The organism is Mesorhizobium sp. B2-3-12 (assembly GCF_006442205.1).
Lineage (GTDB): Bacteria > Pseudomonadota > Alphaproteobacteria > Rhizobiales > Rhizobiaceae > Mesorhizobium.
This window is the reverse complement of sequence record NZ_VFVR01000001.1, coordinates 899068-955115: the sequence shown is the minus strand read 5'-3', so window position 1 is coordinate 955115 and position 56048 is coordinate 899068. Positions and strand designations below refer to the sequence as shown.

53 protein-coding genes (2 of these 53 only partly in view) are annotated in these 56048 nt (G+C 63.7%); 35 read left to right on the top strand and 18 right to left on the bottom strand.

Annotated elements, in window-relative coordinates; translation table 11 throughout:
- The 5 genes from FJ948_RS04630 to FJ948_RS04610 all read left to right on the top strand — a co-directional run.
- A protein-coding gene (locus FJ948_RS04630; RefSeq protein WP_140701989.1) for a translocation/assembly module TamB domain-containing protein crosses the window boundary here: on the top strand, window positions 1-2158 show its 3' end. 3896 nt of this gene lie to the left of the window's left edge; only the last 2158 of its 6054 coding nucleotides appear in the window; its start codon lies beyond the left edge, outside the window; it ends in the stop codon at window positions 2156-2158.
- A gap of 253 nt (window positions 2159-2411) precedes the next feature.
- Window positions 2412-4070, top strand: coding sequence for an ABC transporter substrate-binding protein (locus FJ948_RS04625; RefSeq protein WP_140701988.1), 1659 nt, complete (start codon window positions 2412-2414; stop codon window positions 4068-4070).
- A gap of 148 nt (window positions 4071-4218) precedes the next feature.
- Window positions 4219-5253, top strand: a complete 1035-nt coding sequence (locus FJ948_RS04620; RefSeq protein ID WP_140701987.1) for an ABC transporter permease — start codon at window positions 4219-4221, stop codon at window positions 5251-5253.
- 11 nt (window positions 5254-5264) lie between these two features.
- Complete coding sequence (locus tag FJ948_RS04615) at window positions 5265-6422, top strand: ABC transporter permease (RefSeq protein ID WP_140701986.1); 1158 nt, start codon at window positions 5265-5267, stop codon at window positions 6420-6422.
- A 48-nt stretch (window positions 6423-6470) separates the two neighbouring features.
- Complete coding sequence (locus FJ948_RS04610) at window positions 6471-8792, top strand: ABC transporter ATP-binding protein (RefSeq protein WP_140701985.1); 2322 nt, start codon at window positions 6471-6473, stop codon at window positions 8790-8792.
- A gap of 13 nt (window positions 8793-8805) precedes the next feature.
- Here the strand turns inward: FJ948_RS04610 and FJ948_RS04605 are convergent, their stop codons facing one another.
- Window positions 8806-9396, bottom strand: a complete 591-nt coding sequence (locus FJ948_RS04605) for a transglycosylase SLT domain-containing protein (protein WP_140701984.1) — start codon at window positions 9394-9396, stop codon at window positions 8806-8808.
- Between the two features lie 217 nt (window positions 9397-9613).
- Between FJ948_RS04605 and FJ948_RS04600 the strand changes: the two genes are divergently transcribed.
- Both FJ948_RS04600 and FJ948_RS04595 read left to right on the top strand, forming a co-directional pair.
- Entirely contained in the window at window positions 9614-11152 is a 1539-nt protein-coding gene (locus FJ948_RS04600) for a trimethylamine methyltransferase family protein (protein ID WP_140701983.1), read from the top strand.
- 78 nt (window positions 11153-11230) lie between these two features.
- A complete protein-coding gene (locus FJ948_RS04595; RefSeq protein WP_140701982.1) occupies window positions 11231-13672 on the top strand; it encodes an FAD-dependent oxidoreductase in 2442 nt (813 codons plus the stop codon).
- Window positions 13673-13694: 22 nt separating this feature from the next.
- Here the strand turns inward: FJ948_RS04595 and FJ948_RS04590 are convergent, their stop codons facing one another.
- Window positions 13695-14090, bottom strand: a complete 396-nt coding sequence (locus FJ948_RS04590; protein WP_140701981.1) for a DoxX family protein — start codon at window positions 14088-14090, stop codon at window positions 13695-13697.
- A 200-nt stretch (window positions 14091-14290) separates the two neighbouring features.
- Here FJ948_RS04590 and FJ948_RS04585 point away from each other — a divergent pair, with 200 nt between their 5' ends.
- Window positions 14291-14779: a hypothetical protein gene (locus tag FJ948_RS04585; RefSeq protein ID WP_140701980.1), complete on the top strand. Its 489-nt coding sequence runs from the start codon at window positions 14291-14293 to the stop codon at window positions 14777-14779.
- Window positions 14780-14821: 42 nt separating this feature from the next.
- Here FJ948_RS04585 and FJ948_RS04580 read toward each other — a convergent pair whose 3' ends face one another.
- A complete protein-coding gene (locus tag FJ948_RS04580) occupies window positions 14822-15598 on the bottom strand; it encodes a VOC family protein (RefSeq protein ID WP_140701979.1) in 777 nt (258 codons plus the stop codon).
- A gap of 172 nt (window positions 15599-15770) precedes the next feature.
- Between FJ948_RS04580 and FJ948_RS04575 the strand changes: the two genes are divergently transcribed.
- The 6 genes from FJ948_RS04575 to FJ948_RS04550 all read left to right on the top strand — a co-directional run bounded on the left by FJ948_RS04575 (window position 15771) and on the right by FJ948_RS04550 (window position 21575).
- Window positions 15771-16508, top strand: a complete 738-nt coding sequence (locus FJ948_RS04575) for a gamma-glutamylcyclotransferase (protein ID WP_140701978.1) — start codon at window positions 15771-15773, stop codon at window positions 16506-16508.
- A 119-nt stretch (window positions 16509-16627) separates the two neighbouring features.
- A complete protein-coding gene (locus FJ948_RS04570) occupies window positions 16628-17983 on the top strand; it encodes an NAD(P)-dependent oxidoreductase (RefSeq protein ID WP_140701977.1) in 1356 nt (451 codons plus the stop codon).
- A gap of 4 nt (window positions 17984-17987) precedes the next feature.
- Window positions 17988-18830 (top strand): methyltransferase domain-containing protein, encoded by an 843-nt coding sequence (locus FJ948_RS04565; protein ID WP_140701976.1) that lies wholly within the window; start codon window positions 17988-17990, stop codon window positions 18828-18830.
- A 12-nt stretch (window positions 18831-18842) separates the two neighbouring features.
- Entirely contained in the window at window positions 18843-20156 is a 1314-nt protein-coding gene (preA, locus tag FJ948_RS04560) for an NAD-dependent dihydropyrimidine dehydrogenase subunit PreA (RefSeq protein WP_140701975.1), read from the top strand.
- Window positions 20157-20568: 412 nt separating this feature from the next.
- Window positions 20569-21087, top strand: coding sequence for an Rrf2 family transcriptional regulator (locus tag FJ948_RS04555; protein ID WP_140701974.1), 519 nt, complete (start codon window positions 20569-20571; stop codon window positions 21085-21087).
- A 29-nt stretch (window positions 21088-21116) separates the two neighbouring features.
- On the top strand, window positions 21117-21575 hold the full coding sequence (locus FJ948_RS04550) for a carboxymuconolactone decarboxylase family protein (protein WP_140701973.1): 459 nt from the start codon (window positions 21117-21119) through the stop codon (window positions 21573-21575).
- Window positions 21576-21710: 135 nt separating this feature from the next.
- Here the strand turns inward: FJ948_RS04550 and FJ948_RS04545 are convergent, their stop codons facing one another.
- Together FJ948_RS04545 and FJ948_RS04540 are read right to left on the bottom strand one after the other, a co-directional pair.
- Window positions 21711-22433: an SDR family oxidoreductase gene (locus tag FJ948_RS04545; RefSeq protein WP_140701972.1), complete on the bottom strand. Its 723-nt coding sequence runs from the start codon at window positions 22431-22433 to the stop codon at window positions 21711-21713.
- Window positions 22433-23263 (bottom strand): SDR family NAD(P)-dependent oxidoreductase, encoded by an 831-nt coding sequence (locus FJ948_RS04540; protein ID WP_140701971.1) that lies wholly within the window; start codon window positions 23261-23263, stop codon window positions 22433-22435. Before FJ948_RS04540 ends, FJ948_RS04545 begins: the two co-directional genes overlap by 1 nt.
- 102 nt (window positions 23264-23365) lie before the next feature.
- Between FJ948_RS04540 and FJ948_RS04535 the strand changes: the two genes are divergently transcribed.
- The gene (locus FJ948_RS04535) at window positions 23366-24253 is read left to right on the top strand and encodes a helix-turn-helix transcriptional regulator (protein ID WP_140701970.1); all 888 of its coding nucleotides are present in this window, start codon (window positions 23366-23368) and stop codon (window positions 24251-24253) included.
- A gap of 62 nt (window positions 24254-24315) precedes the next feature.
- Here the strand turns inward: FJ948_RS04535 and FJ948_RS04530 are convergent, their stop codons facing one another.
- Entirely contained in the window at window positions 24316-24951 is a 636-nt protein-coding gene (locus FJ948_RS04530) for a TetR family transcriptional regulator C-terminal domain-containing protein (RefSeq protein WP_140701969.1), read from the bottom strand.
- A gap of 226 nt (window positions 24952-25177) precedes the next feature.
- Between FJ948_RS04530 and FJ948_RS04525 the strand changes: the two genes are divergently transcribed.
- Window positions 25178-26506 (top strand): aspartate aminotransferase family protein, encoded by a 1329-nt coding sequence (locus tag FJ948_RS04525; RefSeq protein ID WP_140701968.1) that lies wholly within the window; start codon window positions 25178-25180, stop codon window positions 26504-26506.
- 103 nt (window positions 26507-26609) lie between these two features.
- Here FJ948_RS04525 and FJ948_RS04520 read toward each other — a convergent pair whose 3' ends face one another.
- On the bottom strand, window positions 26610-27248 hold the full coding sequence (locus FJ948_RS04520) for a TetR/AcrR family transcriptional regulator (protein WP_140701967.1): 639 nt from the start codon (window positions 27246-27248) through the stop codon (window positions 26610-26612).
- A 121-nt stretch (window positions 27249-27369) separates the two neighbouring features.
- Between FJ948_RS04520 and FJ948_RS04515 the strand changes: the two genes are divergently transcribed.
- The 3 genes from FJ948_RS04515 to FJ948_RS04505 all read left to right on the top strand — a co-directional run bounded on the left by FJ948_RS04515 (window position 27370) and on the right by FJ948_RS04505 (window position 30516).
- On the top strand, window positions 27370-28620 hold the full coding sequence (locus tag FJ948_RS04515; RefSeq protein ID WP_140701966.1) for a Zn-dependent hydrolase: 1251 nt from the start codon (window positions 27370-27372) through the stop codon (window positions 28618-28620).
- Between the two features lie 64 nt (window positions 28621-28684).
- Window positions 28685-30136, top strand: coding sequence for a dihydropyrimidinase (gene hydA / locus FJ948_RS04510; protein ID WP_140701965.1), 1452 nt, complete (start codon window positions 28685-28687; stop codon window positions 30134-30136).
- 2 nt (window positions 30137-30138) lie between these two features.
- Entirely contained in the window at window positions 30139-30516 is a 378-nt protein-coding gene (locus tag FJ948_RS04505) for a hypothetical protein (protein ID WP_140701964.1), read from the top strand.
- A 23-nt stretch (window positions 30517-30539) separates the two neighbouring features.
- Here FJ948_RS04505 and FJ948_RS04500 read toward each other — a convergent pair whose 3' ends face one another.
- The gene (locus FJ948_RS04500; RefSeq protein ID WP_140701963.1) at window positions 30540-30944 is read right to left on the bottom strand and encodes a cupin domain-containing protein; all 405 of its coding nucleotides are present in this window, start codon (window positions 30942-30944) and stop codon (window positions 30540-30542) included.
- Window positions 30945-31070: 126 nt separating this feature from the next.
- Here FJ948_RS04500 and FJ948_RS04495 point away from each other — a divergent pair, with 126 nt between their 5' ends.
- The 6 genes from FJ948_RS04495 to FJ948_RS04470 all read left to right on the top strand — a co-directional run bounded on the left by FJ948_RS04495 (window position 31071) and on the right by FJ948_RS04470 (window position 36044).
- Entirely contained in the window at window positions 31071-31862 is a 792-nt protein-coding gene (locus FJ948_RS04495; RefSeq protein WP_140701962.1) for an ABC transporter ATP-binding protein, read from the top strand.
- Window positions 31852-32370, top strand: coding sequence for a DUF559 domain-containing protein (locus FJ948_RS04490; RefSeq protein ID WP_140701961.1), 519 nt, complete (start codon window positions 31852-31854; stop codon window positions 32368-32370). Before FJ948_RS04495 ends, FJ948_RS04490 begins: the two co-directional genes overlap by 11 nt.
- A complete protein-coding gene (locus tag FJ948_RS04485; RefSeq protein ID WP_140701960.1) occupies window positions 32371-33249 on the top strand; it encodes an ABC transporter permease in 879 nt (292 codons plus the stop codon).
- Complete coding sequence (locus tag FJ948_RS04480) at window positions 33246-34400, top strand: ABC transporter permease (RefSeq protein ID WP_140701959.1); 1155 nt, start codon at window positions 33246-33248, stop codon at window positions 34398-34400. The genes FJ948_RS04485 and FJ948_RS04480 overlap by 4 nt, the downstream gene beginning before the upstream one ends.
- 39 nt (window positions 34401-34439) lie before the next feature.
- Complete coding sequence (locus FJ948_RS04475) at window positions 34440-35411, top strand: ABC transporter substrate-binding protein (RefSeq protein WP_127260347.1); 972 nt, start codon at window positions 34440-34442, stop codon at window positions 35409-35411.
- A gap of 189 nt (window positions 35412-35600) precedes the next feature.
- A complete protein-coding gene (locus tag FJ948_RS04470) occupies window positions 35601-36044 on the top strand; it encodes a CHRD domain-containing protein (protein ID WP_140701958.1) in 444 nt (147 codons plus the stop codon).
- A gap of 132 nt (window positions 36045-36176) precedes the next feature.
- Here the strand turns inward: FJ948_RS04470 and FJ948_RS04465 are convergent, their stop codons facing one another.
- The 3 genes from FJ948_RS04465 to FJ948_RS04455 form a co-directional block, all read right to left on the bottom strand.
- Window positions 36177-37826: a thiamine pyrophosphate-binding protein gene (locus FJ948_RS04465; protein ID WP_140701957.1), complete on the bottom strand. Its 1650-nt coding sequence runs from the start codon at window positions 37824-37826 to the stop codon at window positions 36177-36179.
- Window positions 37823-38998, bottom strand: a complete 1176-nt coding sequence (locus tag FJ948_RS04460; RefSeq protein ID WP_140701956.1) for a CaiB/BaiF CoA-transferase family protein — start codon at window positions 38996-38998, stop codon at window positions 37823-37825. The genes FJ948_RS04465 and FJ948_RS04460 overlap by 4 nt, the downstream gene beginning before the upstream one ends.
- Window positions 38999-39094: 96 nt before the next feature.
- A complete protein-coding gene (locus tag FJ948_RS04455) occupies window positions 39095-40027 on the bottom strand; it encodes an alpha/beta hydrolase (protein ID WP_140701955.1) in 933 nt (310 codons plus the stop codon).
- A 187-nt stretch (window positions 40028-40214) separates the two neighbouring features.
- Between FJ948_RS04455 and FJ948_RS04450 the strand changes: the two genes are divergently transcribed.
- A complete protein-coding gene (locus FJ948_RS04450; protein WP_140701954.1) occupies window positions 40215-41222 on the top strand; it encodes a ribonuclease in 1008 nt (335 codons plus the stop codon).
- Between the two features lie 85 nt (window positions 41223-41307).
- On the top strand, window positions 41308-41919 hold the full coding sequence (locus FJ948_RS04445; protein ID WP_140701953.1) for a hypothetical protein: 612 nt from the start codon (window positions 41308-41310) through the stop codon (window positions 41917-41919).
- Window positions 41920-41937: 18 nt separating this feature from the next.
- Here the strand turns inward: FJ948_RS04445 and FJ948_RS04440 are convergent, their stop codons facing one another.
- Window positions 41938-43224: a GGDEF domain-containing protein gene (locus tag FJ948_RS04440; RefSeq protein ID WP_140701952.1), complete on the bottom strand. Its 1287-nt coding sequence runs from the start codon at window positions 43222-43224 to the stop codon at window positions 41938-41940.
- A gap of 260 nt (window positions 43225-43484) precedes the next feature.
- Here FJ948_RS04440 and ettA point away from each other — a divergent pair, with 260 nt between their 5' ends.
- The 4 genes from ettA (at window position 43485) to FJ948_RS04420 (ending at window position 47646) form a co-directional block, all read left to right on the top strand.
- Window positions 43485-45134 (top strand): energy-dependent translational throttle protein EttA, encoded by a 1650-nt coding sequence (gene ettA / locus FJ948_RS04435; RefSeq protein WP_140701951.1) that lies wholly within the window; start codon window positions 43485-43487, stop codon window positions 45132-45134.
- 45 nt (window positions 45135-45179) lie between these two features.
- Window positions 45180-45950, top strand: coding sequence for a trans-aconitate 2-methyltransferase (gene tam, locus FJ948_RS04430; RefSeq protein WP_140701950.1), 771 nt, complete (start codon window positions 45180-45182; stop codon window positions 45948-45950).
- A gap of 113 nt (window positions 45951-46063) precedes the next feature.
- Window positions 46064-46396 carry a hypothetical protein gene (locus FJ948_RS04425; RefSeq protein WP_140701949.1) on the top strand — a complete coding sequence of 111 codons (333 nt, stop codon included), beginning with the start codon at window positions 46064-46066 and terminating at the stop codon, window positions 46394-46396.
- Between the two features lie 128 nt (window positions 46397-46524).
- Window positions 46525-47646, top strand: coding sequence for a beta-ketoacyl-ACP synthase III (locus FJ948_RS04420; protein WP_140701948.1), 1122 nt, complete (start codon window positions 46525-46527; stop codon window positions 47644-47646).
- A 14-nt stretch (window positions 47647-47660) separates the two neighbouring features.
- Here FJ948_RS04420 and FJ948_RS04415 read toward each other — a convergent pair whose 3' ends face one another.
- Window positions 47661-48227, bottom strand: a complete 567-nt coding sequence (locus FJ948_RS04415) for an isoprenylcysteine carboxylmethyltransferase family protein (protein ID WP_140701947.1) — start codon at window positions 48225-48227, stop codon at window positions 47661-47663.
- Window positions 48228-48421: 194 nt separating this feature from the next.
- Between FJ948_RS04415 and FJ948_RS04410 the strand changes: the two genes are divergently transcribed.
- Window positions 48422-49039 (top strand): MOSC domain-containing protein, encoded by a 618-nt coding sequence (locus FJ948_RS04410; RefSeq protein WP_140701946.1) that lies wholly within the window; start codon window positions 48422-48424, stop codon window positions 49037-49039.
- A gap of 36 nt (window positions 49040-49075) precedes the next feature.
- Here the strand turns inward: FJ948_RS04410 and FJ948_RS04405 are convergent, their stop codons facing one another.
- From FJ948_RS04405 to tsaA, 4 genes are all read right to left on the bottom strand, one after another.
- Window positions 49076-49915, bottom strand: a complete 840-nt coding sequence (locus FJ948_RS04405; protein ID WP_140701945.1) for an SDR family oxidoreductase — start codon at window positions 49913-49915, stop codon at window positions 49076-49078.
- A gap of 155 nt (window positions 49916-50070) precedes the next feature.
- Window positions 50071-51027, bottom strand: a complete 957-nt coding sequence (locus FJ948_RS04400; RefSeq protein WP_140701944.1) for a D-amino acid aminotransferase — start codon at window positions 51025-51027, stop codon at window positions 50071-50073.
- Between the two features lie 137 nt (window positions 51028-51164).
- Window positions 51165-51479 (bottom strand): DUF2293 domain-containing protein, encoded by a 315-nt coding sequence (locus FJ948_RS04395; RefSeq protein WP_140701943.1) that lies wholly within the window; start codon window positions 51477-51479, stop codon window positions 51165-51167.
- Window positions 51476-52000: a tRNA (N6-threonylcarbamoyladenosine(37)-N6)-methyltransferase TrmO gene (gene tsaA, locus FJ948_RS04390; RefSeq protein ID WP_140701942.1), complete on the bottom strand. Its 525-nt coding sequence runs from the start codon at window positions 51998-52000 to the stop codon at window positions 51476-51478. The genes FJ948_RS04395 and tsaA overlap by 4 nt, the downstream gene beginning before the upstream one ends.
- Window positions 52001-52178: 178 nt before the next feature.
- Here tsaA and FJ948_RS04385 point away from each other — a divergent pair, with 178 nt between their 5' ends.
- Both FJ948_RS04385 and metF read left to right on the top strand, forming a co-directional pair.
- Window positions 52179-53201, top strand: a complete 1023-nt coding sequence (locus FJ948_RS04385) for a metalloregulator ArsR/SmtB family transcription factor (RefSeq protein WP_140701941.1) — start codon at window positions 52179-52181, stop codon at window positions 53199-53201.
- Entirely contained in the window at window positions 53201-54118 is a 918-nt protein-coding gene (metF, locus tag FJ948_RS04380) for a methylenetetrahydrofolate reductase [NAD(P)H] (RefSeq protein ID WP_140701940.1), read from the top strand. Before FJ948_RS04385 ends, metF begins: the two co-directional genes overlap by 1 nt.
- Window positions 54119-54546: 428 nt before the next feature.
- On the opposite strand, the gene FJ948_RS04375 is transcribed toward metF, so the two are convergent.
- Window positions 54547-55461, bottom strand: a complete 915-nt coding sequence (locus FJ948_RS04375) for a DMT family transporter (RefSeq protein WP_140701939.1) — start codon at window positions 55459-55461, stop codon at window positions 54547-54549.
- Window positions 55462-55671: 210 nt separating this feature from the next.
- Between FJ948_RS04375 and FJ948_RS04370 the strand changes: the two genes are divergently transcribed.
- Window positions 55672-56048: the beginning of an alanine racemase gene (locus tag FJ948_RS04370; RefSeq protein ID WP_140701938.1), read on the top strand. 844 nt of this gene lie beyond the right edge of the window; the window shows 377 of its 1221 coding nt (coding positions 1-377); the start codon lies at window positions 55672-55674; its stop codon lies beyond the right edge, outside the window.

Genomic DNA, 56048 nt, shown 5'->3' with positions numbered 1-56048 from the left:
GCTCGACCTGCCCGACATCGGGCCGCTCGCCGCCCTGGCGCTGGAAAAGGCCGAGGGCGACGTGCGCGGCACCATTGCCTTCTCGAAGAACGGCGGCGCACCCCAAGTCATCGTCAAGGCGACGACCGGCTCGATCGTGCGCGGCGACCTTCAGGCCAAGGCCGTCTCGGTCGATGCGCTGATCGCCAACTATCTCGTGGCGCCGGTGATCTCCGGGAAAGTCCGCGCCGATACCGTCACGTCGGGCGGCACCGTGATCAGCGGCATCGACGTCGACCTCAAGCGCGATGGCGACTGGACCGGCTTTTCCGGTGGCGCCACGGTCAAGGGCATTCCGGCCAGGGCGGCCGGACGGGTGAAGGTGGCCGGCGGAACGACGACCATCGAGCTCGCTTCGGGGCAGGCGACCGTCCAGGGCATCAAGGCGGCTATCGCCCAGGCCTCGACCGTCAGCATCGCCAATGGCACGACGACGCTGGACAGGCTGGTGCTCAACCTTGGCGGCGGCACCGCGACGGTAACCGGCAAGGTCGGCCAGGCGCTCGACATCAATGCGGTGCTGGCGCGCGTGCCGATGTCGCTCGCCAACAGTTTCTCGCCCGGGCTCGATGCGGCGGGTTCCATCTCCGGCACGGTCAAGGTGACCGGGGCACCGGCGAGCCCCACCGTTGCCTTCAACATCGACGCGGCCGGGGTGCAGACGTCGCAGACCCGCGGCGCCGGTGTCGGCGCGGTGAGCGTTGCCTCGTCGGGCAGCTTTGCCGGCAACAAGCTGACCTTCGACGCCAATGTCAGCGACGGGGCCGGGCTTGGCCTCAAGGGCGGCGGCACTGTGACGACGGCTGGCACGCCGGCGCTGGCGCTCGACTTCAACGGTGCCGTGCCATTCGGCCTCCTCAGCGAGAAGCTTGCCGCGCAGGGCCTGTCGCTGACCGGCAACGCCAACGTCAATGTCCAGGTGCGCGGTCCAGCGACGTCTCCGGTGATCGGCGGCAGCGTCAGAACCTCCGGCGCGCGTCTGGTCGACGCACGCTCGGGCCTTGCCGTCAACGATATCGCGGCCGACGTCTCGATCGGCAACGGCGTCGCCAGGATCAACCGGTTGACCGGAACGCTGTCGACGCGCGGCAGCCTGTCGGCCAGCGGTACGGTCGGCATCAATCCGGCGCAAGGGTTCCCGGCCGACCTGTCGATCAAGCTCACCGACGGCCGCTACACGGATGGACGCGTCGTGACCGCCAACCTCGGCGGCGACCTGACGATCAAGGGGCCGCTGACTTCGGCGCCGGTGGTTGCCGGCACCGTCAACCTGGCCAAGACCGTCATCACGGTTCCGGACAAATTGCCCGGCTCGCTCGCGGCGCTCGACGTCAAGCACAAGAACGCGCCCGGCCCGGTCAAGGCGCAGGACAAGGCGCTGCGCCCGGCGACGACCAGCGGCAAGAGCGGTGGCAGCGGCCTTGCGCTCGATGTCACGGTCAATGCGCCGAACCAGATCTTCATCCAGGGCAGGGGTGTCGACGCCGAACTCGGCGGCTCGCTCAAACTGACCGGCCCTGCCTCTTCGCCGCAGGCGGTCGGCACCTTCACTTTGCAGCGCGGCCGGCTGTCGATCCTCGGCAAGCGGCTGACCTTCACCGAAGGCACGGTCGGGTTCTCCGGTTCGCTGGTGCCTTACCTCAACCTGACGGCGACAACGACGACAACCGGCGCCACCGTCACGATCGTGGTGTCGGGCGAGGCGACCAATCCCAAATTCACCTTCAGTTCGGTGCCGGCACTGCCGGAGGACGAGGTGCTGGCGCAGCTGATCTTCGGGCGGTCGATGTCGAACCTGTCGCCGTTGCAGATCGCGCAGCTGGCCGAGGCCGCCGGACAATTGGCTGGCGTCGGCGGTTCGACGTCACTGCTGGAGAATCTGCGCAGCGCCATCGGTGTCGACGATCTCGACGTCACCACAGACGACCAGGGCGGCACGGCGGTCTCGGCTGGCAAGTATCTCAACGACCGCACCTATGTGACCATCCAGAAGGGCGACAAGCCGGGATCGGGCAAGGCGACCATCGACCTCAATGTCGGGCGCGGCGTCAAATTGCGCGGCGAGGCGACCGACGCCGGCGAAGCCAAGGGCGGCATCTTCTACGAGAAGGAATATTGAGGGCCTGGCCCCTCGTGCTGGCCGCAACTGGCGCTGTCGTAACCAGTGCAAATGTCTCAGTTTGACAGCCCGAACAGATTTTGGCGAAATCTGGGCGCACTAGCAATTTTGCGCCAAGACTGTCGCTATCGCGCGAACTGCCCTCCTTCCAAAGTTGCACATTCGCTAACATGTTCCCAATCCATGTCGTCTTTGACATCATGGCCTGGATGCGGAATGTTAATCGGCGGAAAGCCAACAATGGGAGTTAGTCATGACAATCTACAAGAGCAACGGCGACAGCGTTCCGGATCATATCCTGGCCATGGCCGAAGAAGCCAAGTCGGGTAAGGTCGATCGCCGCGAATTCCTGGCGCTGGCCAGCATCTTCGGCGCCTCGACGGCCATGGCCTACGGTCTTCTCGGGCTCGCCGCTCCGACCCCGGCCAAGGCCGAGGACGTACAGGGCAAGAAGGGCGGCGTGCTGAAGGTCGCGATGTCGGTCAAGGATCCCAAGGATCCGCGCACCGCCGACTGGTCGGAAATCTCCAACGCCGAGCGCCAGGCGCTCGAGCCGCTGGTGAAATACACCAAGGAGTACACATTCGCGCCCTATCTGCTGGCAAGCTGGGATATCAACGACGACGCCACCGAGTACACGCTGCATGTGCGGCCAGGCGTCGAATGGAACAATGGCGACAAGTTCACCGCCGATGACGTGATCTACAATTTCACGCGCTGGGCCGACAAGAACGCAGAAGGCAATTCCATGCCGGGCCGCCTTGGCAGCCTCGTCGACGAAAAGACCAAGAAGCTGAGCGAAGGATCGATCGTCAAGGTCGACGACATGACTGTCAAGCTGAAGCTCACCAAGCCCGACATCGCACTCATCGCCAACCTGTGCGACTACCCCGGCCTCGTCGTCCACAAGACCTTCGACGAGAAGGGCGCCAACTTCAAGAACTGCCCGATCGGCACCGGCCCATTCGAGCTCGTCTCCTACGATGTCGGCCAGAAGGTGGTCTACAAGCGCCGCACGACCGGCAAATGGTGGCAGGGCGAGGCCTTCCTCGACGGCGTCGAGTTCATCGACTACGGCACCGATCCGGCCGCGACGGTTTCGGCATTCGAATCCGGCGAAGTGCACACCAACCACGAGACGACCGCCGATTACGTCAAGATCATCGCGGATGTTGGCGCGCCGCCTTCGGAAGTCGTGACCGCGGCCACCGTGGTCTCGCGCTTCAACGTCAATGCCAAGCCCTATGGCGACCAGAAGGTGCGCCAGGCGATGTGCCTGGCCGTCGACAATTCCGTGGTGCTGCAGCTTGGCTACGGCAATGCCGGAACGCCGGCCGAAAATCACCATGTCGCGCCGATCCATCCGGAATATGTCGAACTGCCGAAGATCCCCCGCGACGTGGCCAAGGCCAAGCAGATGCTGACGGAAGCCGGCGTGATCGATTTCGAACACGAGCTGATCAGCAATGACGAGGACTACCACAAGAACACCACCGACGCGATCGCGGCCCAGCTGCGCGAGGCCGGCATCAAGGTGAAGCGCACCGTGCTGCCGAGCTCGACCTTCTGGAACGACTGGACGAAATACCCGTTCTCGGAAACCAACTGGAACATGCGTCCGCTTGGCATCCAGGTCATCGCCATCGCCTATCGCTCGGGCGAAGCCTGGAACGAGACGGCCTACGCCAATCCGGACTTCGACAAGAAGGTCAACGAGGCGCTCGGGATCGCCGATGCGGAAAAGCGCAAGGTGGTGATGAAGGATGTCGAGCAGATGCTGCAGGATTCCGGCATCATCATCCAGCCTTACTGGCGCAAGCTCTACATCAACATCAAGCCCGAGGTGAAGAACCACTCGATGCACCCCACCTACGAGCACGACTTCGGCAAGGTCTGGCTCGATCAGGCGTGATCCACGGCTTGTTGGATATGAGGGGCGCTTGCCCCTCATATCCGCAGGATCGTCGCCGTTGCACTGGATGCAGCGGCGGCGTGACGTCACATGAATTTCGTCACAGGGTTGACCATATCTGACCCCAACCCGGCCGGCAGGGGGCACCATGTTCTCATTCATCATCAGACGTATCGGCACGATACTGCTCACGATGCTGTGCCTGACGCTGGTCGTCTTCTTTCTCGTCAATCTCGAACCCAATTTGAAGAAGCTGGCGATCAGCCAGACCGAAATGCACACATCGGCCGAGCAGCTCGAAAGCTGGCTGGTCAATCACGGCTATCGCCAGAACTTCTTCGTCCGCTACGGCCAGTGGCTCGGCATCGTGCCCAAGCAGCCGATCACGGATCCGGCAACCGGCAAGACGACGCAGCGTTTCTCCTTCTGCAACGACCCGGCGGTGCCGACATTCTCCGGCGTGATCGAGGGCGATTTCGGCTGCTCGACCAAGTTCAAGACCACGGTCGCGGCCAAGCTGTTCCCGGCGCTCGGCGCCACCGGCATCCTGATGTTCTGGGTGCTGGCGGTGATGGTGCCGGTCTCGCTGCTGATCGGCATCCTTGCCGGCATGCGCGAGGGCTCGCGCACCGACCGTGTGCTGTCGGTCGCCTCGATCGCCTCGACGGCGACGCCTGAATATGTGTCGGGCGTCATCTTCACCGTGGTCTTCGCCTCCTGGCTCGGCTGGCTGAACGGGTCGGCCGCCTCCGCCAGCCAGGGCATCACCTTCTACAATTTCACGCTGCCGGTGATCACGCTGGCGATCTACGGCATCGGCTATATCGCGCGCATGACACGCGCCTCGATGGTCGAGGTGATGACGCAGCAATATATCCGCACCGCGCGCCTGAAGGGGCTTTCCTTCAAGAGCGTGGTGGTCAAGCACGCGCTGCGCAACGCACTGATCGCGCCCTTCACCGTCATCATGCTGCAATTCCCCTGGCTGCTCACCGGCGTCGTCATCGTCGAGGTGATGTTCCGCTACCAGGGCTTCGGCTACACGCTGGTCGAGGCCGCCGGCAACAACGACATCGACCTTCTGCTCGGCTGTTCGCTGGTCTCGGTGTTCATCGTCTTGATCACGCAGCTCATTTCCGACGTCGGCTACGCATTCCTCAATCCGCGCATCCGCGTTCAGTAGGGAGAAGGCGCATGCAAGCTCAATATATCGGCGCCTCCGCCATCGTTCTCGATGTGCTCTGGCGCTTCTGGCCGGTCTGGGTCGCGCTTCTCATCGTCATGGGCGCGAGCTTCCTCTACAAGAAGAAGCTGGCGCTCTACGGCCAATTGTTCGACAGCGGCGTCGGCATTGCGGGCGTCTTCATCTGCCTGTTCTGGCTGTTCACGGCGATCTTCGCCTCGACCATCTCGCCTTTCGATCCGCTCGGCCAGATCCCGATCATGAAGGATACGCTGCCCGGCGCCATCGAGCCGCAATCGGGGCTCGTCTATTTGTTCGGCGGCGACAAGCTCGCCCGCGACGTCTTCTCGCGCATGGTCTATGGCAGCCAGATCGTGCTGATCATCGCCCCGGCCGCAACGGGTTTCGCGTTGATGGTCGGCATCACGCTCGGCCTGCCGGCCGGCTATTACGGCGGCAAGATCGATTCCATTCTGTCGTTCCTGGCCAACCTCGTGCTGGCCTTCCCGGTGATCCTCTTGTTCTACCTCCTGGTGACGCCGGGCATCATGGACACGCCGATCCCCTATGGTCTGGCCGGCGTCTTCTTCCTGTTTCCGATCATCTTCTTCAGCGTGCTGTTCTGGACCCGCTACAAGAACCGGCCCGACCGGATTTATATCCTGCTCGGCCTGACGCTCATCATCGGCGGCTGGATCTATGTCGGCCTTGTCTTCGACAGGGATCCGCTGAAGATCGTGCACATCGATCCCAACCAGCTCAACATCTTCGTGGCCGTGGTGTTCGCCTCCAGCCCCGGCGTGTTCCGCATCGTGCGCGGCCTGGTGATGGACATCAAGACGCGCGACTATGTGGCGGCGGCGCAGACGCGCGGTGAATCGCCCTGGTACATCATGTTGTGGGAAATCCTGCCCAATGCGCGCGGGCCGCTGATCGTCGATGCCTGCCTGCGCATCGGTTACACCACCATCCTGCTCGGCACGCTGGGCTATTTCGGTCTGGGCCTTGCGCCCGAGAGCCCGGACTGGGGTACGGCGATCAAGGATGCCAGCCGATTGCTGCGTTCGTTTATCCATCCGGCGCTGCCGCCGACGATCGCGCTGATGTCGTTCGTGCTGGGGCTTAATCTCTTGGCCGATTCGCTGCGTGAGCAATCGATGAAAGACTGATTGACGGGCCTTGACCCGCGTCTGGTACAATTTGGATTGGAGCGACCCATGAACGAGGCAGTTCGAAATCCCGCGGAACCGATCATCGAGATCGAGAACCTGTCGATCTCCTTCTTCACCCGCAAGGGCGAGATTCCGGCGGTCATGGATTTTTCCTGCACGGTCATGCCCGGCGAGGCGATGGGCATTGTCGGTGAATCCGGCTGCGGCAAGTCGACCGTGTCGCTCGGCATCATGCGCGACCTCTCCAACATCGGAAAGATCGTCGGCGGCAAGATCAAGTTCCAGGGCAAGGACATGGGCGAACTCTCCGACGAGGAGTTGCGCGCCATCCGCGGCAACAAGATCGCCATGATCTACCAAGAGCCGATGGCGAGCCTGAACCCGGCGATGAAGATCGGCCAGCAGCTGATGGAAGTGCCGCTGATCCACGACAAGGTGTCGAAGGAAGAGGCCTATTCCAGGGCGCTCGAAATGGTGCGCTCGGTCAAGCTGCCCGACCCCGAGCGGATGATGCGCTCCTATCCGCACCAGCTTTCCGGCGGCCAGCAACAGCGCATCGTCATTGCCATGGCGCTGCTGTCGAAGCCGGCGCTGCTTCTGCTCGACGAGCCGACCACCGCGCTCGACGTGACGGTCGAGGCGGGCATCGTCGATCTGGTAAAGGGTCTCGGCCAGAAGTTCGGCACCTCGATGATCTTCGTGTCGCACAATCTGGGCCTCATTCTCGAGACTTGCGACCGCATCACGGTGATGTATTCGGGCGAGGCGGTCGAGACCGGCAAGATCAAGGATGTCTTCGACCGGATGCGCCATCCCTATACGCAAGGGTTGTTCCGTTCGATCCCGCTGCCTGGCGCCGACAAGAACTCGCGGCCGCTGATTGCCATTCCCGGCCAGTTGCCGCTGCCGCATGAGCGGCCGAAGGGCTGCAATTTCGGCCCGCGCTGCCACCATTTCGTCGAAGGCGTCTGCAACGCCGCCGAAATCCCGATGATCGAGGTCGCCGGCCACGAAGGCCATTTCTCGCGCTGCGTACGCTTCAACGAGATCGACTGGGAGGCGCTGCCGCCCGGCGCCAAGAAGGTCAACGAAAAGGTCGTGCCTGGCGCGCCGGTGCTCAAGATCGAGGATCTCAGGAAATACTACAAGGTCGGCGGCAGCGAGGTGTTCGGCTCGAGCGAAGGCCGCGTCGTCAAGGCCAACGAGACCATCTCGTTCATGGCGCGCGAATCCGAGACGGTCGCCATCGTCGGCGAATCCGGCTGCGGAAAGTCGACGCTGGCCAAGGTGCTGCTCGGGCTGGAGACGGCCAGTTCCGGCACCGTGACGCTGGGCAACAAGCAGATCCAGTCGACCGGCATCGAGAGCCGCGGCGTCGACACCGTGTCGTCGATCCAGATGGTGTTCCAGAACCCGTTCGACACGCTCAACCCCAGCCATTCGGTTGGGTCGCAGATCATCCGCACGCTGGAAAAATTCAATGTCGGCAAGACCGTCGCCGACCGGCGCAAGCGCATGCTGGAACTGCTCGACCTGGTAAAGCTGCCGCGCGCCTTCGAGACGCGCAAGCCGCGCCAGCTTTCCGGCGGCCAGAAGCAGCGCATCGGCGTGGCGCGCGCCTTTGCCGGCGACGCCAAGGTTGTCGTGGCCGACGAGCCGGTCTCGGCGCTCGACGTGTCGGTGCAGGCGGCGGTGACCGAGCTGCTGATGGACATCCAGCGCAAGAACAAGACGACGATGCTGTTCATCAGCCACGATCTGTCGGTCGTGCGCTACATCGCCGACCGGGTCGTCGTCATGTATCTGGGCTACATCGTCGAGCAAGGCACGACCGACCAGATCTTCGCGCCGCCCTATCATCCCTATACCGAGGCGCTGCTGTCGGCGATCCCGATTGCCGACACCAGCGTGGTCAAGAAACACATCGTGCTCGAGGGCGACATTCCTTCGGCGATGAACCCGCCGTCAGGCTGCCCGTTCCAGACGCGCTGCGGCTACAAGAAGCTGGTGCCCGACAATCTGTGCGAAACCAAGGTGCCGCCGGTCAAGAACCTCGGCGACGGCCATATGAGCCTGTGCTGGCTTTCCGACGACGTGCTCAAGACCATGGAGCCGGTGATCAAGTTCGACAAGGAACACGCCGCCCATGAAGGCGTGCCGGATGATGCGGCGCATGGCGAAGGTCCAGGCTTTGCCGGTTCGCCGCCGGCGCGCCCGAGCGGCAAAAATGCCAATGCGGAAGCCGATGCGACCGGAAAGGCTGCCGAGGACGCGGACGCCGTCTTGCGGGCCCGTCGTCACGAAGTCCGCGACGAGGTTTCCGAGACCGGTGTTTCAAAGCCGAAAGATACGACAAGGCGGCACTAACCCAGGCAGGGTATCAGTTGCCGCACTGCCTTAGCTGCGCGTCATAGTCTCTGGCCATCTTGTCGGTGGCCCGCGCATAACCCTGCACGCCGGCGTCGCCACGGTTGCCACGGCCATAGGCGCTCCAGCCGAGATAATAGGCGAGGTAGAGATTATAGGTGTCGTTTCGCGCGACGCCGTAGCTGTCTGACGTCTTGGAATGGTACCAGCCGACGAAGTCGACCGCGTCGGCGAATTTCGTGCGCCGTGCCGCCCAGTTGCCGGTCTCGCGCTGATATTGCGACCAGGTGCCGTCCAGCGCCTGCGAAAAGCCTGTGGCCGAGGAGACGTGCTTCCACGGAATGAAGCCGAGCAGCTTGGTGCGCGGCGGGCGGGCATTGCTCTTGAAGCCGGATTCCTTGCGCACGGTGGCCATCAGCACCGGCACCGGCACGCCGTATTTCCGCGACGCGCGCTCGGCCGCCGACTGCCAATTGTCGAACCAGCCGTCATTCTGGTCGAAGACGGCGCAGACGTTGTTGATGTGGCTGGGCGCGGTGGCGCAAGCCGAAAGCGCCAACAGCGCGCAAACCGCTACAATTTTACTAAAACTCGACCTACGCATGGGAGGAGCAATAGGCCGAAATCATAAAGGGAATCTTGCCGAGTCCGTTAATGGCCGTCAGGCGTCATCGGCTCACGGCGGTGACGTATCGGTAAAGCGACGTAATGCGTCGCTATTTCTAAATGGATTATCCAGATATGCCGCCTTGGCTAAAATCACGCCCGTGGATGGCGTATTTCTGACAGCTTGCCTGGTTTGCCCGAGCTTTGATGCCGGCATGACCGAACCAAGACGAAAGCGCGGCGCGGAGCGCACGAGCAACCGGGGGCCAGCGCCCATCGCGCAACTGCCGCCCCGACGGGTGACGAATCCCTATCCGCCGATGGCGTTGCTGTCGTCCGACCAGATCGAGGCGATCCATCAGGCGTCGATGCACATATTGGAGAATTTCGGCATCGAGGTGATGAGCCCTCGGGCGCTGTCGCTGTTCGAGAAGACCGGAGCCAAGGTCGATCACGCGACGGCGAATGTGCGTGTCGATCGCGGCATGGTCGACGAGGCGCTGAAGACGACGCGGGCCACCTACACGCTGACCCCGCGCAATCCTGCCAACACAATCCATCTCGGTGGCGACACCATCAATTTCACCCTCGTTGCCGGGCCGCCGAACGTGCACGACATGGAGCGCGGGCGCCGCGCCGGCAATCTGCGCGACTATGCCGATCTCACCCGGCTGGCGCAGCACTTCAACTGCGTCCACATGCTCGGCAACCAGGTCTGCGCGCCGGTCGAATTGCCGGCCAACTCGCGCCATCTCGACACCTACTTCACCAATCTCACGCTGACCGACAAGAGTTTCCATGTCTCGGCGATCGGCCGAGGCAGGGCGCTGGACGGTATCGAGATGATGGCGATTTCGCGCGGACTGACGCTGGACCGGATGCGCGACGATCCCGGCATCGCCACCATCATCTCGGTCAACTCGCCGCGCCGCTTCGACGAGATGATGGCCGAGGGGCTGATGACGATGGCAGAATTCGGCCAGTCGGTGGCTGTAACGCCGTTCACGCTGATGGGAGCGATGAGCCCGGTGACGTTGGCCGGCGCCTTGGCGCAGCAGAATGCCGAGGCGCTGGTCGGCGTCGTGCTGACGCAACTCGTGCGCCCCGGCGCACCGGTGATGTACGGCGCCTTCACCTCCAATGTCGACATGAAGTCGGGCGCGCCGGCCTTCGGCACGCCCGAAAACACCAAGGCCAACATAGCCTCCGGACAATTGGCCCGCCGCTACGGCCTGCCATACCGGACGACGCCGGGCTCCGCCTCCAACGCCGCCGACGCACAGGGCGCCTATGAGACGCTGATGGCGCTGTGGGGCGCCGTGCTCGGCCATGGCAATCTGGTCTATCATGCCGCGGGCTGGCAGGAGGGCGGGCTGACGGCGTCGTTCGAGAAATTCATCATCGACGTCGAGATGATCCAGCACATGATGGAGTTTTTGCGCCCGATCGTGGTCGACGAGGCTGAATTGGCCGTCGAGGCGCTGGGCGCGGTTCCGACCGGCGGCCATTTCTTCGGCGAGCCGCACACGCTGGAGCGCTATGCGACCGCCTTCTACCAGCCAATGCTGTCCAACTGGCAGAATTTCGAAGCCTGGCAGGAGGCCGGTGGCCTCGACGCGACCGCGCGCGCGACGCGGCTGTGGAAAAAGGCGATTGAAGAGTATGTCGAGCCGACGATGGATATCGCGGTGCGCGACGAGCTCGAGGCCTATGTGACCAGGCGCAGGCAAGCGATCGGGCAGGGCGAGCCGTGATTTTCGCAGTGTTCGCGCGAGGCGCTGGCCTTTCGATTCAATTCGTCTTCCCAACTCACTGATATCAGAGAAAAACTCATGAAATCGCATGCAAAGGTCGTGGTCATTGGCGGTGGCGTCGTCGGATGTTCCGTGCTGTTCCATCTCGCCCGCCACGGCTGGACGGATGTCGTGCTCCTGGAACGCGACGAGCTGACATCGGGCTCGACCTGGCACGCGGCCGGCGGCATGCACACGATCAATGGCGACCCCAACGTCGCCAAGCTGCAGAAGTACACCATCAACCTCTACAAGGAGATCGAGGAGCTGTCGGGACAGGCCACCGGCGTACACCTGACCGGCGGCGTCTTGCTTGCCGCCACCGAGGCGCGGCTCGACTGGCTGCGCGGGGTCGTCGCCAAGGGGCGCTATCTCGGCATCGAGCTGGAGGAAATCTCGCCGAAAGAGGCGGCCGAACTCATGCCGCTGCTCGACCCCAGCCAGTTCGTCGGCGCCGTCCGCAACAAGGAGGACGGCCATCTCGATCCCTCGGGCGTCACGCACGCCTATGCCAAGGCGGCGCGGAAGCTGGGCGCCGAGATCGAACGCTTCACCAAGGTGGAAGACATTGTTCGTCGTCCCGACGGGCTGTGGCGCGTCATCACCAACAAGGGCGAGGTGGTGGCCGAGCATGTCGTCAACGCCGGCGGCCTGTGGGCGCGCGAGGTCGGCCGCATGGTCGGCCTCGAACTGCCGGTGCTGGCGATGGAGCACATGTACCTGATCACCGAGGACATGCCGGAGGTCGCTGCCTGGAACGAGACGACCGGCACCGAGATCATCCACGCGGTCGATTTCGACGGCGAGCTTTACCTGCGCCAGGAGCGCGGCGGCATGCTGATGGGCACCTACGAGAAGGCCAACAAGCCGTGGTCCGAATACTCCACGCCGTGGAATTTCGGCCATGAATTGCTGGAACCGGATATCGACCGTATCGCGCCGTCGCTCGAGGTCGGCTTCCGGCATTTCCCGGCCTTCCAGAACACCGGCATCAAGCAGATCATCAACGGGCCCTTCACCTTCGCGCCCGACGGCAACCCGCTGGTCGGGCCGGTGCGCGGCCTGCCGGGTTTTTGGGTCGCCTGCGGTGTCATGGCCGGTTTTTCGCAGGGCGGCGGCGTCGGCTTGGCGCTGTCCAACTGGATGATCGAGGGCGATCCCGGCGCCGACATCTGGGCCATGGACGTGGCCCGCTACGGCGACTGGGCTGGCATGGCCTACACCAACGCCAAGGTGCGCGAAAACTATTCCAGGCGCTTTTCAATCCGCTTCCCCAATGAGGAACTCCCCGCCGGGCGGCCGCTGAAGACGACGCCGGTCTACGACCTGTTGTCGGCCAAGGGCGCGCAGTGGGGCGTTGCCTTTGGGCTGGAGGTGCCGCTCTGGTACGCGCCGGAAGGCGTCAAGGACGAGTTCTCGTGGCGGCGCTCGAGCGATTTCACTCATGTCGCCGCCGAAGTCGGGGCTGTGCGGTCGGGTGTCGGCCTGTCGGAGATATCGAGCTTCGCCAAGTACAAGGTGACGGGCGAGGGCGCGGCGGCCTGGCTCGACCGGTTGCTCGCCTGCAAGCTGCCGAAGCCCGGTCGCATGACGCTGGCGCCGATGCTGAAGGAAGATGGCAGGCTGATCGGCGATTTCACGCTGGCCAATCTGGGCCCCCAGGATCGGGAAGAGGGGGGCTGGTTCCTGGCCGGCTCCGGCATCGCCGAGCAATATCACATGCGCTGGTTCGAGCAGCATCTGCCCGATGACGGCTCGGTCCATGTCGAGGCGCTGGGGCAAAAGCTCACCGGCCTGTCGATCGCCGGCCCCAGGGCGAGGGACGTGCTGGCGAAAGCCACGCGCTTCGACGTATCGAACGCGGCGTTTCCCTTCATGGCCATCGGTCGGATGGATATCGGCATGGCGCCGTGCCTGGTCGGCCGGGTCAGCTACACCGGCGATCTCGGCTACGAAATCTGGCTGGCGCCGGAATATCAGCGCGCCGCCTATCAGGCGCTGATGGCGGCGGGAGAGGAGTTCGGCATCGGCCTGTTCGGTTCGCGCGCGCTCAACGCGCTCAGGCTCGAGAAGAATTACGGCTCATGGGGGCGCGAATACCGGCCGATCTACGGGCCGCTGGAAGCCGGGCTCGACCGCTTCGTCGCCTATGGCAAGGATGCCGACTTCATCGGCAAGGCGGCGGCGCTGGCCGAGCGCAAGCAGGGCGGCAAGCTCAGGCTGCGCGCCTTCATCGTCGAAGCCGACGATGCGGACGTCATCGGCGACGAGCCGATCTGGTTCGGCGGCGCGGTGCGCGGTTGGGTGACGTCGGGCGGCTATGCCCATCATTCGAAAAAGTCGGTCGCCGTCGGCTATGTGCCGAAGGAGATCGCCGAGGAGAGCGACGGTTTCGAGATCGAGTTGCTGGGCAAGCGGCATGCGGCGCGCATGCAGGCGGCGCCGCTGTTCGATGCGAATTTCGAACGGATGCGGGGGTGAGGGTTCACCCCCGCACGGGGCATCAGGCCTTGCCGCGATTGTCCAGCGCGAAGGCGCCGGCGCCGGCGAAGACCAGATAGAGGAAGATGAAGCAGAACGAGATTGCCGCATCGCCGCTGTTGTTGATGGGGAAGAAGTTGCGCGGGTAGTGCGCCATGAAATAGGCGATCGCCATTTCACCGGCCAGAAGGAACGCGACCGGGCGGGTGAACAAGCCTAGTGCCAGGAGAACGCCGCCGGCGAATTCGAGGATGCCGGCGGCTAGCGGCAGTCCGCTCAATGCGGCGGCAGCGTGGTCGCTGGCGGGGAAATTGAACAGTTTCTGCGTGCCGTGCTCGATGAACTGCAGCGCGGTCATGATGCGCAGCACGCCAAGCGCCTGCGGCTGGTATTTGGAGAGGCCATCGAAAAGCTTCATCTAAAACTCCATTTCAGCGTCCCGGCCGGCCATAGTTTATCACCCGGCAATGGACCATCCATTTCCCATGGTCTGCCATCAACAATTGGTGATTGGAAATGTGCCCCGGCCTGACCTTTCATAGCTGCGCGCCAGGGTTGCATTATTCTTAATTTGGTTGTATTGAGTTGTGGACATCCAGACATGTGGGTCGCTTTGCCATGAAAAACGTCGCCGTCACCCTATTCGCAATCCTGACAAGTACCAGCTTCGCCATGGCCGAGGACGCCGGCTGCGAGGCCTTCAAATGGCCGGTAACGCGCGAACAGGCGCTGTTCGCAGGGGCACCCTCGACGCCGTCCGGAGCGGCACTGGCGGTAGGTGCCGCCGCGGATCTGGCGCTGGTGCCGAACGACAAGGCCGGCTTCGCGGTGCCGCCCGAACGCGCGCCGGCGGAGGGCACGTTCGGCGCCGTCGCCAGTGTCGCGGTGCCGCCTGACGGCGCCATCCAGATCAGCCTGTCGGGCGAGGCGTGGATCGATGTCATCCAGGACGGCAAGGCCGTGAAATCATCCGGCTATAGCGGCGTCAAGACCTGCCCCGGCATCCGCAAGAGCGTACGCTTCAAGCTTGCGTCGGGTGAGGCCACCGTCCAGTTCAGCGGTGCCAAGAAAGAGAGCCTCAAGGTCGCGGTGCTGGCGCCGGAGTGAGCCGACGCCAGCACCGATGATATCCGCGGCTGGCGGGGGCGCTCACCGTACCGGCGCCATCAAGGCGAAATGCGCGCCTTGCGGATCCTGGCATTGCACGACCCAGCTGCCTCCGGGGACCTCCATGGGTCCCATCAGGATCTTGCCGCCATTGTCGGTGACGCGTTTTGCGGCCGCGTCGATGCCGGTGACATTGAAATAGAACTGCCAGACCGGCACCGGAATCTGCTCGGGCTTGTTCATGATGCCACCGCCGGATTCGGGGCCGGCGGTAAAGGTCTGGTAGATGCCCATCGGACCCATGTCGAATTCGCCGGCATTGGCCCAGCCGAACTGGCCGGAATAGAAATCGAAGGCGGCCTTCCAGTCCGATGTGTAGAGCTCATGCCAGCCGATATGGCCCGGCGTGCTCGCCGGCACCACGGGCTGATCGGGGCCGTTCGGCTGCAGGAACATGAAGGTCGCGCCCTGCGGATCGGCAACGACGGCGAAGCGGCCGACGCCGGGAATGTCGTCGGGCTGGCGGTGAACGGCGCCGCCTGCCTTTTCCAGCGACGCCGTGGCGGCATCGACATCCCTGGCGTGGATATAGCCCAGCCAGGCGGGCGGCATGCCCATCTTGGCCGCATCCTGCGGCATCGTCATCAGGCCGCCGACGCCACGCTCGCCAACATTCATGACGATGTAGCGCGGCATTCCGGGAGCCTTGTCGAAAGGCTCGGCCCTCCAGCCGACCACGGCGGTGTAGAAAGCCTCGGCGGCGTCGAGGTCCGATGTCAGCAGTTCGTACCAGAAGAAGGGCATGGGGGATTTTGGCATTGTCGGTCTCCTCACCTTTGTGCACCGATCGTCGTTCGATCCATCCCAGGACGATCTTCACGACGGAAATCCGACACCCGCCGGGATAATAATGGTCAACCCTCGCCAAGCGTTCCCGGGCTTGCGTATCCCGCGGTTTTCGATTTGTCTGCGGTAAGGGGGCTGTCGATTCATGCGCCTTATGTCGCTTACGCCTGAGCTTGTCGCACTGTGCCATCGGGAAGAGGCCGACCCCGGCCCGGATCCGAGCTGGACGGAGTTGAACGACGAGGATTTCCGGACGCTTGCCGCGCGGCTTTCCGATGAAGCGGACGCGGGGCCGCTCTGGGTGTTCGCCTACGGATCGCTGATCTGGAAGCCGGAATTCGAATCGGTCGAACAACAGCTCGCAACCGCTTTCGGCTGGCATCGATCCTTCTGTCTGGACATGGTGCGTTGGCGCGGCAGCGCCGAGCAGCCGGGACTGATGATGGCGCTGGAACGGGGCGGGCGCTGCAATGGCGTGATCTACCGCCTGCCGGAGGGCGAGAAACCGGCCCAGATCGAAAGGCTGCTGCGGCGTGAAATCTCCGACCACGAGAGCGTCAGTTCGGTCCGATGGTTGCCGGTGCACACGGCGCAAGGCGCGTTGCGGGCGCTTGGTTTCTGGGTGGGTGTGAAAGGGCGGGGAACGTCACTCAGTCAGCCGCTGGACAAGGTGGCGCGCGTGCTGGCCAGGGCGTGCGGGCATATCGGATCCGGCGCCGAGTATCTCTACAACACCGTCAGCCACCTCGAAGCGTTCGGCATCCACGACCGCAATCTATGGCGGTTGCAGGAATTGGTCGCGCACGAGGTTCGGGCGATCCATGGCCGCCCACTCGATACCGACCATTCGCATGCTCTGCACACACCACTGCGGCTCTCATAACATGAGTAACAGTATCATGTTTATCCAGCGTTATCAGTGGCTTGCGTCGAAAATTGACCAATTGATAAAAAAATAAAACGTGCTAGCCTTCCCCAAAACGAAAACATGGGGAACTGAGAATGCCAGAGGGCCAGTTCAAAGAAGGTATTGTCGGCGGCCGGCTTGCGGCTGACCAATACGCGGACAATTTCTCCGACCTGCATCCGCCGCTCGATCATCACGAGGCGCTGGTCGAATCCGACCGCTGCTATTTCTGCTACGACGCCCCCTGCATGAATGCGTGCCCGACCTCGATCGACATTCCGCTGTTCATCCGCCAGATCTCGACCGGCAATCCGATCGGGTCGGCCAAGACCATCTTCGACCAGAACATTCTCGGCGGCATGTGCGCCCGCGTCTGCCCCACCGAGACACTGTGCGAGGAGGTCTGCGTGCGCGAGGTGGCGGAAGGCAAGCCGGTGCAGATCGGCCGTTTGCAGCGCTACGCCACCGATGTCGCGATGAGCGAGAACAAGCAGTTTTATCCGCGCGCCGAGCCAACCGGAAAGACCGTCGCCGTGGTCGGCGCCGGTCCGGCCGGCCTTGCCGCGGCGCACCGGCTCGCCCGCCATGGCCATGACGTCACCATACTGGAGGCGCGGCCGAAGGCCGGCGGCCTCAATGAATATGGCATCGCCGCCTACAAGAGCGTCGACAATTTCGCCCAGGCCGAAGTCGACTACGTCACCGCGATCGGTGGCATCGACATCCAGAACGGCAAGGCACTCGGTCGCGACTACCAGCTCTCCGACCTGATCCGCAATTACGATGCCGTGTTCCTCGGCATGGGGCTGGGCGGCGTCAACGCGTTGCGCGCCGATGGCGAGGATGCGGCCGGCGTCACCAATGCGGTCGAGTTCATCGCCGAACTGCGTCAGGCGAGCGATCTCTCCGGGCTGCCGGTCGGACGCCGCGTCGTCGTTATCGGTGGCGGCATGACGGCGATCGACGCCGCCGTGCAATCGAAGCTGCTCGGCGCCGAGGAGGTGACGATCTGCTACCGGCGCGGCCAGGAGCACATGAACGCCTCCGGGTTCGAGCAGGATCTGGCCGCCGCCAACGGCGTCACCATTCGCCACTGGCTGCAGCCGAAGCGGGTGATCGCCGAGGGCGGCAAGGTCAGCGGCATCGAACTCGAATACACCGCGCTCAATGGCGACAGGCTCGCCGGTACCGGCGAGACGCTGACGCTGGTCGCCGACCAGGTGTTCAAGGCGATCGGCCAGAGTTTTGTCCCGGCCGCGCTGAACGGCAGCGGGACATCGATCGACCTCGAAGCCGGCCGCATCAAGGTCGATGCGGAAGGGCGCACCTCGCTGGCCAAGGTCTGGGCCGGCGGCGACTGCATCTTCGGTGGCGACGACCTGACCGTCTCGGCCGTGGCGCAAGGGCGGGATGCTGCCGAGAGCATCCATAGGAGTCTGACCCAGGGGTAAGGACATGGCCACGGTGGAACCGGGCATCGCCCGTCACTACGAGGTTTCAGGCCTGGAAGAGCGGATCCTTGCAGCGCTTGCCGATGCGGGCGTCGATGTCGCCCATTTGCGCGCCGGCGATCTCGAAGCGATCGACGAATTCCATATTGGCGGCGTGGCCGCCACCAGGGAGCTCATTGACCAGATCGGGCTGAAGCCCGGTGCCCGGCTGCTGGATATCGGATCTGGAATAGGGGGGCCGGCCCGCTTTGTCGCCAACAGCGCCGGCGTCGACGTCACCGGCATCGACCTGACGCAGAGCTATGTCGATATCGCGGCCAGCCTGTCGAAGCGAGTGGGATTGGCCGACAAGACGCGCTTCGTGCAAGGCAGCGCGCTGGACATGCCGTTCGCCAAGGCCAGCTTCGACGCTGCAATGATCCTGCATGTCGGCATGAACCTGCCCGACAAGCCGAAGCTGATGAGCGAGGCCGCCCGTGTGCTGAAGCCGGGCTCGGTCTTCGCCGTCTACGATGTGATGCGGCTCAAGGACGGCGCGCTGACCTACCCGCTGCCATGGGCGTCCAACGAGACCATGTCCTTCGTCGCCACGCCCGACGACTATCGTTCGGCTGCCGCCGCCGCGGGCTTCTCGGTGACGGCGGAACGGCCGCGCGGCGCCTTGGCCGTCGAGTTCTTTGCCGCGATGCGCGCCCGGCTGGCCACGGCGCAAGCCGAAGGCAAGAAACCGTCACCTGGTCTGGGCCTCGTCATGGGCGAGGACGCTCGCACCAAGATGGCCAACGTCACCGCCGCGCTCGAAGGCGGCATTCTCGCGCCCGTCGAATTGATCCTTCGTCTCGTTTGAAAGGGACCTGTCATGGCTGACATCAGAAATAATTTCGTCGGCATCAAATCGCCAAATCCGTTCTGGCTGGCCTCGGCGCCGCCGACCGACAAGGCCTATAATGTCATACGTGCCTTCAAGGCAGGGTGGGGCGGGGTGGTGTGGAAGACGCTGGGCGAGGAAGGTCCGCCGGTGGTCAATGTCAACGGCCCGCGCTATGGCGCGATCTGGGGTGCCGACCGCCGCCTGCTCGGCCTCAACAACATCGAACTGATCACCGACCGTGATTTGCAGACCAATCTGCGCGAGATGAAGCAGGTCAAAATGGACTGGCCCGACCGGGCGCTGATCGCCTCGATCATGGTTCCCTGCGAGGAGGCGAGCTGGAAGGCCATCCTGCCGCTGGTCGAGGAGACCGGGGCCGACGGCATCGAGCTCAATTTCGGCTGCCCGCACGGCATGTCGGAGCGCGGCATGGGCGCGGCCGTCGGCCAGGTGCCGGAATATATCGAAATGGTGGTGCGCTGGTGCAAGCAGTATACGCGCATGCCCGTCATCACCAAGCTGACGCCCAACATCACCGACATCCGCAAGCCCGCACGGGCAGCGCACGCCGGCGGCACCGACGCGGTGTCGCTGATCAACACCATCAATTCGATCACCGGGGTCGATCTCGACAGTTTCGCCCCGCAGCCGACCATCGACGGCAAGGGTTCGCATGGCGGCTATTGCGGTCCGGCGGTGAAGCCTATCGCCATGAACATGGTGGCCGAAATCGCGCGTGACCCGGAAACAAGCGGCCTGCCGATCTCCGGCATTGGCGGCATCACCACCTGGCGCGACGCGGCCGAATTCCTGGCGCTCGGCGCCGGCAATGTGCAGGTCTGCACGGCGGCGATGACCTACGGCTTCAAGATCGTGCAGGAGATGATCGCCGGTCTTGAAAACTGGATGGACGAGAAGGGCCACCGCTCGCTCGACGACGTCATCGGCCGCGCCACGCCCAACGTCACCGACTGGCAGTATCTCAACCTCAACTATGTCGCCAAGGCGCATATCGACCAGGACGCCTGCATCAAATGCGGCCGCTGCCACATCGCCTGCGAGGACACTTCGCACCAGGCGATCACCAATGTCGTCAACGGCATCAGGCATTTCGAGGTGATCGAGGCCGAATGCGTCGGCTGCAATCTCTGCGTCAATGTCTGCCCGGTCGACAATTGCATCACCATGGAGCCGCTGGCGGCCGGCGTGATGGATCAGCGCACCGGCAAGCCGGTGTCGCCGGTCTACGCCAACTGGACGACGCACCCGAACAACCCGATGGCCAAGGTGGCTGCGGAGTAGGGGCTTTCGTCCACGGGGAGAGCGCCGAGGGCGTGGCAGCTTTCCCTTCTCCCCGTCACTATACGGGGAGAAGGTGCCGGCAGGCGGATGAGGGGCAGCGCGACCTTTGAGATACTCCGCGCACCGCTCGCAGCCGTACCCCCCGGCGTCGCTGACGATCTGGCGCAATCCGCCCTGTGTGTTGGCACCGGGCGATTTTCCATAATCTCAGGAATTGGATCGCAAAGTTGGCGCTGCCCCTCATTGCCCTGCCGGGCATTTCTCCCCGTATAGTGACGGGGAGAAAGACGCTGTTCTCGCCCATTTCGCCAATCATCAACGTATTCTCGTTTCTAAAGCAGGACGCTGCATTTTCATATTGCAGATAAAAATTATCCACGATAAAGCATATCCATGAACGGAGATCATCACCATGAAGCTGGGTGAGGGCGTCGAGGCAGCCATCCATTGCGCGGCGACGCTGGCGAGCGTGGAGGGCAACAGCACCATGCCGGGCGCGGCCCTGGCTGAGTCCTTCGGCCTGTCGCCGAGCTATCTCTTGAAGCATCTCAACATGCTGACGGCAGCGCGCATCCTGGAATCGGTGCCGGGTCCGGCGGGTGGCTACCGGCTGGCGCGGGCGGCGGAACGCATCACGCTGCTCGACATCGTGCTGGCGATCGAGGGGCGCGAGCCGGCGTTTCGCTGCGGCGAGATCCGCCGCAACGGTCCGGTCAAGATCGATGCCTCGGCCTATGTCAAACCCTGCGGCATCAATGCCGCGATGCTGAGGGCGGAGCGCGCCTATCGGGCAGCACTCGCCGAAGTGAAGCTGTCCGAGATCGTGGCGGAGTACGCGGCGGAAGGCGACCCCCGCTCGCGCGCCGCGAGCTGCGCCTTTGTCGAGCGCCACCAGCGGCGGCAGAAATCCGGTTCGACCGACCAAACCTAACCCTCCCGACTATGTGAAAGGACAAGACGATGAAACAGAGAATGCAATTCTTCGCCAAGGCGCCCGAAATCATGAAGGCGGTGTCGGCGCTCAACAAGGCGGTCGACGAATGCGGTCTGGAGGCGGGCCTGCTGCACCTGATCAAGCTCCGGGCTTCGCAGATCAATGGCTGTTCCTTCTGCGTCGAGATGCACAGCCGCGAGGCCAGGCGCGACGGCGAGACCGAGCAGCGGCTCTATCTGGTTTCGGCCTGGAAAGAATCGCCGCTGTTTTCCGAGCGTGAACGCGCCGCGCTGGCCTGGACGGAGGCGGTGACGCTGGTCGCCGACAACGGCGTGTCGGACGATCTCTATGCGCGCACGCTTGAACATTTCTCAGAAGAAGAACTGGTCAAGCTGTCCGTCGCGGTCGGCATGATCAACACCTGGAACCGGCTCTGCATCCCGTTCCACGCCATCCATCCGATGCCGGCCGCCAAGGCGGCCTGACCATTCGGGTATATCCGGGAGCGCCATCGCGGAGGTGGCGCTCCACTTTTTCAAGCCATGTGTTGTCAGGGGGCGCGTTTGACGCCTGCCGATTTGCCCTCGACCTTGCTGTTTCTCGGCCGCCTGTTGCTCCGTTCACGCCGCGAACCGCAGGCCGCCGTCGCAGGTCAGCACCTGGCCGGTCATGAAGCCGTTGGAGACGAGGAAGGCAATCGCGGAGGCGACGTCCTCGGCGCGGCCGATCCGGCCCACGGGCGTCTTGCCGGCGTATTCGGCGAACACCGCCCGCCGCTGCTCCTCGGGCAGAAAATCCCACCACGGCGTGTCGATGACGCCGGGCGCCACGACGTTGACGCGCAGCGGCTTCAACTCGACAGCCAGGATCGGCGTCACGGTCAGCAGCATGCCGTTGACGGCACCGATACCGGCGACACCGGGCATGGTGACCTGAGCCGACACCGCCGAGATGAAGGTGACCGATCCGGATTTGTTGAGCGTCGGCAAGGCGGCCTGCAGGCAGGACAGTTGCGGCCGCACTTTTTCGTCGACGCCGCCGGCGATGTCGGCAAGGTCGAGGGTCTCGAACGGTCCAAGGCCCTTGCCGCCGCTCGCCGCCAGAACGAGGTGGTCGAACGGGCCGAGGCGCGCGAAGAACTGGCGCACCTCATCCGGTCTTGAAGCGTCGAAGGCGGCCTTGTCGGCGGCGCCGCCAAGGCTTTTCCAGGCGCCGACGAGTTTGTCCTGGTTGCGCCCGGTGATGGTCACCTTCATGCCCGGGCCGAGCAGTTTCTTCGCCGTCGCCAGGCCGATGCCGGACGAGCCGCCGATGATCACCGTGTGTTCGATCTTGCTGGTCATCAATGCTGTTCCTTGGTTTGAGCCAGCCCGACGAGGTCGAGGCTCAGGCTTCGCAATTTCTGTCTGGCCCCGGCGTCGTAGGCCTGGGCGTCGGCGCGGGATTCCCGCAGACCGTCGAAATAGAGGCCGCTGCGGCCTTCCAGCTCTTTCGAGGTGGCGAGGTTGACGATGGCTTCGGCGCCGGTCTCGACAGAACTCCAGGGTGTCACGCCGGCCTGCCGGACCATGGTGGTGTCCATGTAGCTCGCAGGATGCAGCGCATTGACGGTGACGCCGCTGCCTTGCAACTGCTCGGCCAGGTCGATGGTGAACAGGATCTGCGCCAGCTTGCTCTGGCAGTAGGCGCGCACGCCGCTATAGCCGTGGGTCAGCATGACGTCACCGAAATCGATCGCCTGCTGGCCGGCGGACGCGACATTGACGATGCGCGCCGGGGCGCTGTCCCTGAGTAGCGGCAGAAGTTGCGAGGTCAGCAGGAAGCCGGCGAGATAGTTGACGGCAAAGCGCAACTCATGGCCGTCGGCGCTTGTCTGTCGATTGTCGCCAGCGGTGCCGACGCCTGCATTGTTGATGAGGATGTCGAGGCTGCTCGTCCTGGCGCGCACGGTTTCGGCGAGGCGTCGCACCTCGGCCAGCGACGCGAGATCGGCCGCGAGAAACTCGGCCTTGCCGCCGTCGGCTTCGATGGCTGCGATAACGGCCTTGCCGCGCGTGGCGTCGCGGCCATGCACCAGCACCCGTGCGCCGGCGGCACCCAGCCTTTGTGCCACGACCCGGCCGACGCCGTCGGTCGATCCGGTGATGAGGATGGTCTTGTCTTTCAATTCCATGTTCAGAGCCTCCTGTTGCTGCTCCGAACGCAAGATGGAGTGTCAGGCCGGTCTCAAACAGTTCAAACTTTATCCTGGTATCAATACTGCTATAATAGCCGCATGAACGCTTCCATCTCTGCTGCCCCCGCCCAATCAGCCGACGAGAGCCGTCGGCGTGAACTCGGCGCCTTCCTGCGCTCGCGCCGGGAAAGGCTGACGCCATCGGCCACAGGTATCGCGACAGGTCCGCGACGGCGAACGCCCGGCCTGCGGCGCGAGGAGGTGGCGATGATCGCCGGTGTCGGCACCACCTGGTACACCTGGCTGGAACAGGGCAGGGATGTCAGGCCCTCGGTGGAAGTGCTTTCGGCGCTCTGCGAGGCGTTGCGGCTCGATGCCGTCGAGAAGCGGCATCTGTTCATCCTCGCTGGCCGCCAGCAGCCGGAACGTCGTGTGGCGGCGCCCGAGAAGGTGGACGCCACGCTGTTGCATATGCTGCAAAGCCTCGTGCTGCAGCCGGCCCAAGTGGTCGGCCGGCGTTGGGATGTTCTTGCCTGGAATGACGCGGCCGTGGCGGTGTTCGGCGACTATGGTCTGCTGGACGGCGATGCCAGAAACATCGTCCACATGGTGTTCACCAGCCCGCACCATCGCCGCCTGCTGGTCGACTGGGAAGAACTCGCTCGCGTGGTGCTCGCTTCGTTTCGTGCCGAAAGCGCCAAATATGTCGGCGATCCGGATTTCGAACGGCTGATCGCCCTGATGATGAACTCGAGTCCCGAGTTCCGTGACTGGTGGCCCCGGCGCGACGTGGCGCGCAGGCTGACCGGCATCAAGCACGTCCGGCATCCCAAGGCAGGCTTGATGGCCTTCGAGCATATGAGCCTGTCGATCGACGACGGCTCGGACATGCGGCTGATCGTCTACACGCCGCTCGCTGAGCAGAACTCGATCGCCAAGCTGCGGACCTTGCTCGACGCGCTGCCGGCAGAGCGGCGCAGTGCCTGACGGCGGTGCGGTTCGCGGCGAAGCCCCCGGGCTCCGCCATAGGATGACGAAAGGACGAGACGCTAGCCCTTCGGCTTCAGCCCATCGAGGAACAATTGCTCCAGGAACCTTGCGGCGTCCTCGAAGCGGCCGTCGCCGCCGCGGTTCGGCCCCAGCACGGCGCGGACCTGGACATCGAAATCGGCATAGTGCTGGGTGGTCGCCCAGATCGAGAAGATCAGGTGCCACGGATCGGTCCTGGCGATCTTGCCGGCGCGCATCCAGCCCTTGATGACCGCGGCCTTCTCGTCGACCAGCGTCTTCAGTTCGCCCGCCAGCAGCGGCATGATGCGCGGTGCGCCCTGCAGGATCTCGTTGGCGAACAGCCGGCTCTCGCGCGGGAAATCGCGGGCCATTTCCAGCTTGCGCCTGATGTAGCTCCTGAGCTCGGTCATCGGATCGCCGATATCGTCGAGTTCCCTGAGCGGCGCCAGCCAGGTCTCGAGCAGCCGTTCCATCAAGGTCTCGTGAATGTCTTCCTTGCGGCGGAAATAGTAGAGCAGGTTCGGCTTCGACATGCCGGCGGCTTCGGCGATCTGGTCGATGGTCGAGCCACGGAAACCGTGAGTGGAAAACACCTCAAGCGCCGCCTCCAAAATGAGTTCGCGCTTTTCCTGCTGGATGCGGGTGCGGCGAGGGGCTTCCGTGCCGATGTTCACCGTTGCGGACCCCGCCGTTGACGGTCATCTGGACCAATTCTCTGGACCAGTTTTTCCCCGAGCTGTGGAACGCACTTCAGGTGCCGCATTTCCGCTAGTAATCCTTGACCGCCGACAGGGCGGTGCTAACGTTTGTCCAATCGGTCAAAAATTTGCGTAGCATGAAAACGCGGCAAAGACCAAGCGTTGGGCGCACCGAAACAGATTACAAGGGGAAGTCCTGGTCATGTCCAACCGGCTGAAAGTCACGCCGAACGATCTCAGCGCATTCTGGATGCCGTTCACGGCAAACCGGCAGTTCAAGCAGGCGCCGCGCATGTTCGTGTCCGCCAAGGACATGCACTACACCACCAGCGATGGCCGCAAGGTGCTGGACGGCACCGCCGGCCTGTGGTGCGTCAATGCCGGCCACTGCCGCCCGAAGATCACCGAGGCGATCCAGCACCAGGCCGCCGAACTCGACTACGCGCCCGCCTTCCAGATGGGCCATCCGATCGTGTTCGAGCTGGCCAACCGTCTGGTCGATCTCGCGCCCAAGGGCATGGACCATGTGTTCTTCACCAATTCCGGTTCGGAATCGGTCGAGACGGCACTGAAGATGGCGATCGCCTATCACCGCGTGAAGGGCGAGGGCTCGCGGACCCGCCTGATCGGCCGCGAGCGTGGCTATCACGGCGTCAATTTCGGCGGCATCTCGGTCGGCGGCATTGTCACCAACCGCAAGATGTTCGGCACGCTGCTCGGCGGCGTCGACCATATGCCGCACACCCATCTGCCCGAGAAGAACGCCTTCTCCAGGGGCGTGCCGGAATATGGCGCGGAGCTCGCCAACGAGCTGGAGCGCATTGTTGCGCTGCATGACGCCTCGACCATCGCCGCCGTCATCGTCGAGCCAGTCGCCGGCTCGACCGGCGTCATCCTGCCACCGAAGGGCTATCTCGAGAAGCTGCGCGAGATCTGCACCAAGCACGGCATCCTGCTGATCTTCGACGAGGTCATCACCGGTTTCGGCCGCCTCGGCGCGCCGTTCGCGGCCGATTATTTCGGCGTCACACCCGACATCATGACCACCGCCAAGGGCGTCTCCAACGGCGTCATCCCGATGGGCGCGGTGTTCGTGAAGAAGGAAATCCATGACGCGTTCATGACCGGCCCCGAGCACATGATCGAGTTCTTCCACGGATACACCTATTCGGGCAATCCGATTGCGTGTGCCGCAGCACTCGGCACGCTCGACACCTACAAGGAAGAGGGCCTGCTGACCCGTGGCGAGGAACTGGCGCCCTATTGGGAAGACGCGCTGCATTCGCTGAAGGGCGAGCCGCATGTCATCGACATTAGGAACATCGGCCTGATCGGCGCGATCGAGCTGGCGCCGATCGCCGGCAGCCCGACCAAGCGGGCCTTCTCCGCCTTCGTCAAGGCCTTCGAGCGCGGCGCGCTGATCCGCACCACCGGCGACATCATCGCGCTGTCGCCGCCGCTGATCATCACCAAGGGCCAGATCAACGAACTGATCGACCATGTGCGTGAAGTGCTGCGGTCGATCGACTGAGACCCCAATGCGGTCTCCCTCCAACGAAGAGGAGGGGACCGTGAAGCAACTGGTCGGCGCGATACCGCGCCGGCCCTGATCTTTGCCGCAACGGGGCGATCAGTCAGACTGACCGCGCGCCGATCCCGGTCAGGATCACCCGCTTGATATTGTCCTTGGCTTCCCGCCATTGCCGGTCGGACAGCGGCTTGCCGCCATTGAGCGTCTCGATCTGGTGGCCGAAATCGGCGTAGTGCTGGGTCGCGGCCCAGAGCATATAGAGCAGATGGCGCGGGTCCACCGGGTCCATCTTGCCTTCCTCGATCCAGCGCCGGATGATCTCGACGCGGCCATCGGTCCATTCGCGCAGTGTCGATTCCATATAGTCCTGGAGCACCGGCGCCCCGTGCATCACTTCGGAAGCCCAGACCTTCGAGCCGTCCGGATGGCGGCGCGATATTTCCATCTTGGCGTCGATATAGGCGCTGATGCCGTCTATGGGCCCGCGCGCCGCGTCGAAGCAATTGGCCGCCTGCAGCCAGATCTCAAAGATGTTCTGGACGACGGACCGGTAGAGTTCCTCCTTGGTGGCGAAATAATAGTGGAGATTGGCCTTTGGCAGATCCGCCAGATCGGCGATCAACTGCATCGTGGCGCCGCCGAACCCAGCCTCCGCGAACACCTTCTCGGCGGCGACGAGAATGGTTTTTTCATTCTCCCGCCGGATGTCTTGGCGCCGCGTGGGGCGGGTGGGTTCGGCCATGTTTTCCCCAAGATTCTAGTTGACCGCTTGGTCAGGTTGTGTAGTCTGAAAGCTGACCATACGGTCAGGCTGCAAATCACTCAAGGGGCGACAAGACTCCTGGTGTAGATGGGAACTTGAGATGGCCGCACCCGGCGAAAATCTGCGAATCAATTCAGACCGCTTGTGGGATTCGCTGATGGAAATGGCGAAGATCGGCCCCGGCATTGCCGGCGGCAACAATCGCCAGACAGTCACCGATGAGGACGGCGAGGGCCGACATCTGTTCAAGCGCTGGTGCGATGCGGCCGGGCTGGAAATGGGCGTCGACGAAATGGGCACCATGTTTGCCCGCCGCGAAGGCACCGACCCCAGCCTGCCGCCGGTCTATGTCGGCAGCCATCTCGATACGCAGCCGACCGGCGGCAAGTATGATGGCGTTCTCGGCGTTCTCGGCGGCCTGGAGATCGTGCGCTCGCTCAACGATCTCGGCATCAAGACCAAACATCCGATCGTCGTCACCAACTGGACGAATGAGGAAGGCTCGCGCTTCGCGCCGGCGATGATGGCGTCCGGCGTGTTCGCCGGCGTGCTCGACCAGGCCGACGTCTACGAGCACACGGACAAGAACGGCAAGAAATTCGGCGAGGAACTGGAGCGCATCGGCTGGAAGGGCACCGAGAAGGTCGGCGACCGCAAGATCCACGCCTTCTTCGAACTGCATATCGAGCAGGGCCCGATCCTCGAGGACGAAGACATAGACATCGGCGTCGTCACCCATGGCCAGGGCCTGAAATGGTTGCAGGTGACGCTGACCGGCAGGGAGGCGCATACCGGCTCGACGCCGATGCCCAAGCGCCGCAACGCCGGCCTCGGCATGGCGCGCGTCATCGAACTGGTGCACGAGATCGCCATGGACTACCAGCCCGACGCCGTTGGCGCGGTCGGCCACATGGAGGTCTATCCGAACTCGCGCAACATCATCGCCGGGCGCACCGTCTTCACCATCGACATCCGGTCGCCGGAGAAGGAAGTGCTGGATGCCATGGATGGTCGCATCCGCGAAGGCATCGACACGATCTGCGATGCGCTCGACATCCAGTACAAGATCGAGCAGGTAGGCGCTTTCGATCCGGTCACCTTCGACAAGGGCTGCGTCAAGGCGATCCGCGATGCCGCCGAGCGGCTCGGGTATACGCACCGCAACATCGTCTCGGGCGCCGGCCACGACGCCTGCTGGATCAACCGCGTCGCGCCGACCGCCATGGTGATGTGCCCGTGCGTCGATGGATTGAGCCACAACGAGGCCGAGGAGATCACCAAGGAATGGGCTTCGGCCGGCGCCGACGTTCTGTTCCACGCGGTGGTGGAGACGGCCGTCATCGTGGAGTGAACTTAGAAATCTACCTTCCAAACGCCGCTCACCAAGAAGCGCGAAGAGAACAGGGAACAGGCAAATGACCAAAGTCATCAAGAACGGCACCGTCGTCACCGCCGACCGCACGTGGAAGGCCGATGTGCTGTTCAGCCACGGCAAGATCGTCGCCATCGGCCCGGACCTGCATGGCGACCATGAGTACGACGCCACCGGCTGCTATGTGATGCCGGGCGGCATCGATCCGCATACCCATCTCGAAATGCCGTTCATGGGTACCTATTCGGCCGATGATTTTGAATCCGGCACGCGGGCTGCCCTTGCCGGCGGCACCACCATGGTGGTCGATTTCTGCTTGCCGGCGCCGCAGCAATCGCTGCTCGAAGCCCTGCAGATGTGGGACAACAAGACTTCCAAGGCGGCCTGCGACTACTCCTTCCACATGGCGATCACCTGGTGGGGCAAGCAGGTGTTCGACGAGATGGCCACGGTGGTCGACAAGGGCATCACCTCGTTCAAGCACTTCATGGCCTATAAGGGCGCGCTGATGGTCGACGACGACGAGATGTACGCGTCGTTCCAGCGCTGCGCCGATCTTGGCGCGCTGCCGCTGGTGCATGCCGAGAACGGCGACGTGGTCGCCGCCCTGTCGCAGAAGCTGCTCGCCGCGGGCAACAACGGCCCCGAGGGCCATGCCTATTCGCGCCCACCGGAAGTGGAGGGCGAGGCGACCAACCGCGCCATCATGATCGCCGACATGGCCGGCGTGCCGCTCTACGTCGTGCACGTCTCCTGCGAGCAGAGCCACGAAGCGATCCGCCGGGCGCGCCAAAAAGGCATGCGCGTGTTCGGCGAGCCGCTGATCCAGCATCTGACGCTCGATGAGAGCGAGTATTTCGACAAGGACTGGGATCATGCGGCGCGCCGCGTGATGAGCCCGCCCTTCCGCAACAAGCTGCACCAGGATTCGCTGTGGGCCGGCCTGCAGGCGGGCTCGCTGCAGGTGGTGGCGACCGACCATTGCGCCTTCACGACGGAGCAGAAGCGTTTCGGCGTCGGCAACTTCACCAAGATCCCGAACGGCACCGGCGGCCTCGAGGACCGGTTGCCGGTGCTGTGGACCAGGGGCGTCAACACCGGCCGGCTGACGATGAACGAGTTCGTCGCGGTGACCTCGACCAACATCGCCAAGATCCTCAACATGTATCCGAGGAAGGGGGCGATCGTGGAAGGCGCGGATGCCGACATCATCGTCTGGGATCCGAAGCGGAAGAAGACGATTTCTTCGAAGAAGCAGCAGTCCGTCATCGACTACAACGTGTTCGAAGGCGTCGAGGTGACCGGCCTGCCGCGCTTCGTCTTCTCTCGCGGCGAACTGTCGATCGAGGAAGCCGAGGTCAAGGCGAAACCCGGCCATGGTGAGTTCGTAGGCCGTGAGCCGAACGCGGCGGTCAACCGGGCGCTGTCGACGTGGAAGGAAATCACCGCGCCGCGCAAGGTTGAGCGGACGGGTATTCCGGCGACAGGGGTTTGACCATGCGGGCTGTTTTTCTCGCTCTGGCTGCGGCGGCGGTGATGACCGCCGGGCAGGCGTCGGCGGCGGCGATCGACCTCAGCAAGCCTTATGGCGACAAATATGGCTGCATCAACAAGAACGGCCAGGAAGTCGCCGCCGATCAGATGCTGCTTCTGACCGACAAGGAACTGATCACGGCGGCCAGCGCCTGCACTTTCACCGAGACGAAGGCCAAGGCCGATGGCTCGCTGACGATCAAGGCCGAGTGCGAGGCCGAAGGCGAGGACGGCAAGTCGCCGGCCACCTTCACCATCAAGCGCAGCGCCAGGAACGCCAAGAAACTGTCTGTCGTCGACGAGGACGGCAATGTGATGGGTGAAGTTTCCCGGTGCAAATGATGGCGACAATCCCCGCGCCGGTGTCAGGCGACCAGCGCATCCAGTTCCGGCAGCAGGACGACGCTTTCCTGCTCGTTGGGATCGGTGCGGGCAATGACGGCGGAAGAGGGGGCGTTGCTGAGATTGGCTGGCAGATGCGGCACGCCAGCCGGGATGTAGAAGAGGTCGCCCGCCTTGACGACGATGTGGTGTTCGAGCCGGTCGCCATACCAGGTATGGACTTCGCCGGAGAGCACGTAGATCGCCGTCTCGTGGTTCTCGTGCAGATGTGCCTTGGCGCGGGCGCCGGGCGGCATGGTCAGCACGTGCATGCAGATGCCGGATGAGCCGACCGTTTCGGTCGCGATGCCGGCCAGATAGGTCAACCCCTGCTTGCCTTCATAGGTGCTGCCGGGGCGGATAAGATGACAAGTGGGTTTGGGCGACATCGGGGAACTCCGGGCGTCGAAATAGAACAAAGCCAATGGGACAGGGCGAGTGGAAAACAACATCGCGATAAAAGCAACCGGATTCCAGCCCGCGCCCCGGTGGCGGCGGAAGGCGAGCAGCAACCGATGACGGGACCGTCGCCAGCCGTCGTTTCGGCAAGCAAGCTTGGCCTCACCTTCCAGACCAATGACGGGCCGGTGCAGGCGCTGTCCAATGTAGACCTGACCATCGGCAAGGGGGAGTTCGTCTCCTTCATCGGGCCGTCCGGCTGCGGCAAGACCACGCTGCTGCGCGTCATCGCCGATCTGGAGAAGCCGACCTCGGGAACGATCTCGGTCAATGGCATGACGCCGGAACAGGCGCGCGAGAAACGCGCCTATGGCTATGTCTTCCAGGCCGCCGCCCTGTTTCCCTGGCGCACCATCGAGCGCAATGTCGGACTGCCTTTGGAAATCATGGGCCTGTCGAGGGCCGAGCAGGCGGAGCGCATCAAGCGCACGCTCGACCTCGTCAACCTCAGCGGTTTCGAGAATAAATATCCCTGGCAGCTTTCCGGCGGCATGCAGCAGCGCGCCTCGATCGCCCGGGCGCTGGCCTTCGACGCCGACCTGCTGTTGATGGACGAGCCATTCGGCGCACTGGACGAGATCGTGCGCGACCACCTCAACGAACAGTTGCTGCAATTGTGGGGGCGCACTAACAAGACCATCTGCTTCGTCACCCACTCGATTCCGGAGGCGGTCTATCTGTCGACGCGCATCGTCGTCATGTCGCCGCGTCCGGGCCGGGTCAGCGACATCATCGAATCGACACTGCCGAAGGAGCGCCCGCTCGACATCCGAGAGACGCCGGAGTTTTTGGCGATCGCGGCCAGGGTGCGCGATGGCTTGAGGGCAGGGCATAGCTATGATGATTGAGGGGGGGCAGGACGAAGTTCCTCCTCTCCCCTCCGGGGAGAGGGTGGCCGCGAAGCGGCCGGGTGAGGGGGCGTCCCCGACACATCCAACCAAGAGGAAGGCCGGGGCAACCGCTCGTGCCCGAGAGCTGCGGTTTGACGAGACAAAGGCCGAATATCGGCTTTGGGGCGAGTTACAGGGCCGTCACCTCAACGGCTACAAGTTCGTAAGGCAAGTGCCACTTGGGCCGTTCTTCGCCGATTTTCTCTGCCGCGAGAAGAGCTTGATCGTTGAAATCGATGGCAGCCAACATGCCGAGTCCCTGACCGATGAAAGCAGAACAACTTGGCTGAATCGCAACGGCTACTCTGTTCTTCGGTTCTGGAACCAAGAGGTTCTCGCCGAGCGGCGTGCGGTCTTGGATACGATTCTGGCTGTGCTTGAGGGGCAGATACACTCACCCTCACCCGGCCTTCGCTTCGCTCCGGCCACCCTCTCCCCAACGGGGAGAGGAGAAGGAGAGCGCTGAATGGACACCTTCCGCGACAAGCTCATCCCAGTCACCTCGATCCTGGCCGGCGTGATCGTGCTCTGGTACGTGTTCGCCGTCATCCTCAACACGCCGTTCCAGCGCGATCTCGACCGGCGGGCCAATGAAACCTCCACATTCAGCGAATTGATCGGCAAGACGCTGTCGCAGCCGAAGCCGACGCTGCCGGCACCGCACCAGGTGGCGGTGAATTTCTTCGAGAACACCTTTCTGCGGCCCATCAATTCGAACCGCAGCCTCGTCTACAACGCCTGGGTGACGCTGTCCTCGACGCTGCTCGGCTTTGCCTTCGGCACCGCGCTCGGCATCGTCATTGCCGTCGGTATCGTGCATGTGGCGACGCTCGACCGCAGCCTGATGCCATGGATCATCGCTTCGCAGACCATTCCAATCCTGGCGGTGGCGCCGATGATCATCGTCGTGCTGGCGGCGATCGGCATCACGGGGCTGATCCCGAAGGCGATGATCTCGACCTATCTGTCGTTCTTCCCGGTGACGGTCGGCATGGTGAAGGGCCTGCGCTCGCCCGAGATCATGCATCTCGACCTGATGCACACCTACAATGCCAGCCGCACGCAAACCTTCTGGAAATTGCGCGTGCCGGCCTCGGTGCCGTTCCTGTTCACCTCGATGAAGGTGGCGGTGGCGGCAAGCCTGGTCGGCGCCATCGTCGGTGAACTGCCGACAGGCGCGGTCGCTGGTATCGGCGCCAAGCTTCTGGCCGGCGCTTATTACAGCCAGTCGATCGACATCTGGTCGGCGCTGGTCGCGGGTTCGATCGTGGCGGCGCTGCTGGTCATGGTGGTCGGCATTGCCGGGCGCCTCGTCGACCGCGCTATGGGCGGGAGGCCGGCATGAATTGGCTGAAACCGTCCTGGCAAGCGGTGATTGCCATTGTGCTGTGCCTGATCGCGGTCGCGCTTGGCGCCATGTCGAAGCCGGAAGCGGCAGCGCTTGCCGACCCGACGGCAAGCATCGACTATCCCTATCTGGGGACGAAGGGCTTGATGCTCGGCCTTGCCGTGGTCGCGGCGCTGATCTCGATGGTCAGGATTCCATCGGTCGCGGAGGCCGTGGTTCTGTTCATCGGCGCCCATCTCGTCGCCTGGCTGCTGATATCGGGCATCACAGGGTTCGAGGGCACCGCACTGGCGCCGTATTTCCTTCTGCTCACGGCTGCCTGGCTGCTTGGCTGGCGTTGCGTTGCGGTGCTTTCGGGATTGCGGCCGCCGGCAAGCTGGGCGCGGACCACTCTGCGGCTGATCATCCCCGCTATCTTCGGCGCCTGGATCCTGATCATCTGGGAAGCGGTGACGCGGGGCGCCGGCATTCCTTTCATCCTGCTGCCGCCGCCGAGCGCGATCGGCGCGCGCATCGCCAGTTCGCTGCCGGTGCTCGGCGCCGATGTCCGGCAAACCATCTTCAAGGCGGTGCTTTTCGGATATGTCGTGGGCAGCGGCGCCGGCTTCATCACCGCGATCCTCGCCGACCGCGTGCCGTTCCTGCGGCGCGGGCTCTTGCCGATCGGCAACATGGTCTCGGCGCTGCCGATCATTGGCGTGGCCCCAATCATGGTCATGTGGTTCGGCTTCGACTGGCAGTCGAAGGCGGCGGTGGTCATCATCATGACCTTCTTCCCGATGCTGGTGAACACGGTCGCCGGGCTTGCCGCTTCCGGCCATATGGAGCGCGACCTGATGCGCACCTACGCGTCGGGTTACTGGCCGACGCTGATCAAGCTGCGGCTGCCGGCCGCCGCCCCCTTCATCTTCAACGCGCTGAAGATCAATTCGACGCTGGCGCTGATCGGCGCCATCGTCGCCGAGTTCTTCGGCACGCCGGTCGTGGGTATGGGATTCCGCATTTCGACCGAGGTCGGGCGGATGAACATCGACATGGTCTGGGCCGAAATCGCAGTTGCAGCACTTGCGGGTTCGGTCTTTTATGGCGTGGTCGCCCTTGTCGAAAGGGCCGTCACGTTTTGGCATCCCTCTGTCCGTGGTGGATAGGGGCGGTGGGTTTAGGGCACTAACTTCAGAGGGTAAAAAATGAAAAGACTTATTATTCCAGTTCTGGCCGGCGCGATGTCGCTGGCCGCGTTCCAGGCAATGGCCGCCGACAAGGTGACCTTGCAACTGAAATGGGTCACGCAGGCCCAGTTTGCCGGCTACTATGTCGCCAAGGCAAAGGGTTTCTATGACGCCGAAGGTCTCGACGTCGATATCAAGCCGGGCGGACCCGATATCGCGCCCGAGCAGGTGATCGCCGGCGGCGGCGCCGACGTCATCGTCGACTGGATGGGCGGCGCGCTGGCCGCGCGCGAAAAGGGCGTGCCGCTGGTCAACATCGCCCAGCCGTTCAAGAAGGCCGGCATGGAGCTGGTCTGCCCGAAGGACGGCCCGATCAAGACCGAAGCCGACTTCAAGGGCCATACGCTGGGCGTCTGGTTCTTCGGCAATGAATATCCGTTCTACGCCTGGATGAACAAGCTTGGCCTCAAGACCGAAGGCGGCCCGGACGGCGTCACGGTTCTGAAGCAGAGTTTCGACGTGCAGCCGCTGATCCAGAAGCAGGCCGACTGCATCTCGGTCATGACCTACAACGAGTACTGGCAGCTGATCGATGCCGGCTACAAGCCCGAACAGCTCACCGTCTTCAATTACTCGGCGATGGGCAACGACCTGCTCGAGGACGGCCTCTATGCCTCGGAAGACAAACTCAAGGACCCGGCCTTCGAGGACAAGATGGTGCGGTTCGTGCGCGCTTCGATGAAGGGCTGGAAATACGCCATCGACAACAATGACGAGGCAGCCGGCATCGTCATGGACGGCGGCGGCCAGGACGAGAACCACCAGAAGCGCATGATGAGCGAAGTCGCCAAGCTGATCGACAATGCCGACGGCAAGCTCGACCCGGCGACCTACGAGCGTACCGCCAAGGCGCTGCTCGACCAGAAGATCATCACCAAGGAGCCGACCGGCGCCTATACGACCGCGATCACCGACAAGGCGGTCAAGTAAGGCACCGACAGGCGCGACCATAGCGCCTGAGATTTGGGCTGACATCAAAGGGGCGGGCGACCGCCCCTTTTTCATACGCTCCGATCACAAAGCCGTGTGCGGGGATACATTGCTCCCTCCAGCCGTTGCATTGGAGCATACGCGCGTCGGGGAGCCGCGACGGATGCTTCATCCAATCGGAGGTTCTTCATGCGCGCTCACTCTTTCCTGCCGGCGCTGTCGGCGCTCGCTATTTCCACCGCTTTCCTGTTCGCATCGCCAGCCATGGCCGAGGTGGTGAAATACAAGGCGACACTCGATGGCGGCCAGCAGAGCCCAGCCGTCACCACCAAAGGGAAGGGGACGGCCACGCTCACCTTCGACACCACCAAGAAGAAGCTCAGCTGGAACGTGAAATATTCCGGCCTCAGTGGCCCCGCGGTGGCCGCGCATATCCACGGCCCGGCGGCGACCGGCGAGAACGCGCCTCCGGTGATCCCGTTCAAAGGCAAGCTGAAGAGCCCGATCAAGGGATCGGCCACGTTGACCGACGCGCAGGCCGCCGATCTGGAAGCCGGCAAATATTATGTCAACGTGCACACAGCCGCCAACAAGGACGGCGAGATCCGTGGCCAGATCGAAAAGGCGATGTAGGGCGCGGGGCGCGGCCAACGCTTGAGGGCCGGCGCGAGGCGCCCCCCTCTGTCCTGCCGGACATCTCCCCCTCAAGGGGGGAGATTGGCAGCTTGGATGCAGCGCCCTTTCTTTGGACGCCGATCGGTTGCTTCAGCTCCTGTCGCGGATCTGCGTCATCGTGCGGGTCGGCGTGATCGCTTCCGGGTCGAGCCGGATCTCGACGATCGCCGGCTTGCCGCTGGCCCGCGCGCGTTCGAAGGCCGGGGCGAAGTCCTCGGTCTTCTCGACCGTCTCGCCATGGCCGCCATAGGCGCGTCCAAGCGACGCGAAGTCGGGATTTTTCAGGTCTGTGCCGACCACACGGCCCGGATATTCGCGCTCCTGATGCATGCGGATGGTGCCGTAAATGCCGTTGTTGACGACGATCACGACGATCGGCATGTCGTACTGCACGGCGGTGGCGAATTCCTGCCCGTTCATCAGGAAGCAGCCATCGCCGGCAAAGGCGACCACGATGCGCTCAGGATAAAGCGCCTTGGCCGCGACCGCCGCCGGGGTGCCGTAACCCATCGAGCCGGAAGTCGGCGCTCCTTGCGTGGCGAAGCGGCGGAAGCGATGGAAGCGATGGACCCAGGTGGCGTAATTTCCGGCGCCATTGGTGAGGATAGCATCGTCCGGCAGGACCTTTTCCAGATAGTTCATGATCGGTCCCATCTGGACCGTGCCAGGACCGCTTTCCGGCGGCGTCGACCAGTCGAGGTAAGCGGCGTGCAGCTTGGCTGTTTCGCCCGCCCATGATGGCGTGCTGGCCGGCTTGCGCTTGGCGAAGGCCTCGACGAAAGCCGCCGGCGAGGCGTTGATTGCCAGCGTCGGGCGGTAGACCCGGCCGAGTTCTCCGGCATCGGCATGGACGTGCACCAGCGCCTGGTCGGGATAAGGGCTCTTCAGCAGCGTGTAGTCCGAGGATGGCATCTCGCCCATGCGGCCGCCGATCAGCAGCACGACATCGGCTTGCTTGATCGCCGTCGCCAGTTTCGGATTGATGCCGATGCCGACATCGCCGGCATAGTTCGGATGCAGATGGTCGAACAGCATCTGGCGGCGGAAGGAACAGCCGACAGGAAGCGACCAGGCCTCGGATATGGCGCGCATCCGCGCGACTGCCTCCTCATTCCAGCGCGTGCCACCGAGTATGACGAACGGTCGCTTGGCGTTGCTCAGCAGCATGTCCAGCGCGTCGAGTTCGGCTTCGCCGGGATAGGTTTCGACCGGCGTGTGTGGCAAGGCGGAAGGCGCCTCGACCACACTGGTCAGCATGTCCTCCGGCAGCGAGATGACCACCGGGCCGGGGCGGCCAGACGTCGCCACGGCGAAGGCTCGGGTGACGAATTCAGGGATGCGCGAGGCATCGTCGATCTCGACCACCCATTTGGCGATGTCGCCGAAGAACCTGACGTAATCCACCTCCTGGAAGGCCTCGCGCTCCTTGGCGTGGCTGGCGACCTGGCCGATGAACAGGATCAGCGGCACCGAATCCTGCATGGCGATGTGGATGCCGGCCGAAGCATTGGTGGCGCCGGGGCCGCGGGTGACGAAGCAGATGCCAGGGTTGCCGGTCAGCCGGCCCTGGCAGTCGGCCATCATGGCGGCACCGCCTTCCTGGCGGCAGACGATGGTGCGGATCGGGGAGTCATGCAGCGCGTCGAGCACCGCAAGGTAGGATTCGCCCGGCACGCAGAAGATACGGTCGGTGCCGTTGGCTTCGAGGGCGTCGACGATCAGTTGTCCACCGGTCTTCATTTCCCAGACTTCTCCAGTTCGGCAAGGATTTCGTCGGTGTGCTCGCCAAGGCGCGGCGAGGGCCGTTCGTAGACGAGCGGCGTCCCCGACATCACCATCGGCGCGCGCACCGACGGCAGGCGATTGCCATGGCCGTCATCGAGGTCGAGCCGCATGCCGCGCGCAATGGTTTGCGGGTCGGCGAACATCTGGCCGATCGTGTTGATCGGGCTTGCCGGCACGCTTGCGGCTTCGAGCTTGGCCAGCAGCGGATCGCGATCCCAGCTCTTCAGCGCCTCGATGATGCGTGCGCGAAGTTCCACGCGGTTGGCGACACGGGCCGGATTGGTGGCGAAATCGGGATTCGCCGGCAAATCGTCCAGCCCGACTGCATTGCAGAATTTGGCGAACTGGCCGTCATTGCCGACCGCCAGGATGATGTGGCCGTCCCTGACCGGAAGCACTTCGTAAGGGGCGATGTTCATATGCGCATTGCCCATCTGCACCGGCGACTTGCCGGAGACGAGATAGTTGAGGTTCTGGTTGCCGAGGGCCGAGATCTGGGTGTCGAACAGCGCCATGTCGATGTGCTGGCCTTCGCCGGTTTGTCCGGCGTGACGCAAGGCGGCCTGGATGGCGATGACCGAATAGAGGCCGGTGAAGATGTCCGAGATGGCGACGCCGGCCTTCTGCGGCTCGCGGCCGGCCTCGCCGGTGATCGACATCATGCCGGCCATGGCCTGGATGATGAAATCGTAACCGGCGCGTGGCGCATAGGGTCCATCCTGGCCGAAGCCGGTGATGGAGCAGTAGACCAGGCGCGGGTTGATCGCTTTCAGGCTCTGATAGTCGAGCCCGTATTTCTTCAGGCCGCCGAGCTTGAAGTTCTCGATCAGCACATCCGCCGTGGCAACCAGCCGCCGCACCGTCTCGGCGCCGTCGGGCGTCGAAAAGTCGATGGCGATTGAGCGCTTGCCACGATTGCAGGAATGGTAATAGGCGGCCGACAGGTTCTCGCCATCGTGGCTCATGACGAAGGGTGGACCCCATTTGCGGGTGTCGTCGCCGCCATCGGGGCTCTCGACCTTGATGACATCGGCGCCGAGATCGGCGAGCAACTGCCCGGCCCAGGGCCCGGCAAGAATGCGGGCGAGTTCGACGACGCGGACGCCTTTCAGCGGGGGCTCAGCCATATATCACCGTGATTGCAATCATCCTGATTGCTGCGAAAGCAGAGCCTCTATCAAGCCCGGCAGCGGCTGTCACGGTCCTTGCAATGGGCCAATCCGTCACGCCTTCAGGACATTGTCCGCCCAGGCGGCGAAATCGCCCATGATGGTGTCCCGGTTCACCTCGTTCAGGCTTTCGTGGCGGGTCTCGGCGTAAACCGTTGAAACCAGATTCGAAAAGCCCATCTTGCGCATGCGATTGGCGAGGTGGGCGATGCCCTTGCCATAGTCCGAGGCGGGGTCTTTCTCGCCGCCAACGATGGCGACGGGGAGGTCGCGGCGAACGGTGGCGAAGCCTGCATCCTTGCCGCCGTTCAGCGCCATGGCGACGACATCGCGCCACATCGAGATGGAGGCATCCCAGCCGCACAGCGGATCGGCGATGTATTTCGCCACCTCCGCCTCGTCGCGCGACAGCCAGTCGAACAAGGTGCGATGGTTGGGCACCGCCTTGCCCCAGGCCTGGAAGGTGAGTTTCGGCAGCAGGCGTGACGGGACATCGGAGCCGAGCCGCATCCGTTCCCAGGCGAGGACACCGAGCGCCATCTGGCCGAGCAGGCCTTGTGAGAAATTGCCGTTCCAGATCGCGGCGGCATGAATGCGCCCGTAATGGCTCAACAGGTAGTTCAGCGCCACGGACGCGCCCATCGAGTGGCCGAAAAGGATCACCGGCAGGTCAGGCTGTTCGCGGGCGATGAGATCGTGGAGGGCGTCGACATCGGCGATCACCTTGGCCGGGCCGTCCTTGTCGGCGAATCTGCCGAGCGGCGCGTCGGGCGCCTTGGTCGCGCCATGGCCACGGTGGTCATGGACATAGACATGGAAGCCCCGGGCGGCCAGGAAAGCGGCGAAGCGGTCGTAACGCGCGGCATGCTCGGCCAGACCGTGATTGATCTGGACCACCGCCCGCGCGGGGCTGTCGGCCTGCCGGACGAACAGATTGAGGTCGGCGCCGGTCGGCGAGCGAACCACGCGCTGCTGGCTGAATGGCATGCCGACTGGTCTCCCCCTGGTTCGTCTTTGCGATGTCCAAGGTGTGCGCCAGCGCCGGATTTGCGTCAATCCGGCCCGCCGGCCTTGCCGCGACGATCTTTCTTGCCACGGACCCGCAAAATATCGCAATTCTGACATGGAGACAGCTTCAGTCTGTCGCCCACTTTCTTCCAGCCGGGGATTCTCCATGCGCATTGCTGTTGTTTTCGGATTGGCCTTGCTGGCGGCATCGCTGGCCGGGGCGGCGCGGGCCGACGTCAAGATGAGCGGCACTTTCGTAGCCGACGCCTCTTGTCCGGCAACGCAGGCGATCAAGAACGGCAAGAATCCGGGCAATGTCTCGACCGATGCCGGACAGAGCTATCAGCTGCTCGCCGGCAACAAGGACACGCCGACCCACTATCTCATCCTGGTGCCGGGCGCCGATCCCGAGCGCCGCTGGGTGAAGGTCAGCTGCGGCCATCTGTCGGGCAGCAGCGCCGCGGCCGTGCCTGCGGCACCCGGCGGGCAAGGCAAGCCCGCCCCATCGGGAAAACCCGAATATGTCTTCGCCTTGAGCTGGCAACCGGCCTTTTGCGAGACCAAGTCGAACAAGACCGAATGCAAGGCGCAAAACCCCGGCGAGTTCGATGCCACCAATTTCACGCTGCACGGCCTGTGGCCGCAGCCGAACGGCAATTTCTATTGCCAGGTGTCGGCAAGCGACAAGGCCAATGACAATCCTGCCCATTGGAAAGACCTGCCTCCGGTCAATCTCGACGCAGGCACGCGCACGGAGCTCGACAAGGTGATGCCAGGCACCGCCTCGAAGCTGGAACGGCATGAATGGATCAAGCACGGCACGTGCTACGGCAAGAGCCAGCAGGAGTATTTTTCGGATGCTCTCGGCCTGATGCGGGAGGTGAATAGCTCGCCGGTGCGCGATCTCTTCGCCAGGAATATCGGCGGCAAGCTGACGGCCGACCAAATTCGCGGCGCCTTCGACACCGCCTTTGGCTCCGGTGCGGGAGACCGGGTGCGGGTGTCCTGCGTGATCGATCCTTCGAGCGGCCGCCGGCTGATCGGCGAACTGACGCTCGGTCTTGCCGGTCCGATCGGCCCGAACAGTTCACTCAAGGACCTGCTGCTGGCCTCGGTGCCGACCAACAAGGCCGGCTGCCCGACAGGCACGGTCGATGCGATCGGGTTCCAGTAACGCGGGGGATTAGGCAGCCAGCCGGGCTTTCGCTTGTTTCGGCTGGTGTTATGTTTGCGTGGCGGTTCATTCAGCGGGGGTTGCAATGAGTGGCATCACGAGCGGCGCGCTGGCGCGGCTGGCCTTCTGGGCCAAGGGCATGGTCTCGATCAACGATGCCCGCATGGAATGGCCCGGTTTTTCCTACAGCGAGCCTGAGTGGACGCGGATGCGCGCGCTGTCCGCGCCGATCGGCGCCGGTACCTATCAGCTCTTCACGGTCGTCAACGCGGCGATCTTCATCGCCATCGCCGCCCTTGGCATTTTCGGCGTCTTCCTGCCGCTGGCGACGCTGCTGTTTCCCGTCCCGGCGGAGACCAGCGCGCTGAAGTTCTCGCTGCTGCTGGCGGCTTGCGCCTTCCTCATCATCGGGCTCGGCCTGCCGATCTCGATGCGCTTCTCGGCCATGCTGGTCGGCGGCAAGGCGATGCGAGAGGCGCTGGTTCCAGCGGCCGGGGATGAGGTGCTGGCATCAAAAGTGTCCTGGCAGATCAACCGCATCATGCTGATCATGTGCGGCCTGCTGGTGCCGGGTATCCTGCTGTTCATCGCCTATGACATCGAAGCCGGGCCGATCATCACGGCGCTGAAATGGCTGGCGATCGCGCTGATGGCGGTCTCGACGCTGACCGGCATCGCGCGGCAGCGGAAGTCGTAGCGACGACGTCAGATCCGGCTAAATCTGGGCGGACCTGGTCCAGGCGACGGGGGCATCGGGCTCATGCCCGCCGGGTTCGCCGACGACGCGGTCGCGCCCGGTCGACTTCGCCTTGTAAAGACGCTGGTCGGCGAGCGCGAACAGGTCGGCCAGGCACTGCGTCGTTTCGCTGACGGTGGAAACGCCGGCGCTGACGGTCAGTTCGAACCGGCTGGTGGCGGCCGATGCCTTGACCGCCGTGCGGACGCTTTCGCCAAACAGCCTGGCGACGGCATGCGGACGCGAACTCAGGATGGCGAATTCCTCGCCCCCGATCCGGAACACCTGGTCCTCGGCGCTTGCCGCCTCGCAAAGCACGGCCGCGACCGCCTTCAGCACCTTGTCGCCCTCGGCATGGCCGAAGCGGTCGTTGATCGATTTGAAGTGGTCGACATCGACGATGAGCAGGCTGAGCGGCCTTGCCGTGCGCAGGCTGGACTGGACGGCGGCCTCGCCATCGGCATCGAAGCGCCCGCGGTGCAACAGGCCGGTCAGGCCATCGCGGCCGACATGTTCGACCAGCGCTTCGTAGCGCTCGCGATAGGTCAGGGTTTCGAAAATGTCGGTCAGGCCGCGCGGCATCTGGATGTCACGGACCTCGAACCATCTGAGATAGGCGACCAGCATGGCGCTGAAGGTCAGTGCGGCCACCATCTTGGCGAACCAGCCGCCGAAGAAGACCGCGATCGGCGCGCCGGCAACGAAATGCAGTGCGGTGAAGAAGCCTGCCTGGTCGAAGGTGAGCACGCAGGCGACGCAGATCAGGATGCGCGCGAACTGTGCCTGGCGCAGATACCTGCCAAGCTTTTCATAGAGCAGGATGATCAGGATGGCGTCGATGAACAGCAGCGTCGTGCCCCACACCATCAGCCAGCCCATCTCGTCGATGAAGGCGATGTCGGGCATCTTGCCGTCGGGCAGCGGCGCGATGGCATGCATGCGCAGCAACAGCCCCAGGCCGATCATCAGCGCATTGCCAAGCAGCAGGCCATAGATGGGCTGGCGCACGGTGGCGGCGTCTTCCTTGATGTAGAGCAGGAGCAGCATCACCAGCTTGCCGGAAAACAGCACCGCCGAGCCCGGCGAGACCATGCCGAACGGCAAGGCGACGTAAAAAACGCTGGCGAGATAGGTTTCCAGGAAATGCATGGCGCCGAGCGCGCAGACGAAGACGCCGAGACCAATGCGCTTGCGGAAGCGGAAAAGCGTGACCATGACGCTGAAGTAGACGACGGCTTCGGCGAGGAGCAGGAAACTGTTCAACACGACCGTCGATCCGTTCTCTCTCGCGCCAGAAATCGCGGCAAGCCGGCGATTCCACCCCGATCCTGTTTTGACGCCCAAGGGTTAACCAGAGATTTCGAGGCGCATGGCGGCCGTTGGAAAACTTCATCGGCGGCGCGCACATGTTCGTGTGGCTGGCCTGATCTGGCAAAAGCGATTGCCGTTCGCCGCCGCATCGCCTACATAGCGGCCAACCTCCATTCAATTCGACAAATCCAGTCATTTTTTCAGGGAAAGCGCGCGTGGCACGCCAGTTCATCTATCACATGGCCGGCCTCAACAAGGCCTATGGCACCAAGAAGGTGCTCGAGAACGTTCATCTGTCCTTCTACCCCGACGCCAAGATCGGCATTCTCGGCCCCAACGGCGCCGGCAAGTCGACGATCCTCAAGATCATGGCCGGCATCGACAAGGACTGGAGCGGCGAAGCGTGGCTCGCTGAAGGCGCCACCGTCGGCTACCTGGCGCAGGAACCGGCGCTCGACCCGAAGAAGACGGTGTTCGAGAACATCATGGAAGGTGTCGCGGCCAAGACCGCCATCATCGAGCGCTACAACGAACTGATGATGAACTATTCCGACGAGACGGCGGACGAGTCCGCCAAGCTCCAGGATGAGATGGACCGGCTGAACCTTTGGGATCTGGAACAGCAGGTCGAGATGGCGATGGAAGCGTTGGGCTGCCCGCCCAAGGATTCAGAAGTCACCAAGCTGTCGGGCGGCGAGCGCCGCCGCGTCGCGCTCTGCCAGCTCCTGCTGCGCCAGCCCGACCTTCTGCTGCTCGACGAACCGACCAACCATCTCGACGCCGAGACCACGGCGTGGCTGGAAAAGCATCTTCGCGCCTATCCCGGCGCGGTGATGATCATCACCCACGACCGCTATTTCCTCGACAATGTCACCGGCTGGATCCTCGAACTCGATCGCGGCCGCAGCATTCCCTATGAGGGCAACTACACCAAATATCTCGAAGCCAAGGCCAAGCGCCTCAAGCAGGAAGGCCGCGAGGACGACGCCCGCCAGCGTGCCATCGGCCGCGAGCGCGAGTGGATCCAGTCCAGCCCGAAGGCCCGTCAAACCAAGTCCAAGGCGCGTATCCAGGCCTTCCAGGACCTGCTGGACGCAGCCGACAGCCGCCGTCCGACCGACACGCAGATCGTCATTCCGCATGGCGAGCGGCTCGGCAATGTGGTGATCGAGGTCGACGGCCTGTCGAAGGGCTTTGGCGACACGCTGCTGATCGACGGCCTGGAATTCAAGCTGCCGCCGGGCGGCATTGTCGGCGTCATCGGCCCGAACGGCGCCGGCAAGACGACACTGTTCCGCATGATCACCGGCCAGGAAAAGCCGGATGCGGGCACAGTCCGCGTCGGCGAGACCGTCAAGCTCGGCTATGTCGACCAGAGCCGCGACCAGCTCGATCCTTCAAAGACGGTCTGGGAAGAGATTTCGGGCGGCGCCGAAGTGGTCAAACTCGGCAAGTTCGAGGCCAACACGCGTGCCTATTGCGCCTCGTTCAACTTCCGTGGCGGTGACCAGCAGCAGAAGGTCGGCAATCTGTCCGGCGGTCAGCGCAACCGCGTGCATCTGGCCAAGATGCTGAAGACCGGCGGCAACGTGCTGCTGCTCGACGAACCGACCAACGATCTCGATACGGAAACGCTCGCAGCACTCGAAGACGCACTGGAAAATTTTGCCGGCTGCGCCGTTATCATCTCGCACGATCGCATGTTCCTCGACCGCCTGGCGACGCACATTCTCGCCTTCGAGGGCGACAGCCATGTCGAATGGTTCGAGGGCAATTTCGAGGATTACGAGCAGGACAAGATCCGCCGGCTCGGGCCCGAAGCCGTCAACCCGCACCGCATGACCTACAAGAGGCTGACGCGGTAAAGGGTTTACCGGGCGGCGAATTTCTCAGGAATATGAGGAGCTCAAATGGCTGATTGGTCCGCCGCCCAATATCTGAAATTCGAGGACGAGCGCACGCGGCCTGCACGGGACCTGGTGGCACAGGTTCCCGTCGACTTTCCGCGCCGGGTCGTCGACATCGGCTGCGGACCGGGCAATTCGACAGAACTTCTGGTCGGGCGCTGGCCGGACGCGCAGGTGAGCGGCTTCGACACCTCGCCCGATATGATCGAGAAGGCGAGGGCGCGCCTGCCCAATGTAAGCTTCGATCTGGCGGACGCCTCCAAATGGCAGCCGGCCGAGCCCGTCAATGTGATCTTCGCCAACGCCGTCTTCCAGTGGCTGCCGGAGCATCCGGCGGTGTTCCAGCGGCTGATGGGTTTTCTCGCGCCCGGCGGCGCGCTGGCCATCCAGATGCCCGACAATATGGGCGAGGACTCGCATCGCCTGATGCGCGAGACGGCGGCGGAAGCGCCATTTGCCGAAAAATTGAAGAGCGCCGCGCGTGCACCCTTGCCGACCGTGTCGTTCTATTACGACCTGTTATCGCCGCTCTCGGATCGGCTCGACATCTGGCACACCGTCTACAACCACCCGCTCGCCAATGCCGAGGCAATCGTCGAATGGGTGAAGTCGACCGGGCTGAAGCCGTTTCTCGATTCGCTCGATGCGGAGGAGCGCAAGTTGTTCCTCGACAGCTACACGGCCAGGATCGCCAAGGCCTATCCGAAGACCGCCGACGGCAAGGTGCTGCTGCGTTTTCCGCGTCTCTTCATCGTCGCCAAGCGGGCGGGCTAGGCCAACATTACCCCTTGGCCAGCGCGTCGTTGCTGCCGCTTGACCCGTTTTCGCCGCCATGCGCAATTCATCTTGCGGGCTCATGATGGCCCGTATGCAAGGGGGTGAATGCGATGTTGAGAAAACTGCTTTATGGGTGTGGGGTGTGCGCGGCGGCGCTTCTGGCTTTTTCGGTCTCGGCCGAGGCCAAGCGAGCACGGTGCTTCACCAGCGATGACGGCTATTTTGCATGCGCCTACCGGGCGATCGACGATGCCGGCAGCTTCCGCATCTCGGCGCCGGGCTATCCGACCTATGTGCTGGAGATCGACGGACCGGGCTTTGCCTATGGCTATGTCAATCTCGGGCGGCGCAACGTGCCGCTGCCGGGGCAATTCGTGCGCAGCCGCGACGACGGCGCGTGCTGGAACAACCCGCAGACCAATACCAAGCTGTGCGCCTGGTGAAGCTTGTTGAGCCGGCCCAAACCTTTGGTTTAAGCCGGCGTAAACCGGCCAGATGAGAAAAGTGTTGCGCCGAAGCGTTTCGGCGCCCACATGAAGCCGCATCGCCCGCGGATGGGACGGACTGGAACATGCATCGCGTCATCATCAGCGGCATCGGCGCTGAAATCCCCAAGCCTGTCATCACGAACGAGGAACTGGTCGCCAGCTTCAATGCCTGGGTCGACACGGAGAACACGCGGCGCCAGGCCGCCGGCGAGACGCCGCTGCAGAAATCGGATGCCGACTTCATCGTCCATGCCTCGGGTGTGCGCTCCCGCCACGTGATCGAACGGGAAGGCATTCTCGACCCGACCCGCATGGCGCCGCGCATTCCGGCGCGCCCGGACGACGCGCTTTCGCTGCAGGCGGAATTCGGCATCGCTTCGGCTGGGAAGGCGATCGAGCACGCCGGCATCGAGGCGTCGGAGATCGATCTGGTGATCTGCTCGTCCTCGCATCAGCAAAGGCCGTATCCGGCAATCGCCATCGAAATGCAGGCGGCTCTGGGCACGCGCGGCGCCGGCTTCGACATGGGGCTTGGCTGTTCGTCCGCGGCGGCGGCGCTGCACATGGCGGTCAATCTGGTGCGCTCGGGCGCCCACAAGCGCGTCCTGGTGACGACGCCCGAGATCATCACCGGCCATCTCAATTTCCGCGACCGGCAGACGCACTTCATCTTCGGCGACGCTTCGGTGTCGATGGTGGTCGAGGGGCTCACCCAGGGGGAGAAGCGGCCGGGCCGCTTCGAGGTGCTGGACACGCGCCTCTGGACGCAGATGTCGAACAACATTCGCACCAATCTCGGCTACCACACCCGCACCGCCCAGGACGATCCCTACATGATCGACCTTGAGGGCAATCTCATCAAGCAGGTCGGCAACAAGGTGTTCAAGGAAGTCACCGTCGCCGGGCACAAATTCATCGTCGAATTCCTTGCCGAGCACGGTCTGACGCCGGAGGCGATCAGGCGCTTCTGGCTGCACCAGGCCAATGCGCGCATGAACGCGATGATCCTGAAACTGGCGTTCGGCCATGATGTCGACCACGACCGCGCGCCGATGGTGCTGGAGCGGCTGGGCAATACGGCGGGCGCCGGCGCCATCGTGGCGCTTTCGGAAAACCATGCCGACATGAAACCCGGCGATTTCGGCCTGATCTGCGCCTTCGGGGCCGGATATTCGATCGGTGGCGCGCTGCTGCGGATGCTGTGACCGAGGGCTGCGCGTCAGGCCGGCGTGAAGGGAACCAGCATCGGCACTCGCCGCGCGTAATCATCATAGGCGGGGCCAAGTTCGCCGCGCAGCAAACCCTCTTCCAGCCTTGCCTTCACGACGACGCCGATGATGAGCAGCGCCGTCCCCGCAATGCCCCAGATCGTGCCCTTCGCCGCCATGGTGGCGAGCACCGACAAGAGCAGCCCGGTATAGATCGGATGCCGGACCAGGCGATAGGGGCCGGTGTCGACCACGCGATGATCCGCCTTGGCGGTGACCGAGGCCGACCACAGCCTGCCCAGATGGATGCGCGCCCACCAGGCGAAGGCGATGCCGACCGCAACCAGGGCAACGCAGGCCCAGGCTTCGGTAAGGGTCGGAGCCCACAATCTTAGCCGGCCTTCATAGCCGTGCGCTGGAATGAAGAGCAGGGCGGTGCCGGCCAGCCAGAAGACGCGGTAGCGGGCCTCCGCTCCAATGGTGGCGCGCTTTTTGGCCGGATCGGCCCAGGATGCGGCGAGGATCCAGGATACCACCCAGAACAGCCAAAGCGCTGCGATTGCCGTACCGGGGCGCATGCGGAACCTCCATCCATGGTCTGGACCACCATGAAGCCGGCGCGGCGCGGCGGCAATGCGGCGCCGCGCCGGTTTGCGGTAAGAAGGTTGTGATCAAGCGGCATCGTCGCGGCTGATCCTTCCATCAGCAATTTCGACTGGACGTCTTCAAACCCAGCCAGCTATTCCAATGCTTCGCGAAAGGACGCAACGCCATGCTGGATCTCTTCCCCGAGGCCGAGAAGCCGGTCGAAATCATCCCGGCGAAGAAGCTTACTGCCCGCGCGGCCGCGCTCTATGTCGCGCCAGCGGATCATTTCCAGACAAGACCTGTGGATGAATTGCGTCTGGGTTTCGACGGCATATCGGGCGATTTCCATGCCGGGCCGACGCGGCGCTCGGGCGGACGCGAGCCGTGGTATCCGCGCGGCACCGAGATGCGCAATGAAAGGCAGCTCTCCATCGTGGCGGCGGACGAACTGGCCATCGTCGCCGAACGGATGGGCCTCACCGAAATCAGGCCCGAGTGGATCGGTGCCAATCTGGTGATCGAAGGCGTACCGCATCTTTCGATGCTGCCGGCAGGCACGCTGTTGTTCTTCAAGGGGGGCGTGACCCTCAAGGTGGACGCACAAAACGGACCATGCCGTATCGCCGGACGATCGATCGCCGAGAACGTCGGAATGCCCGATGTCGAAGCCGGTGCGCTGTTGTTTCCCAAGGCGGCGAAGCGGTTGCGCGGCGTCGTCGCCTGGGTTGAAAAGCCCGGCATCGTCAGGACCGGCGAAGAGATTTCGGTGCGCGTGCCGGAGCAGTGGATCTACAAGGCATAGCCACGCCGGGGAGGCGGCGTGGCAGAACGGCAAAGGTCAGCCCTTGCGGTTCTTGTTGGCGCCTTGCGCCATGACGGAGACGTGGTCCCACTTGTCCCAGGTGGCGAGGCGGTTGGCGTATTCCTGGCGGATCATCGGCAGGCCGCCATCGCCGAAGAATACCCTGAGCGGCGGCTCGGCCGCATCGACGATGGCAAGCATGGCCGGGCCGGTCGCCTCGGGATCGCCGGCAACCGAGCTGGCGCGGCGCTCGGCCATCTTGGCGCGGGCAGGCGCATAGGCCTCGATCGGCTTGGAGACCTTGGCCGATGCTCCCGACCAGTCGGTGGAAAAACCGCCCGGCTCGACCAGCGTGACATGGATGCCGAATTCCGCGACCTCGATGCCGAGCGACTGGCTGAAGGCTTCCAGCGCCCATTTGGAGGCGTGGTAGAGGCCGAGCGAGGCAAAAGCATTGACACCGCCGATCGACGAGATCTGGATGATGTGGCCGGACCGCTGCGCCCGCATGATCGGCAGGGCAGCCTGCGTGACCCAGAGCGCGCCGAACACATTGGTCTCGATCTGGTCGCGGGCTTCCTGCTCGCTGACTTCCTCGATGGCGCCGAAATGGCCGTAGCCGGCATTGTTGATGACGACGTCGAGCCGGCCAAAGCGCTTGTGCGCCTCGGCGACAGCGGCATCGACGGCTTTCTTGTCGGTGACGTCGAGCTTTATCGCGGCGATGTTGTCGCCGTATCTTTCGACGAGATCGGCGAGCGTGCCTGTGTCACGGGCGGTCGCGGCAACGCGGTCGCCACGCGCCAGTGCAGCCTCGGCCCAGACGCGGCCAAAGCCTTTGGACGATCCGGTGATGAACCAAACCTTGGATGTCATGATGTGGAATCCTTGCCCCTGCGGGCGTAATTTCTGGATAAAAGCGGAGGCTTCTCCGCTTTCGGGCATATACGGCCTGTCCGGCGATTTTCCAGAGGCGAGGGGAAATCTTTTTGAACAAGGCGCCTTCTGATCTCTGACCAGGCGCCGCTTAGTCAGGGGTAGTGCACCTCGGTCGACCAGGCGGGGTCGTCGTGCTTTTGCCAGTAGAGCGCCATCAGCCGGCTGGTGATCGGTCCGACCTTGCCGCCGGCGATGTCGGCACCGTCAACCTTCGTCACCGGCATGATGCCGCCGGCGGTGGAGGTGATGAAGACCTCGTCGGCGGCCTTGAGCGAGGCGATGCTGACATCGGCGGCCTTCGCGGTGAGGCCTTCCTCGCCACAGAGATCGAAGACGGTGCGGCGGGTGATGCCCGGCAGCACGCCAATGGCCGGTGTCGCCAGCACGCCGTCCTTGACGCGGAAGACGTTGAAGCCCGGGCCTTCGGCGACATTGCCGTTGAAGTCGAGAATGAGCGCGGTCTCGGCGCCGCGATCGTAGGCATCGTAGAGGCCGCGCACGAGATCGAGCCAGTGGTAGTTCTTGATCGCCGGATCGATCGAGGCTGGCGGAATGCGCACCTTGTCGCTGATGGCGACATGCAGGCCCCGCTGCAACTGCTCGGCATTGGCGACCGAGCCGAACGGCACGGCGAACGCCATGAAGCGGTTGATCGCCTGGCGCGGGTCGCGGCTGAAGCTCGGCGAAGCGCCGCGCGTGCACAGCATCTCGACATAGGCGGCGCGATGACCCGAAAGTGCCGTGCAATTGTGCAGGATCTCGGCGATGCCGTCGCGATCGAACGGGATCGTCATGCGCAGCTTCTCCAATCCGCCGAAGAAACGGTCGAGATGCAGATCGAGGCGGAAGAAGCGGCCGTTCCACACATGCACCGTATCGTAAGTGGCGTCGGAGTGCAGAAATCCCCAATCCAGCACCGAGACCTTGGCTTGCGACATCGGCAGGTACTGGCCATCGAGGAAGGCAATGCCGTCGGGATAGGAATGCGGGTCGATGTGGCGATCGCTCACCACAGGCGGCGGCGGTGTATCCTGTGCGATTTGGCTCATCGGCAGCTCCTGGCCATTGCCTCACAAGCTATCGGCGGCAGGCCGGGCGCATAGAGCCAGTCGTCCGACTTCAGTCGTCCTCGATATGGCGATCCGGCCAGCATGGCGAGGTGAGCACTGTTCCGTCCGGCATAGCCTCATTCCTCTTCGTCGTCGGCGTCGAGCAGCCGCGTGGCGCGCCAGCGCGTGAGCACGATGTTGGTCTGCTCGATGACGAAGAAGCGCGCGGAGTCGCGGTCATAGCCCTCGCTGAGCAGCTTTTCGTAGTCCGTGTGCATGTGACGGACATGCGCAATCGTCGCCAGCCAGACCGCGATCGTCGGCGGTAAGGTCTTCATATGCACCGCGCCGGCGTCGGTGCGGATCTTTTCCATGTCAGCATAGGGGGCCAGCGGTAGAAGTGCTGTCAGCGCCTTGGCGATGGCGCGGCGGCGGCCGGTCGGCGCGCTCATCGCTCCTCGCGCCCCTCAACGGTCGCCTCGGCAATGGCGTCGGTCGAGGCGAAATAGGGCTTGATGTCGATGACCGGCGTGCCGTCGAGCACGTCGATGGCGTCGAGGTCGATGCGTCCGGTGGAGACGTCGAGCGCGACGAGCTTGGCTACATGCAGGCCGATCGGGTTCGGTCGGGCCGGCGAGCGCAGGCCGAATACGCCTTTGGCATCAGCCGCATGGCGGGGTTTTTGCACGATCAGATTCCGCGGCGCGTGGTGCAGCCAGGAGAGGATGACGACGTGGCTGGCGCGCTCCAGTCCGCGCAGACCTTCTCGATAGGGCGCTTCGATGGTGAGCACCGCGGGCTGTCCTCTCTCGCGCGCCGTGCGCATGTTCTTCGGGCAGCTTTCCCGGGTGATCCAAGGTGAGGCGATGCGGCCGATGAAGACGATGCCGCCATCGGGCGGCATCGTCGCCGGATCCTGCTCCAGTCTCCGCTCGCCTTCGCGTGCCTCGAACATCTCACGCGGTTCGCTCATTCTGCCCATCTCAGCGCTGGTGCCTGTCATTGCCCCAAGACCGCACCACATTTTGCCGTGGTACGCACCGGAAAAACACGCATGCGGCATTTTGTTGTCCGGGAGCGACATAGCGCTTGCACGGTTTTAAAAATCGACATAAACATATGTTTATATCTTTTTCAAAGAGAATGCGCTCATGCACGTTTCGCTCGACACCATGGTGGATACGCTGAAGGCTGCGGCCGAATCCAGCCGGCTGCGCATATTGGCACTGTTGTCGCGCGGCGACCTCACAGTGTCCGACCTTACCGAGATTCTCGGCCAGTCGCAGCCACGTGTCTCGCGGCATCTGAAACTGCTGCTCGAAGCGGGGCTGATCGGCCGCTACCAGGAAGGGTCATGGGCATTCTTCCGCTTGTCGGATGCCGATTCGGCGCGCGATTTCGTGCTGAGGCTGGTGGCCGGCATTCGTGACGCCGACCCGCAGGTCGAGCGCGATCTGGAGCGGCTGGCTTCCGTCAAGCGCAAGCGCCAGGACCGCGCCACCGAGTATTTTTCGCAGAACGCCGCGAGCTGGGATCATATCCGTTCGCTGCATGTGCCCGACCGCGCCGTGGAGGCCGCGATGCTGAAGCTGGTCGGCAAGCGGCCGTTCCAGTCCATGCTCGACCTTGGCACCGGCACCGGGCGGCTGCTCGAAATCTTCTCGCCGCTCTACCGGCGCGGTGTCGGCATCGACATGTCGCGCGAGATGCTGACCGTGGCACGCGCCAATCTCGACAAGGCCGGCGTCTCGAATGCACAGGTGCGGCAGGGCGATATCTTCTCGCCGCCGGTTGAGCGCGATGCGTTCGATCTCGTCACCATCCACCAGGTGCTGCATTATCTCGACGATCCCGCCCGCGCCATCCATGAGGCGGCGCGGCTGCTGCGCCCCGCGGGCCGTCTGGTCATCGTCGATTTCGCGCCGCACGCGCTGGAATTCCTGCGCGACGAGCATGCCCATATGCGTCTCGGCTTTTCCGACCGGCAGATCGGCGAGTGGTTCTCCGAAGCCGGCCTCGATCTCGAGGATGCCCAGGAATTCGAACCGCGCGGCGGCAACGAGGCCAGGCTGACCGTCAAGCTTTGGCTTGGCCGCGACCGGCGCCTGCTGATCGCTGATCCCGCCAATGCCAGCCAGCAGACCAGAGTGAGCTCGATAGGGGAAATCGCCTGATGAACCAGTTTCGCTTTTCCCGCCGTCCCGATATCGGCGACAAGGTCAGGGTTTCGTTCGAGTTCTTCCCGCCGAAGAACGACGAGATGGAGGCGAGGCTGTGGGATACGGTCACAAGGCTGGAGCCGCTGCAGCCGAAATTCGTCTCGGTGACCTATGGCGCCGGCGGTTCGACGCGTGAGCGTACCGCGCGCACCATCGGCCGCATCCTGAAGGAGACCAGCCTGACGCCGGCCGCGCACATGACCTGCGTCGACGCGGCCCGCCACCAGGTCGACGCCGTGATCCGGGAATTCACCGACATGGGCGTGAAGCGCTTCGTCGCCTTGCGCGGCGATCCGGCGGAAGGCGTCGGGGCTGCCTACCGGCCGCATCCGGACGGCTACGCCAATGGCGCCGAGCTGGTGGGCGCGCTGAAGGGCGCCGGCGATTTCGACATCTCGGTTTCTGCCTATCCCGAAAAGCACCCGGAAAGCCCCGATTTCGCCACCGACATCGACATGCTCAAGCGCAAGGTCGACAATGGCGCGACGCGGGCGATCACCCAGTTCTTTTTCGACAACGATCTCTACGAGCGTTACGTCGAGCGCGCGCGCCGGGCCGGCATCTACATTCCGATCGTGCCAGGCATCCTGCCGGTGCACAATTTCACCCAGGTCGCCAATTTCTCGGCGCGCTGCGGTGCGCTGGTGCCGGCGTGGCTGGCCGAGCGCTTCGATGGCCTGCAGAACGACCCGCAGACGCATGCGCTGGTGGCATCCGCGGTGGCCGCCGAACAGGTCCTGGACCTGGTCGAGCGCGGCGTCGGCGATTTTCACTTCTATACGATGAACCGGGCCGATCTCGTCTTCGCCGTCTGTCACATGATCGGCATCCGCTCGCACGAGCCGGACGTGGCCGGATCGGCTGCCGCCTAGGGGTCAGCCGGACAAGCAAAAGGCCGGGTAAAAACCCGGCCTTTCGAATTGGTTGGACTATTAGGTGCTGGTCTTCCCCGTCTTGGCGGGTTCAGGGAAGGACGCCCATAATGAGGGCGCCGATGAAAGCAAACGCAGCACAAATCATCAATGCGTTGATTGGCCTCGTAAGTCCCATGACATAGCCTCCTCTTAAAGAGCTATCCCCGGAGTCTAGGTTCATTTGTGCCACAGGCAAGCGGAAAATATGCTGCATTGCGACGTGATTGTGGATTTTGCGACCCAAGTTTCGCCGTTAGCCGTTGAAACTCCTTGTCAAAACCCCGCTTCGGACCTGTGAATAAATTGTGGCGGGACGGTGTCGTTGGTGTGTCATGACAGCGCTACCTCCGCGAAAGTCACATTCGACTTTCGCGACATGCCTCGCCTTAGCGGCGCGCGAATATGCGTCCGTCGATGGTGACGAGGCCAAGGCCGATCAGCACCACGCCGCCGATCTCGAACAGTTCGAGCCGTTCGCCCAGGAAAAGAAAACCGAGCAGCATGGCGCTGGCCGGCACGACCAGGGTGACCAGCGAAGCGTTGGTGGCGCCGGCCGAGGCGACGAGGTTGAAGTAGAGGATGTAGGCAAAGGCGGTGGACAGGAGCGCCAGCGCCAGCACGGCCGCCCAGACCGGCGGCGAAGCGGAGAACAGGCCGGACGTGCCATGGGCGAAGAGCACGATCGGGATCATGATGATGGTCGAGGCCGTCAACTGTCCGGTGGCGATGACCGGCGAGGGCACGCCCTTGAAGCGGCGGGCGACCATCAGCGCGACGCCATAGGATAGCGAGGCGCCGATCAGCGCGAACTTCGCCCAGGCCGGGCCGCCCAGGTTGGCAATCAGGCCTGGACCGATCATGACAGCCGTGCCGGCGATGCCGAGCGCGATGCCGGCGAGCTTGTTCCAGGACAGTTTTTCGTCCGAGGTCAGGGCGTTGGCGAGGATCAGCGTCCAGAACGGCGTCGTGGCGTTGAGGACGGAGGCGACACCGGCGCCCAACTGGGTCTGGCCGGCGAAGATCAGCGAGAAGGGGACGACGTTGTTGGTGAGGGCCAGCAGGAAGAACAGGCCGGCATGCGGCAGAGCGAGGCGGAAGGACGGGCCGCGTAGGCCGAGATAGACCTGCAGCGCGACCGCCGCGATAGCGACGCGAAACAGCACCAGCACCAGCGGGTTAAGTTCCGCCACCGCGATGCGGGCGAAGAAGAACGAGCCGCCCCAGATCGCGCCAAGCAGCAGCAACTGGCCCCAGTCCTTGAGCGCCATCGGTCCCCGTGGGGCGGTTGCTGCTATCGCCATGTGATTTGTCCCCCAAGGCGGCTCCAGGCCGGCCAGCCAGACGGAAGCCATATCGGGTTCGGCGACAAGGGCCACCCGAAACCTGACCGACAGCCAAGCTTCCCGGCAAAAAGGCTACTGCCGCACCGTCAGCGGTGCGAGACACAGAATTGTTTTCATTAGCCGCTAGCTTGGATTAATTGTGCGCAGGCTGAAGTCGAGGATTCGTCCATGCAGCGATTCGAGAATGCCCGCGAGGCGGCACTGGCGCTTCGCCCTGACGATCCGGTCTATTGCTTTCGTCCGCAGGTCTTGAAGGCCGACGCCAGGCAGTTCATGGGCATGTTCCCCGGCAAGACCGCCTATGCGGTGAAGACCAATGGCGAGCAGATCGTGCTGAAGACCTTGGTCGAGGCCGGCGTCACCGCTTTCGACGTCGCCTCGCCAGGCGAGTTCGCCGCCGTGCGCGCCGTCTCGCCCGATGCCGAGATGCTCTACATGCACCCGGTCAAGGCGCAGTCGGATATCAAGCTGGCGCTGGAGAAATACGGCATCCGCGTCATCTCGCTCGACCATGAGGACGAGATCACCAAGCTGACGCGGGTGGT

Excerpts from the sequence above, each read along its gene's own strand:
- FJ948_RS04525 (WP_140701968.1), top strand. The coding sequence starts at position 25,178 with ATGTCCAACCGGCTGAAAGTCACGCCGAACGATCTCAGCGCATTCTGG.
- FJ948_RS04475 (WP_127260347.1), top strand. The coding sequence starts at position 34,440 with ATGAAAAGACTTATTATTCCAGTTCTGGCCGGCGCGATGTCGCTGGCC.
- FJ948_RS04480 (WP_140701959.1), top strand. The coding sequence starts at position 33,246 with ATGAATTGGCTGAAACCGTCCTGGCAAGCGGTGATTGCCATTGTGCTG.
- FJ948_RS04500 (WP_140701963.1), bottom strand. The coding sequence starts at position 30,944 with ATGTCGCCCAAACCCACTTGTCATCTTATCCGCCCCGGCAGCACCTAT.
- FJ948_RS04465 (WP_140701957.1), bottom strand. The coding sequence starts at position 37,826 with ATGAAGACCGGTGGACAACTGATCGTCGACGCCCTCGAAGCCAACGGC.
- tsaA (WP_140701942.1), bottom strand. The coding sequence starts at position 52,000 with ATGAGCGAACCGCGTGAGATGTTCGAGGCACGCGAAGGCGAGCGGAGA.
- FJ948_RS04405 (WP_140701945.1), bottom strand. The coding sequence starts at position 49,915 with ATGACATCCAAGGTTTGGTTCATCACCGGATCGTCCAAAGGCTTTGGC.
- FJ948_RS04495 (WP_140701962.1), top strand. The coding sequence starts at position 31,071 with ATGACGGGACCGTCGCCAGCCGTCGTTTCGGCAAGCAAGCTTGGCCTC.
- FJ948_RS04585 (WP_140701980.1), top strand. The coding sequence starts at position 14,291 with ATGAAAAACGTCGCCGTCACCCTATTCGCAATCCTGACAAGTACCAGC.
- FJ948_RS04520 (WP_140701967.1), bottom strand. The coding sequence starts at position 27,248 with ATGGCCGAACCCACCCGCCCCACGCGGCGCCAAGACATCCGGCGGGAG.
- FJ948_RS04545 (WP_140701972.1), bottom strand. The coding sequence starts at position 22,433 with ATGACCAGCAAGATCGAACACACGGTGATCATCGGCGGCTCGTCCGGC.
- FJ948_RS04595 (WP_140701982.1), top strand. The coding sequence starts at position 11,231 with ATGAAATCGCATGCAAAGGTCGTGGTCATTGGCGGTGGCGTCGTCGGA.
- preA (WP_140701975.1), top strand. The coding sequence starts at position 18,843 with ATGGCTGACATCAGAAATAATTTCGTCGGCATCAAATCGCCAAATCCG.
- FJ948_RS04535 (WP_140701970.1), top strand. The coding sequence starts at position 23,366 with ATGAACGCTTCCATCTCTGCTGCCCCCGCCCAATCAGCCGACGAGAGC.
- FJ948_RS04540 (WP_140701971.1), bottom strand. The coding sequence starts at position 23,263 with ATGGAATTGAAAGACAAGACCATCCTCATCACCGGATCGACCGACGGC.
- FJ948_RS04375 (WP_140701939.1), bottom strand. The coding sequence starts at position 55,461 with ATGGCGATAGCAGCAACCGCCCCACGGGGACCGATGGCGCTCAAGGAC.
- FJ948_RS04570 (WP_140701977.1), top strand. The coding sequence starts at position 16,628 with ATGCCAGAGGGCCAGTTCAAAGAAGGTATTGTCGGCGGCCGGCTTGCG.
- FJ948_RS04385 (WP_140701941.1), top strand. The coding sequence starts at position 52,179 with ATGCACGTTTCGCTCGACACCATGGTGGATACGCTGAAGGCTGCGGCC.
- tam (WP_140701950.1), top strand. The coding sequence starts at position 45,180 with ATGGCTGATTGGTCCGCCGCCCAATATCTGAAATTCGAGGACGAGCGC.
- FJ948_RS04625 (WP_140701988.1), top strand. The coding sequence starts at position 2,412 with ATGACAATCTACAAGAGCAACGGCGACAGCGTTCCGGATCATATCCTG.
- FJ948_RS04395 (WP_140701943.1), bottom strand. The coding sequence starts at position 51,479 with ATGAGCGCGCCGACCGGCCGCCGCCGCGCCATCGCCAAGGCGCTGACA.
- FJ948_RS04415 (WP_140701947.1), bottom strand. The coding sequence starts at position 48,227 with ATGCGCCCCGGTACGGCAATCGCAGCGCTTTGGCTGTTCTGGGTGGTA.
- FJ948_RS04400 (WP_140701944.1), bottom strand. The coding sequence starts at position 51,027 with ATGAGCCAAATCGCACAGGATACACCGCCGCCGCCTGTGGTGAGCGAT.
- FJ948_RS04580 (WP_140701979.1), bottom strand. The coding sequence starts at position 15,598 with ATGCCAAAATCCCCCATGCCCTTCTTCTGGTACGAACTGCTGACATCG.
- FJ948_RS04460 (WP_140701956.1), bottom strand. The coding sequence starts at position 38,998 with ATGGCTGAGCCCCCGCTGAAAGGCGTCCGCGTCGTCGAACTCGCCCGC.
- FJ948_RS04590 (WP_140701981.1), bottom strand. The coding sequence starts at position 14,090 with ATGAAGCTTTTCGATGGCCTCTCCAAATACCAGCCGCAGGCGCTTGGC.
- FJ948_RS04550 (WP_140701973.1), top strand. The coding sequence starts at position 21,117 with ATGAAACAGAGAATGCAATTCTTCGCCAAGGCGCCCGAAATCATGAAG.
- FJ948_RS04565 (WP_140701976.1), top strand. The coding sequence starts at position 17,988 with ATGGCCACGGTGGAACCGGGCATCGCCCGTCACTACGAGGTTTCAGGC.
- FJ948_RS04425 (WP_140701949.1), top strand. The coding sequence starts at position 46,064 with ATGTTGAGAAAACTGCTTTATGGGTGTGGGGTGTGCGCGGCGGCGCTT.
- FJ948_RS04485 (WP_140701960.1), top strand. The coding sequence starts at position 32,371 with ATGGACACCTTCCGCGACAAGCTCATCCCAGTCACCTCGATCCTGGCC.
- FJ948_RS04605 (WP_140701984.1), bottom strand. The coding sequence starts at position 9,396 with ATGCGTAGGTCGAGTTTTAGTAAAATTGTAGCGGTTTGCGCGCTGTTG.
- FJ948_RS04620 (WP_140701987.1), top strand. The coding sequence starts at position 4,219 with ATGTTCTCATTCATCATCAGACGTATCGGCACGATACTGCTCACGATG.
- FJ948_RS04600 (WP_140701983.1), top strand. The coding sequence starts at position 9,614 with ATGACCGAACCAAGACGAAAGCGCGGCGCGGAGCGCACGAGCAACCGG.
- FJ948_RS04445 (WP_140701953.1), top strand. The coding sequence starts at position 41,308 with ATGAGTGGCATCACGAGCGGCGCGCTGGCGCGGCTGGCCTTCTGGGCC.
- FJ948_RS04420 (WP_140701948.1), top strand. The coding sequence starts at position 46,525 with ATGCATCGCGTCATCATCAGCGGCATCGGCGCTGAAATCCCCAAGCCT.
- hydA (WP_140701965.1), top strand. The coding sequence starts at position 28,685 with ATGACCAAAGTCATCAAGAACGGCACCGTCGTCACCGCCGACCGCACG.
- FJ948_RS04575 (WP_140701978.1), top strand. The coding sequence starts at position 15,771 with ATGCGCCTTATGTCGCTTACGCCTGAGCTTGTCGCACTGTGCCATCGG.
- FJ948_RS04615 (WP_140701986.1), top strand. The coding sequence starts at position 5,265 with ATGCAAGCTCAATATATCGGCGCCTCCGCCATCGTTCTCGATGTGCTC.
- metF (WP_140701940.1), top strand. The coding sequence starts at position 53,201 with ATGAACCAGTTTCGCTTTTCCCGCCGTCCCGATATCGGCGACAAGGTC.
- FJ948_RS04490 (WP_140701961.1), top strand. The coding sequence starts at position 31,852 with ATGATGATTGAGGGGGGGCAGGACGAAGTTCCTCCTCTCCCCTCCGGG.
- FJ948_RS04555 (WP_140701974.1), top strand. The coding sequence starts at position 20,569 with ATGAAGCTGGGTGAGGGCGTCGAGGCAGCCATCCATTGCGCGGCGACG.
- FJ948_RS04455 (WP_140701955.1), bottom strand. The coding sequence starts at position 40,027 with ATGCCATTCAGCCAGCAGCGCGTGGTTCGCTCGCCGACCGGCGCCGAC.
- FJ948_RS04470 (WP_140701958.1), top strand. The coding sequence starts at position 35,601 with ATGCGCGCTCACTCTTTCCTGCCGGCGCTGTCGGCGCTCGCTATTTCC.
- FJ948_RS04450 (WP_140701954.1), top strand. The coding sequence starts at position 40,215 with ATGCGCATTGCTGTTGTTTTCGGATTGGCCTTGCTGGCGGCATCGCTG.
- FJ948_RS04505 (WP_140701964.1), top strand. The coding sequence starts at position 30,139 with ATGCGGGCTGTTTTTCTCGCTCTGGCTGCGGCGGCGGTGATGACCGCC.
- FJ948_RS04410 (WP_140701946.1), top strand. The coding sequence starts at position 48,422 with ATGCTGGATCTCTTCCCCGAGGCCGAGAAGCCGGTCGAAATCATCCCG.
- FJ948_RS04515 (WP_140701966.1), top strand. The coding sequence starts at position 27,370 with ATGGCCGCACCCGGCGAAAATCTGCGAATCAATTCAGACCGCTTGTGG.
- FJ948_RS04610 (WP_140701985.1), top strand. The coding sequence starts at position 6,471 with ATGAACGAGGCAGTTCGAAATCCCGCGGAACCGATCATCGAGATCGAG.